A 57,671-nucleotide genomic window follows, 5' to 3' on the forward strand; every position below is an offset into this window, starting at 1 on the left:
GGCTGTGGCGCAGCTGGTAGCGCACCTGCATGGCATGCAGGGGGTCAGGGGTTCGAGTCCCCTCAGCTCCACCGGTAAGTCCGCCGGAACCATCATGGTTCCGGCGGACTTTTTTGTTTGCACGTCCCCGCGGGTGCCCCGGGCACCGCCGCCCGGCCGCCGATTGGCGTCCAGCGGAAAAGTGCATTACTCTGGTCAGGTTGCTCCGGGGAATTCGACCGGAAGAGACAAGTAGTACGGGGCTGTGGCGCAGCTGGTAGCGCACCTGCATGGCATGCAGGGGGTCAGGGGTTCGAGTCCCCTCAGCTCCACCGGTACACGGGAAAAGGGAACCATCACCAGGTGATGGTTCCCTTTTTTGTTGCCACCGGCAACTGCTCGTGGGGCAAAAGTCTTCCGGCGCAGGTCAAAGCGCGGTACAACTGTGATTGAGGGCACATCGTCCCGCCACCGGACTGCTTTCATCCAAGGCGGCGGCCGCGGGACGGGCTGACGAGGAGGTCGCAGATGTCCCACGCAGACGGTTACAGCACCAATGGCGAAGCCTTTCCCGAAGAGTCGCGCCTGACCCGGGATACCGCCATCCGCGGACCGGCCAGGCCGGCTCCCTATATCGGCGCCGGGATCCTGCTTGCCGCCGCCATTCTCTTGCCCCTGATGCCCCAGCTCTACGCCTTTGACGCGCCGCGGCTGGGCGGGCTGCCGTTCTTCTACTGGTACCAGCTGCTCTGGGTGCCGGTTTCAGCAATACTGACCGGCTCTGCTTACTGGCTGGTCACCAAGGAAGACCGACGACGGCGGGCAGAGGTCCGTGCCGGGGGGCCGCCCCGGGCAGGCGCCGGCTCCGCCGGTGCCGGGTTGGGAGGGGACCGGCCATGAACGGACGCGAAATCAACTGGACCGCCTTGGTCATTGTGGTGCTGCTCTTCGTCGTCGTGGCCGTGATGGGCTTCCTGGCGGCAAAGTGGCGCCGGAGTACGGAAGTGGAAGGACTGCACAGCCTGGATGAGTGGGGCCTGGGCGGGCGCGGCTTCGGCACCTGGATCACCTGGTTCCTGTTGGGCGGGGACCTCTACACCGCATACACCTTTGTGGCTGTGCCAGCGGCCATGTGGGCCACCGGCGCGGTCAGCGGCTTCTTCGCCGTGCCGTACACGATCGTCCTGTATCCGATCATCTTCATCATCATGAGCCGTTTGTGGTCCGTATCCCACCGCCATGGCTACGTCACCTCAGCCGACTTCGTGGGCGGCCGCTACGGCAGCCGCTGGCTCTCCCTGGCAGTCGCCGTGACGGGCATCGTCGCCACCATGCCGTACATCGCGCTGCAACTGGTGGGGATCAAGGCGGTGCTCACCGTCCTTGGCCTGGGGAGCTCCGACAACGTCCTGCTGACTGACCTGCCGCTGATCCTGGCTTTCGTGGTCCTGGCTGCCTACACCTATACCTCGGGCTTGCGCGCCCCGGCGATGATCGCCGTCGTAAAGGACCTGCTGATCTACCTGGCCGTCATCGTGGCCGTCATCTACCTGCCCATCAAATTCGGTGGCTGGGACACCATCTTCGACGCCGCCCAATCCAAGCTGGGCACCGTGAACCAGGCAACGGGCAAGCCGGCAGGCGTCTTTGTCCCCGGCGCGGCAAACTACTCCGCTTACTGGTCCCTGGCGTTGGGCTCGGCCATGGCGCTGTTCATGTACCCGCACTCGGTCACGGCGGTGCTGGCATCGAAGGCCCGCAACACCATCCGCCGCAATGCCGCCATCCTGCCGCTGTACTCGCTGATGCTCGGCTTCCTGGCGCTGCTGGGTTTCGTGGCCATCAAAGCGGGTACCAAGCCGATCGACCTGGACGGATCGGTCAATCCGCAGCTGGTGGTTCCCCAGCTGTTCCTTGACCATTTCCCGGCCTGGTTTGCCGGGATCGCACTGGCAGCCATTGCCATCGGGGCCCTGGTGCCGGCAGCGATCATGTCCATCGCAGCAGCGAACATGTTCACCCGCAACATCTACCGGGACTTCATCCGCCCCGACGTCGACCCCCGGACCGAGGCGAAAGTTTCCAAGATCGTCTCCCTGGTAGTGAAGGTGGGCGCCCTGGTCTTCGTAATCGCCATGGACCAGTCGGCGGCCATCAATATGCAGCTGCTGGGCGGCATCTGGATCCTGCAGACCTTCCCCGCGGTGGTGGCGGGCCTCTACACCCGGTGGTTCGACCGTTGGGCCCTCCTGGTGGGCTGGGCGGTGGGCATTATCTTCGGAACCGTCTCCGCCTACAACGTGGTCAACCCCGTGACCAAGGCCCATTTCGGCGGTTCGGTGGCGCCCATCCCGGGCACTGACTTCAGTGTCTACATCGCGGTGTCGGCGTTCGCGCTGAACCTGGTTGTCGCCGTCGTGCTGACCCTGGTGCTGCGGGCCCTCAAGGTCCGGACCGGCGAGGACCTCACCCGGCCTACGGACTATGCTGCCGACGAAACGGACCCGAAAGTGGTGCAGATCGAAAAGACCCAGCACTTCACCCAGCCGGGCGGACCGTCCCCGGTGGCCTGATCCCGGGGTTCCAAGCCGCCCTCCTGCCGGGTTACGTCCCGGCAGGAGGGCGCTTTCGTCACACCCAAGTGGTGCGGCGCAGGGGAGGTTCCTGTCCGCCCGGCCGGCGCACCAGTACCTGGTTGACTCCGGTGAGGCCGTTTTCGAATCCCAGGGCGCTGGCTGTCATGTACAGCCGCCACACGCGGGCGCGGCCCTCCCCGGCCAGCTGCACCGCTTCATCCCAGTTCTGCTCCAGGCGCCTGACCCAGGCCCGGAGGGTCAGGGCGTAGTGGCGGCGAAGGGCCTCCACGTCGAGGACTTCGAACCGGGCGGTTTCCAAGGCCGACACCATCTCGCCGAGGCTGATCATTTCGCCGTCCGGAAAGACATACCGGGGGATGAACGAGTCCGGATCGGGGCTGGTTGGCCCGGCGTTCCAGGAGATGGCATGGTTGAGCAAACGCCCGCCGGGGCGGAGCAGCCCGAAGAGCGCCGCGGCGTAGGCAGGGGTTTGTTCCCGTCCCACGTGCTCTGACATCCCGATGGAACTGATGGCGTCGTACGGCCCGTCCTGCACATCCCGGTAATCCTGCACCCGGATCTCCACACTGTCCGTGAGGCCAGCATCGGCTGCACGCTTGCGGGCCAGGATGGCTTGCTCAGTGGACAGCGTCACGCCCACCACCCTTGCGCCGTACCTGGATGCTGCATGGAGCGCGAAGCTGCCCCACCCGCACCCCACATCGAGGACCCGCATTCCGGGCTGGAGGCCCAGCTTGCGGCAGACCAGGTCCAGCTTGGCCTCCTGTGCTGCGTCCAGGCCGCCGTCCAGGCCGTCATCCAGGCCGTCGTCCAGGCCGTCGTCCAGGCCGCCGCCGGCAGGCGCGCCGTTGTCCGGCCATACGGCGCAGGAATAGACCATGGAGCGTCCAAGCACCAGGGCATAAAAGTCGTTGCCCACGTCGTAGTGATGCGAGATGGCGGCCGAATCCCGGCCCCGGGAGTGCATCCTGCCTTTCTTCGCAATGCGCGCCTCCTCGGGCGGCGGAGCGGGGTTGGGTCCAATGGCGCCGAGCCGGACCGCGGTGCGCAGCAGCAGCCAGAGCTCGCCGGCGGAAAGCGGGCGGAACGGACCGGGCTCGGCGAACTTGCCGGCCGAACTCAATGCCGTGAAGGCTGCGAAGATATCGCCCGGGGCGTCGATGTCACCTGCAACGTACGCCCGGCTCAGGCCCAGCTGCCCCGGCGACCAGAGCACGCGCCGCAGTGCCTTCCGGGACTTGAACTCCAGGACCGGCGCACCTGCGGGGCCGGCTTCCGAACCGTCCCACGCCCGCAGCCGCAGCGGTATCTCTTCCGTTCCGAGCACCACCCCCAAGGCCCTTGCCAGCCGTGCTGCGTGGCCTGTGTGTCCGGTTCCGGTCAGTGCGGGGGCTCCTCCAGTTTCCATGGGCCTACCCTAAAGCCGCGCTGCCCTCCACGACTATCATTGGCGGGGTGATTCCTGAGCGAACCGACGTTGTGGTCATCGGGGCGGGCCAGGCAGGCCTGTCGGCCGCGTACCATCTCCAGCGCCGGGGGCTGGACTTTGCCGTGCTCGACGCCGAGGAAGGTCCCGGAGGCGCGTGGCGGCACCGCTGGAAGAGCCTGCGCATGGCCACAGTCAACGGGATCAGCGACCTGCCGGGTATCGCCAAACCCGACGTGGATCCGGCGGAGCCCAGTTCCCAGTTCCTGAGCCGCTATTTCGGAAGCTATGAGACTGAATTGGGCCTCCCCGTCCACCGGCCCGTCAGGGTGCGCGCCGTCAGGCGCGAAGACAGCAATCCTGCCGGGCAGCTGCGGATCGAAACTTCCGACGGCGACTGGAGCGCCAAGGCACTCATCAACGCCACGGGAACATGGACCCGTCCGTTCTGGCCCATCTACCCTGGGCAGTCGACGTTCCGCGGCCGGCAGCTCCACGTGGCCGATTACGTCTCAGCAGACGAGTTCCGCGGCAAGCATGTGATCGTGGTGGGCGGCGGCATTTCCGCCGTCGGGCTGCTGGACGAAATTTCCCGGGTCACCACCACCAGCTGGTTCACCCGCAGGGAACCGGTCTGGCGGGATGCCCCCTTCGACGCCAAGGCCGGCCATGATGCGGTGGCATTGGTGGAGGAGCGCGTCCGCAAAGGACTGCCGCCGCTAAGCGTGGTGTCGGCAACGGGCCTTATCTGGACACCCGCGCTGCGCGCCGCCAGGGAGAGGGGCGCCTTGGACCGGCAGCCGATGTTCACCTCCATCGAACCCGAGGGCGTCCGCCGCGCCGACGGCAGCCTGCTGAGGGCCGACGTCATCCTCTGGGCCACCGGCTTCCGGGCGGAACTGGAACACCTTGCGCCGCTTCACCTGCGGGGACCCGGCGGCGGAATTGCCATGGACGGGACGCAAGTGGCAGCCGAGCCGCGCGTCCACCTGGTGGGGTACGGCCCGTCGTCGTCCACCATTGGCGCCAACCGGGCCGGCCGCGCAGCGGTGGCCGCCATCCTCAAACTGCCTGGAATCAGGACGGTGGCGGAACAGGTAACGTGGGGTTGATGCCCCGGGAACCGGGGCCGGCAAAGGCAACAGAAGGCGGCAGGACACCGGTGGCAGCAGACACCCTGGACGACATTTTCCACGCGCTGCGCCGGCGGCCCGATGTGGAGGCGCCCAACCTGCAGGCCTGGGACGCCACTGACCGGCTGCTGCTGGAGACGGCAATGCAGCTGGGCAGGTCGGGCAGCACGGTGGCCGTGATCGGAGACCGCTACGGCGCACTGACGCTCGGCGCTTCCGCGGTACTTGCCCCCGGGCCGCTGCGGGTGCACCAGGATCTCATCACAGGTGAAAGGGCATTGCGGCTCAATGCAGCCGCCCTGGCAGAGGCAGCCGGTACCGACGGCGCCGGGCCCGGTTTCGTCCAGCTGCCCCTGGGCCCTGAATTGTTGGCGGGAGCGGACACGGTTTTGCTTCAGCTCCCCAAGACCCTCGCGGAGCTGGAGGAGATTGCGGCCGCGGTGGCCCGGTATGCCGTACCGGATGTCCGGCTGCTGGCAGGTGGCCGGGTGAAGCACATGTCACTGGGCATGAACGCGGTCCTGGAGCGGTACTTCGTTTCCGTGCAGCCCCAGCTCGCGCGGCAAAAATCGCGGGTTCTCCTCGCCGCCGGCCCCAAACCCGCTACGGACTCCCCGCGCTTTCCTGTGGTGGAGCACCTTGACGAGCTGGACCTGGACGTAGCGGCGCACGGCGCTGTTTTCGCCGGCGCCAGGCTGGACATCGGCACGCGCTTCCTGCTGACGTTCCTGCCGGCGATGAAGCCGGCGCGGCACGCCGTGGACCTGGGCTGCGGCACCGGGATCCTCGCCGCAATGTATGCCAGGCAGTTCCCCGCCGCTGCCGTGACGGCAACGGACCAGTCGGCCGCCGCCGTGCAGTCCACGCTGGCCACCGCCGGCGCGAATGGACTGGCGGACCGGATCACCGTGCTGCAGGACGATGCGCTCAGCACGTTCCCCGACGGCGCCGTCGATGCCGTCCTGCTGAACCCGCCCTTCCACGTCGGTGCCGGCGTCCATGCAGGGGCAGGGATGAAGATGATTGAAGCGGCCGGACGCGTCCTGGCTCCCGGGGGCGAGCTGTGGACCGTCTACAACCGGCACCTGGCCTACCTGCCGGCCCTGGAGCGGTATGTAGGACCCACCGTGGTGGAGGGCAGGAACCCGAAGTTCACGGTCACCCGCAGCACGCGCAGCTCCCGCTGACCGTTCCATCCCCTTCACCAGCCACGACATCCGCCGCGCCGCTCCCCGCACGTATGGGCGGGGAGGCATGCTTAACGTACGATTCAAAGCATCACGACCGCCAGGTAGCCGAAGACGTTTAGGGGACACAGTGTCTGAGATCCGCCAATCCTCTCCGAGACGCGGAACCAACTTGCCCAGGATGGGGGACTTCAACCTCACCGTCATCCTCGACGCAATCCGCAGGACATCGGGCGGGCTGAGCCGGGTGGAACTCGCCCAGATCGTTGGCCTGTCGCCCCAGACCATCTCGAACATTTCCCGCCGCCTGCTGGACCAGAACCTGATCGTTGAGGCCGGCAAGGAGGGCAGCGGCCCCGGCAAGCCGCGCACCATCCTCCGCCTGAATCCCGGCGGCATGTACGCCCTTGGCGTGCACCTGGACCCGGCCGTGACAACTTTCGTGGTGCTGGATCTCGTGGGCGCGGTGGTGCGGCACTCACGGATCAAGACCCCCGGCGGAAACGATCCCGCCGCCGTTATCGCCACCATCGCCGCGGAACTTGCCCAGCTCGTCGAAGATTCGGGCGTGGACCGCGGCCGGATTGCAGGGCTGGGAGTGGCCGCGCCCGGTCCCATCGACCTGGACCACGGCACCGTGGTGGACCCGCCGCTGCTTCCCGGGTGGGACAGGGTGGAACTGCGGGACGCACTGGCCAAGGCCACCGGCTACTCCGTGCTGGTGGACAAGGATGTGACCAGCGCCGCGGTGGCGGAAACGTGGGCAGGCGGCCCCAGCGGAGCCGGCAGTTTCGTGTTCATGTACATGGGGACCGGCATCGGCTGCGGGATCGTCCTGAACGATGAAGTGGTCCGCGGCACGTCGGGCAACGCCGGCGAAATCGGCCACATCATCGTGGACCCGGACGGTGCACCGTGCGACTGCGGCCAGCGGGGCTGCGTGAAGTCCTCGTGCATCCCTCAGGTGCTGGTGGCGCAAGCGGAGGCCGCGGGAATCCTGGAGGGTGCGCAGGCCAGGAGCGCCGCGGAAATCCAGCAGAGCTTCACTGAGCTGTGCGGACGAGCCTATGCAGGGGATGAACGGGCTGCTGCCATCCTGGACAAGTCTGCCGCCCTGGTTGCCCGGGCCGTCTCAGTGGTCACCAACACCCTTGATGTCGAGCGGGTGGTCTTCGGCGGGCCCTTCTGGACCTGCCTGTCGCAGCGCTACCTCGAGCTGGTCCCGCCGCTGCTGGATGCCAACAGCGCCGCCCGCCTGATCCATCCCATCGAGGTTGTGGGCACAGGAGTGGGGGAGGACGTGGGAGCCATCGGCGCAGCGTCGCTGGTCCTTGAACATACCCTCGCTCCCCGGGCCCAGCGGCTCCTGTTGGAAAGCTGAGTGCGACATGTTACGCCGGATATCCAAGACAGCATCACTGGTGGCCGCCGCAGTCCTGGTCCTCACAGCCTGCACGCCTGCCGACCCGTCGGGTGGAAGCAAGACCATTAAGGTGGCCTACCAGAAAACGGACTCGTTCACGGCCCTGGACAGCATGTTCCAGGACGCGAAGAAGGAATTCGAGGCCGCGAACCAGGGCGTCACCATCGAGCTGCAGCCCATCCAGGCCAACGACGACGACTACGGGACCAAGCTGGCCCTGGCCCTGCGGTCGCCCTCCACCGCCCCTGACGTCTTCTACGAAGACACCTTCAAGGTCCGCTCCGACGTGGACGCCGGCTACCTCCTGAACCTGGACAGCCGCCTGTCGGGGTGGGGGGATTGGGCCAAGTTCGACGCCGGCGCCAAGGAAGCGGGGAAAGCGGACGACGGCGGGACGTACGCGGTGCCGCTGGGCACCGACACGCGGGCCATTTGGTACAGCAAGAAGGTCTTTGCCGCTGCCGGCATTGGCCTCCCGTGGCGCCCGTCGAGCTGGCAGGACATCCTGGACACCGCCAGGAAGATCAAAGCCTCCCAGCCGGACGTGGTTCCCTTCAACATGTATGCCGGCAAGGGCACCGGTGAAGGAAGCGTCATGCAGGGCTTCTACGAGCTCCTGTACGGCACCGGAGCCGGCCTCTATGACCAGGATTCGAAAAAGTGGGTCGTCGGTTCGGCCGGCTTCAAGGATTCGCTGGCCTTCCTCGACACGCTGTATGGGGAGAACCTGGCCGTCGCTCCGGCCGAAGCCCTTGACCCGAACATCTGGAAGAAGGTGTTCGGGGAGTGGTTCCCCAAGGCAAAACTCGGCGCAACCGTGGAAGGCTCCTACGCGCCGTCGTTCTGGCAGGACGGCGGAAGCTACGCCTGGCCTGAGTACGGCCAGGACATGGCCGTGGCGCCGTTCCCCACCCAGGACGGGAGGGCCCCCGGCGCGGTCAGCATGTCCGGAGGGTGGACCCTGGCCGTTGGCGCTGAGACCAAGCAGCCCGATCTCGCCTTCAACTTCCTGACCACAGCCCTCAACGCGAAGAACTCCCTGGCGTTCACGATGGCCAGCTCGCAAATCGCCGTGCGCACCGACGTCGCCGCGGACCCCGGCTACCAGTCCGGCAACCCGTTCGTGAAGGATGTGTCCGGCCTGGTGGCGGTCACCAGGTACCGGCCCGCAACATCCGACTATCCACGGATCTCCGCTGCCGTGCAGGAAGCCACCGAAGCCGTGATTACCCGCACCAGGACTCCGGAGCAGGCGGCCGCCGACTATGACACGGCCGTGGCCGGCATAGTGGGCGGCGACAAAACCATCCGGAAGTAAGCGTGCGGGCCAGCCACCGCACACGGCATGTGCTCGGCTACGTGCCGGTCGTGCCTGCCGTCGTGCTCCTGCTCGTGTTCCTCGCCGGCCCCGTGCTGTGGGCCTTCCACGCCTCGCTCACCAACGCCGGACTTACCGGCCGGCACGCGAAGAACCCGGAGTGGGTGGGCCTGGACAACTACCAGCGGCTGCTGCAGGACCCGGTCCTTCCGCTGTCGCTCGCGCTGACCGTCCTGTTCGTTGCCGGTTCGGCGATCCTGGGCCAGAACGTGCTGGGACTGGCCCTTGCCGTCCTGATGCGGCGTGCGCGTCCCGTGGTCTCCGCAACCGTTGGCACCGCCGTCGTGGCCGCCTGGGTCCTGCCGGAAATCGTGGCGGCGTTCGCGGCCTACGCCTTCTTCAGCCGGGACGGGACGCTGAACCAGCTGCTGGGCGGGTTGGGGCTGGCAGGAACAGACTGGCTGTATGCCGTTCCCATGGCAGCGGTGGTCCTGGCGAACGTCTGGCGCGGCACTGCCTTTTCCATGCTCGTGTACCGGTCCGCACTAAGTGGTGTCCCCGGCGAGCTGACCGAGGCCGCGCAGATGGACGGCGCCGGTGCCTGGCAGCGGCTGGCGTTCATCACGCTGCCGGTCATCCGCGGCAGCATTGCCACCAACCTGATGCTGGTCACGCTGCAGACCCTGGCTGTCTTCACCCTGATCTGGGTCATGACCGCCGGCGGCCCTGCCAACGCCAGTACCACACTGCCTGTCCTGGCCTACCAGGAGGCCTTCAAATTCGGGGACATCGGCTACGGCACCGCCGTCGCCACGGTCCTGATCCTCATCGGGGCCGTGTTCGGGGCAATCTATCTCCGCCTCCTGAGGGAGCAGCGGCCGTGACCGCCCCGCACAAACAGGCCCGCAGCACCTGGGCGGACATGGTGCTGCTGCTGGTTGGCGCCTGCTTCCTGCTGCCCCTGCTCTGGCTGGTCCTCGGTTCACTGGACCCTGCGGCCGGGCACGCGGTCAAGATCCCGCGGCAGCCCGGCCTGGACAATTTCGCCGCCGTCCTCACGCCGGAATTGCTGTTCCGGCCACTGTGGAACAGCCTGGTGCTGTCCGCCGGGACAGGGGTGGTGACACTGGCAGCCGCCGTGCTTGCCGCGTACCCGCTGTCCCGCTACCGGTCCCGCTTCAATACCCCGTTCATGTACGGCATCCTCTTCGGGACCTGCCTGCCCATCACCGCCATCATGGTGCCGGTCTACGGCCTGTTCGTGCAGCTCCGGCTGCTGGACTCCCTGCCCGCGACGGTGCTTTTCCTGGCCGCCACCAGTTTGCCCATGGCGATCTGGATGACCAGGAACTTCATGGACGCGGTACCGCTGGCCCTGGAGGAAGCGGCATGGGTGGACGGCGCCTCCAGGCTGGCCGGCCTGCGTTCGATCGTGCTTCCCCTCATGGGCCCGGGCCTGGGCGTGGTGTTCATCTTCGTGTTCATCCAGGCCTGGGGGAACTTCTTCGTCCCGTTCGTGCTCCTGCTCTCCGAGGGAAGCCAGCCGGCAGCAGTTTCGATCTTCAGCTTCTTCGGCCAGCACGGGGCAGTTGCCTACGGCCAGCTGGCCGCATTCTCGATCCTCTATTCGGTTCCGGTCCTGGCCCTTTACGCCATCGTGTCGCGCGGTTCCGGCAACTCGCTGGCCCTGTCGGGAGCTGTCAGGGGTTAGTCGATATCCTCGAGCACCACGCCGAAGGGGAGGGTATCGTCCAGGTGGGCCTGGTGCCCGGTGGGGTTATTGACCACGCGGACGCCGTGCAGTTTTTCGGCCGCGGACTGCATCAGGACGGGCCTGACTGTGTCGATGACCATCTGGCTCTTGTCGGCGAGATATTCCTTGTAACTGGCTGGAAGCTCAATCATGGCAACAGAATAGACCCGCGGCCTCCTCATGGGGAGGGGTGCCCATTGCCGGGCCCAAAACCTGCGGCTTGGATAGGATGGCGAACGGGACACGTCCGGCCCGTGCGCCCAACACCGTCATCAGGGGGAAACCAGTGCTTTCGACCAGCGTGCCCGCAAGAATCCAACCTGCGGAGCTGGCCAGGGTGCAGCAGGTGGCCGCCAACATTTCGCGCAGTTTCGACGCGAAAGTGGTGGGGCAGTCCCGGCTGCGGGAATCATTGCTGGTGGGCCTGCTGACCGGCGGCCACATCCTGCTGGAGAGCGTCCCGGGGCTGGCCAAGACCACAGCCGCGCAAACCCTGGCCGACGCCGTCAGCGGGGACTTCCGCCGGATCCAGTGCACCCCGGACCTGCTGCCCAGCGACATCGTGGGAACCCAGATCTACGACGCCGCCAAGGGCACCTTCCACACCCAGCTCGGCCCGGTCCACGCCAACATCGTGCTGCTGGATGAAATCAACCGCTCCAGCGCCAAGACCCAGAGCGCCATGCTGGAGGCGATGCAGGAACGCCAGACGTCGATCGGAGGGCAGGACTACCGCTTGCCCTCACCGTTCCTGGTCCTGGCCACCCAGAACCCCATTGAGCAGGAGGGCACCTACCAGTTGCCCGAAGCACAGATGGACCGGTTCATGCTCAAGGACGTGCTGGACTACCCCAGTCCCGCCGAAGAGGCCGAGATCATCCGGAGGATCGACGCCGGTGTCTATACGCCTGGACAGAAGCCCGCGGCGGCCGCCTCCCTGGATGCGGTCACCGAAATCCAGGAACTGGCCACGCGCGTCTACATCGATCCGGCGGTCATCAACTACATCGTGGGGCTGGTGTACGTGACCCGGAACGCGTCCCAATACATTGATGCCAGGCTTGCAGGGTTCATCGAGTTCGGCGCCAGCCCCCGTGCCAGCATCGCCTTCAGCCAGGCAGCCCGTGCGGTGGCGCTGCTGAACGGCAGGGACCATGTCATCCCCGAGGACGTCAGGTCGCTGGCCCACCGCGTGCTGCGGCACCGGCTCATCCTGAACTTTGACGCTGTGGCCCAGCAGGTCCCGGTGGAATCGGTGATCGACGCCGTCGTGGCCGCCGTCCAGACCCCCTGACCCCGCATGGCCAGCCTCCTCCAGGGCGTGAAATCGAAGATGGCCATCTTCGCGCGCCGCAAAGCCCGCGGCATGCTCGACGGCGAATATGGTTCCGTGTTCAGGGGCCGCAGCCTGGACTTCGATGACCTGCGCGCCTACGTGCCCGGTGACGAGGTCCGCGATATCGACTGGAAGGCGTCGGCACGCCACGGCTCGCCCCTGATCCGGCGGTACGTGGCTGTCCGCCGCCAGACTGTCCTCCTCGTCACCGACACGGGCCGCAACATGGCGGCGGAGGCGCGGTCCGGGGAAGTGAAAAAAGACATCGCCGTGTTGTCCCTCGGCGTCCTGGGCTACGTGGCCCACCGGCACGGCGACGTGGTGGGGCTGGTGTGCGGCGATTCAGCGGCCACCCGCTCGTTCCCGGCGAAGAGCGGGGAGGCCCACCTGGAACGGCTGCTGCAGCACGTGGACACCCACACCGCCCTGGAATCGGCCGCCAGCAGGATCCAGGACCAGCTGGACTATGTGGCGCGGAATGTCAAAGGCCGCCACCTGCTCTTCGTCGTCGCTGACGAGTTGGCAGCGGACGCTGGCACCGGCCGGCTCCTGCGCAGGCTGCGCGCCCAGCACGAGATCCTGTGGCTGACGGTCAGGGACGCGGAGCTGGTGCCCCCACCCGTGGCCGGGGCAAGCCCAAACACCGGCCGGGACTCCTACAGCGTGGCCGATTCCTCCTTCCTGGCCTGGCAGCCGGCCACGTCTGCCGCGGTGGCGGCTGCCTATGCCAAAGCCGCAGTGGAACGCGACGCTGGCCGCAAGGCCATGTTGCGCACCGCCGGGATCACGGAGGGGGAAGTGGCCGGCAGCGGGGACGTCATCACCGGCCTGTTTGCCCTCCTGGAGAGGCACAGGCGTGGGGGCTGATTCCGGATTCTACGGCCCGCTGCAGTACAGCCCCGCCTGGCTATGGTGCGGCGCGGCACTGCTGGTCCTGGTGGCAGGGTGGTACGTCTTCGTGCTTGCCACCACCCGCCCGGCTCCACGCACCAAACCCGGCAGCGCCGGCTCCCGGTCCGCCCTGACGGAGCTGCCTGCACTCAAGGCGGCGTACCTGCAGCGCATCCATGATGTGGACCGGGAGGCGGCGGCGGGAAACATTGAGGCACGTGCAGCTCACCAGGAGATCAGCCTCCTGCTGCGCGCGTTCGTCCGGGACGCCACGGGAGTCGATGCCACCAGAATGACGCACCAGGACCTGGCCCGGCACCCGCTTCCTGCGGCGGCCCGTGTCATCGAGGCCCTGTACCCTGCCGAATTCGGTCCAGGCCCGTTGCCGTCCGTGGCTGCGTCGGCAGCAAAAGCGTCCGAGGCGGTGCGGACGTGGAGCTGATGTTTTGGTGGCTGCTGCCGCTGGCCGCAGTTGCCGCGGGGGTGGCGGCATGGGTTGGGCTGCGCAGGAACCGGGGGGCCAACGCACGACGACGGCCCGTGGCACACGCCGACAGGCTCACCGCGCTCCCGGCATACCAGGCAGCCCTCCGGCGGCACCGCCGCTGGCTGGCAGCGGCCGGCACCGCCTGCGCCGTGCTGCTGGTCTCCACGGCCGTGGCGGCAGCGCGGCCCGCTGACGTGACCACCATCCGGCCGGAGCAGCACAACCGGGACATCATGCTGTGCCTGGACGCCTCCGGCTCCATGAGCAGTGCCGACGCCGCCGTAGTGGACGTCTTCGCCGGCCTGGCGAAAAAGTTCGACGGCGAGCGGATCGGCCTGACCATCTTCGACAGCAGCGCCATCCAGGTGTTTCCGCTGACCGACGACTATGCCTACGCCCAGGAGCAGCTCCAGGACGCCAAGGACGCCTTCGACGGCAAGCCCGGCAGCTCCGGCTTCCTGGACGGCACATGGAACGGCAGGGGATCCTCACTGATCGGGGACGGCCTGGCATCCTGCCTCAACAGTTTCCCCGGCTTAACCGGCAGGCCTCCCAGGGCAGCCGGCGAGGCCACAGACGGCGGCAGCATCCCGGCGCGCTCGCGGTCCGTGGTGATGGCCACGGACAACTTCCTTTCCGGCGAGCCGATCATGACCCTGGACCAGGCCGCGCAGATGGCCAAGGAGCGGTCAGTACACGTCTACGCACTGAACCCGGGCGACCTGGACTATGGCAGCGGTCCCGGCCAGCCCGGCGCCCAGTTGCGGGCTGCCGCGGAGTCCACCGGCGGTGCGTACTATGCCCTGGACAGTCCCGACTTAGTGCCCGGCATCGTTGCCGCCGTGGAGCAAACCGAAACAACAGCGATCCAGGGCGCGCCACGGGCCGTGTTCTCGGAAGTTCCGGGACTGCCGCTGGGTGTTGCCCTGTTGTCCGGGGTGGTCCTGTGCGCAGTCCTGTGGCGCCTGCAGCGGACACCCCTGCGCAGAAGGGCGTGGCTGCGGCGGGCGACCATTGTCCTGTTGCTCCTGGCAGCAGCCCTGCGGCCCAGCCTGCCCGGCGGCTCCGTGCAGGCTGCCACCGCCGACCTGAACGTGTTCTTTGTGGTGGACACCACCCCCAGCATGGTGGCCGAGGATTACGGCAACGGGGCTCCGCGGCTGGAGGGTGTCCGCAAGGACATCAAGGCCATCGCCGAAGAGCTGCCCGGTGCCCGCTTTTCCGTGATCACCTTCGACACCACGGCGCACGTCCGGATGCCGCTCAGCACCGACACCCTGGCTTTGGAAACCATCACGGACGTCATTGAACCGCAGGTGACCGCGTACGCCAGGGGCAGCAGCATCACCGCGGCCAACCAGGTGCTGTCCGAGCGGTTGGCCGCTGCCCGCGACAGCCAGCCCGACCGGCCCAGGCTGGTGTACTACCTGGGCGATGGCGAGCAAACCAGCGGAAAGGAGCCGGCCACTATGAAGGTCGACGACGGATTGGTGGCCGGGGGAGCGGTGCTGGGTTACGGGACGTCCGGCGGCGGGAGGATGAAGAAGAACACCGGGCAGCCTTCCGACGGCGGCGGCACACAGGGCGGGAACGTTCCTCCGGCGCGGCCGGACTATGTGCAGGACACCCGGCCGGGCAGCTCCGGGGACGCGCTCTCCGTCATCGATGAGGGCCGGCTGCGGAACATCGCCTCCCAGCTGGGCGTGCCCTACGTCCACCGTGCCGCCGGCGCACCGGTGGCGGACATGCTGCAGCAGGCACATCCCGGCAAGCCGGAACATTCGGATCAGGACGGTTCGCTGTCAGCCGCCCGCGAACTCTATTGGATCTTCGCCGCCGGCGCGTTCCTGCTGGCCTTACCGGAAGCGGTGGGCACTATCCGGCAGCTCCGCGGGCTCCGGCCCACGCCTGTGAAAGGGAGCGGACGGTGAACGCCAACGTCCGCAGGCGCCGGCTGCTGCTGTGGTCCGCGCTGCCCGTGCTCCTGGTGCTGTGTGCTGCCGCCAAGCTCCTGAGCCTGGGCATGCTCGCCCAGCGGGCCGCCGCCGGTTTCGAGGCAGGAAACGCGTCCGCGGTGCGCACGGCGGCCGGCGGCCTTGGGATAGCCAACATGGTGGAGCCGCACAAGGCGCCGTTCGCCGCCGGTGACGCTGCCGTGCTGGCAGGTGATGACGGGACGGCGAGAGCCCTGTTTGAACAGTCACTGACGATGGTCCCGGACGGCTCCGGTGACGAATGCCCGGTGCGGGTGAACCTGGTCCTGGTGATTGAGCGCCTGGGTGACCAGCGCCTCCAAGCCGGCGACCCGGCGTCGGCCGTTCCCCTCTTCAGCCAAGCGCTGGACGTTGCCGGGCAGGCACCGGAAATCTGCCTGTCAGGGGAGGCGGATCCTGGAGCGGGTGGCCGGTTGGCGGAGGCCAGGGAGCGGCTGGAAAACAAACTCGAAGCCGCCGGACACCCTGCGGACCAGGCATCTGCACCGGCCGGGGAGCCGTCCGCGGACACCTCCGGTGACACACGGCAAAACCAGTTGGACCAGCTGCAGGACAGCGCCCGGCAGGCCGAGCGCGAGCGGAACAGCGGGCGTGAACGGGAGGAGTACCTGGACGGCTCCGATCGGACCACTCCCGACCGGCCCTGGTAGGAACGGGCGCCGGCAGGACAGGTGCGGGCGAAGAAAATTCTGTCGCCGCAAGAAACAACCCGTAAAACTGCGTCTTAATTCGGAGCCGACTTGTCCGGGGCCCTGCGGCACCCCTAGAGTCTTATACAAGTTACCGCGGTAACGTGTCAGCGATCCTCTTCGGAGGGTGTGGGTGCCCCCATGTGGGCCTGACATTTGCTCACGGACTACTTCATTACAGGCGTAACAGTCGCGGCTGCGTCCTCGTGGAGTCCCTCCGTGTTCCCCAAACTCAAATTCATTGCCGGTTGTCCGTCTCTCCAGGCAGGCACCCCCAATGGCCCAAAGCCAAGGACGCAAATGTCACCACCAAGCCTTATTGACGCACATCCCCAACTAGCCGACACCGCCCCGGTGGCGCTCTCCTACGAGCTGTTCCCGCCGCGTTCGCCCGCGGCAGCGGAGACCCTCTGGACCACCATCCGGGAGCTGGAGACCACTGCGCCCGACTACGTCTCCGTGACCTACGGCGCCAGCGGATCGAACCGGGACACCGCCCTGGAGCTCATCAACCGGCTCCTTGTCGAAACCACGCTGCGGCCGCTGGCGCACCTGACCTGTGTGGGCAACACCCCGCAGGAACTCGCTGGAATCATCGCCGAATTGCTGGACATCGGGGTGCGCGGCATCCTTGCCCTGCGCGGCGATCTCCCCAAGGACGGCGGCCGACCGGCAGACGGATCCCTGCGGTACGCCCAGGACTTGATCGACCTCATCCGCCGGGTGGAGCAGCGCCGTTCGGCCCTGCTGTGCGCCGGCAAGATCGCGGTTGGCGTGGCGGCGTACCCCACCCGCCATCCGGAGTCACCCAGCGAGGACCACGACGTCGAAGTGCTGCTCGCCAAGCAGCGTTCCGGTGCAGACTTCGCCATCACCCAGGTGTTCTTCGAAGCCGCGCAGTACGAGGACCTGCTCACCCGTGCGCGGCGTGCCGGCGTGACCATTCCCATCATCCCCGGCGTCATGCCGTTCACCAGCCTCCGCCGTCTCAACAGGCTGGGGGAGCTGGCGGGAGTGGAACCCTCGCCGAAACTGATGGAACGCCTCGCGGCCGCCGACAATGACATTGAACGGCTCCACATCGGCGTCGACGCCACCGTTGACCTGGCCAATGCTGCCCTGGATGCCGGAGCCCCCGGCATCCACCTCTACACGTTCAACGAGCACCAGAGTGCGCTCGAAGTCCTGGACAAGCTGGCCTTGCCGCGCCATAACCGCAGCAGCCACGCCCGAAGTGCCGTCGCCCGGCCCCAGCTGGCCGTCTGACCGGCAACCCTGCACGCAAAACAGCACTGCTCCACGCTAGACAGCACTGCCACGCCCTTTCTGACCTACCTCCGACCTGAGGACTATTGCCATGCCTGAAAACAACACCCCCTTCCCCTCCGCCTCCCTTCTGGGCTACCCCCGCATCGGCCGCCGCCGCGAGCTCAAGAAGGCCGTCGAAGCCTACTGGGCCGGCAGGATCGACGCCGCCGCCCTTGACGCTGCAGCCAAGGACATCCAGCTGGCCATCGCCAAGCGGCTGCAGGAACTCGGCCTGACCGAAGCCGCGGCGGTTCCCGGTACGTTCTCCTATTACGACCAGGTCCTGGACACCACCGCCCACCTGGGCGCCGTGCCCGCCCGCTTTGGCAAGCTCCTCAACGCTGACGGGCAGCTGGACATCGACGGCTACTTCACCCTGGCCCGCGGCACCAAGGACCAGCAGCCGCTGGAGATGACAAAGTGGTTCGACACGAACTACCACTACCTGGTGCCGGAGATCGGCCCCGAAACCGAATTCACCTTGGCCTCCACCGCCAAGGTCGACGAGTTCGCCTTCGCCCTGGCCAACGGCATCGAGACCCGCCCGTACATCGTCGGCCCGGTCACCTACCTGCTGCTGTCCAAGGCTTCCGACGACGCCCCGGCCGGCTTCGCGCCGCTGTCCCGCCTCGAGGACATCCTGCCGGTGTACGTCCAGCTGCTTGACAAGCTGGCCGCCGCCGGCGCCGGCTGGGTCCAGCTCGACGAGCCGGCCCTGGTGGTCGACCAGGACACCCCGGCCAAAGAGGTGGAAGCTGCCGTTGCCCGCGCCTACGAGGTCCTGACCGCTGCTGCCCACCGCCCGCAGATCCTCGTGTCCACTCCATACGGTTCACTCGACGGCCAGCTCGGCACCCTGGCTGCCACCAACATCGACGCGCTGCACATCGACGTCTTCAAGGGCGCCGTTCCGTCCGCTGCCGCACTCGCTGGCCTGGGCAGCAAGACCCTGGTTGCCGGCGTCGTGGACGGCCACAACATCTGGCGCAACGACCTCGCCGCATCCGCCGCAAAGCTGGACGAACTGAAGGCCGCCGCCGGAAAGGTGGCAGTCTCCACGTCCACCTCCACCCAGCACGTCCCGCACGACGTTGCCGAGGAAACCCAGCTGCCCGCGCAGCTCCGCAGCTGGCTGGCATTCTCCGACCAGAAAGCCGCGGAGGTCACAACCTTGGCCTCCTACCTGGCGGACCCTGCCTCCGCCAAGGCCGCGATCGACGAGGCAACCGCCGTCATCGCGTCCCGCGCCACCGCCGAAGGCGTCCGCCGCGCGGAGGTCCGCGCCCGCACCGAAGCCCTCACCGCAGACGACTTCACCCGCTCCGACTACGCGGTCCGTGAAGCAGCCCAGGCAGAGGCGCTGCACCTGCCGCCGCTGCCCACCACCACCATCGGGTCCTTCCCGCAGACGTCCGGGATCCGCTCGGCCCGTGCCCGCAATATCAAGGGCGAGCTGAGTGATGAGCAGTACGAGCAGCTCATGAAGGACGAGATCAAGCGTGTGGTGGACCTGCAGGAAGAGCTTGGCTACGACGTCCTGGTGCACGGCGAGCCCGAGCGCAACGACATGGTCCAGTACTTCGCCGAGAACCTTGAAGGCTTCGACGTCACGGTCCACGGCTGGGTCCAGTCCTACGGCTCCCGCTGCACCCGCCCGTCCATCCTCTGGGGCGACGTCACCCGCAGCGCCCCCATCACGGTCAAGTGGGCGGAGTACGCGCAGTCCCTGACCAGCAAGCCGATGAAGGGCATGCTCACCGGTCCGGTCACCATCCTGGCCTGGTCCTTCGTCCGTGACGACCAGCCCCTGGGCGAAACCGCCAACCAGGTGGGCCTGGCGCTGCGCGACGAGATCGCCGACCTCGAGGCCGCCGGCATCAAGGTCATCCAGGTGGACGAGCCCGCCCTGCGCGAACTGCTGCCGCTGCGCAAGGCAGACCAGGCCGGGTACCTGAAGTGGTCCGTGGACTCCTTCCGACTGGCCACCGCCGGTGCCGCCGATTCCACCCAGATCCACACCCACCTCTGCTACTCGGAGTTCGGCGTGATCATCGATGCCATCGACGGCCTGGACGCCGACGTCACCTCCATCGAGGCTGCCCGGTCCCGCATGGAGGTTGTCCACGACCTCGAGGCCCACGGCTTTGGCCGCGGCGTCGGCCCGGGGGTCTACGACATCCACTCGCCGCGCGTCCCCGGCGAGCAGGAAGTCACTGAGCTGCTCCGCACCGCCGTCAAGCACGTCCCCACCCGCCAGCTGTGGGTCAACCCGGACTGCGGCCTGAAGACCCGTGGCTACGCCGAGACGGAAGAGTCCCTGCGGAACCTGGTCAAGGCCACCCAGGCGGTCCGCGCCGGCCTGCTGGAAACAGCCAAGTAAGACAGCGCGCGACGCCGGCGGGTCACCTAGGGTGGCCCGCCGTCGTCGTCTCTTTCATCCTCAGGGCGCTGACGAACAGCCATACAGTCCAGGCCACGATTGCCACAATGCCCACCAGCGTGGGCAGCGAGTTGGCAGCGGAGAATCCCGACGCTCCAATGATCCAGCCCTGTGCCAGGTAGGCCAGCCCGGACAGCGCCATGAGGTAGCCGATCACCCGGGAAACGTGGTGCGTCCCGGCGACCACGATCCCGAAAAGCACCAGTGCGGTGCCCAGCATGAAGTTTTGGTAGCTCCGCATTCCCCATTCCAGCCACCGGATGCCTTCCGCCGTGGCGAACCGCGCCGCCTTCTCCGGCTCCGGCGCAGCGAGCCACGCATCCACCGCCTGCTTCAGGGCCACGCCGTCCACCGCCTGCAGGGCAGCATAAAGGGCCAGGGCGGCCGCGGCGGAAAGTACACCGAAACGCGCGGTCCATGCCAGGGCGTGCCGGCTGACATCAACGGCGGTCCAGAGTGACACCAGCCCGGCGCACACCAGGGCCATGCCCAGGAACTGGCCCAGATGGACCGCGGTCCAGGGACCGCTGTTGGCGTACGCGGTGAACGAGGCAACGTGGTCATTGGCGTCGTGGGACTCTGCGTGGAACAGGCCGGCAACAATCGAGACCGCCACGCCGGCAATGAGGAGGGACGCAGCCAACCGCCAGCTCCTGCGCCTGCCGTCAACCGTTTCCATGGCCCGCCCGCCGTCGTGCTTCAACCATCATCGATTGCTCCATAACTGCCGTTATGAGCACCCATAACGGCATTTATGGACCAATCGATTTATGACTCCCAGACGATCTCGTCGTCCACCACGCCGTCCTGGTCAGCGGAAGCCACCAGGACCTCGTCGGTGAAATGCTCCCCGAGGGTGAAATCCAAAACGAAGTACCGTTCCGGCTGGCCGGGGTAGATGGCCACGTGGCCCAGCTTCAGGGCCTTGAGGAACACTTCGTTGGTGAGCTGGCTCCGGTCCTGGACACCGAACACCTTGTGCAGCTGTTCTTCCTTGAGCGCGTTGCAGTGGAAGTGCAGGTACTCCTGCGGGCTGGTGCCCTCCTGCTCCAGCTCTTCAGCAATCATGTCCCGGACTTCGTCCACCAGTTCGGGCAGGAAGCGAAGCCGGTACTCGACTTTGCGCAGCGCGGCTTCATCGAACTGGTCGTGGGCGTTGATGTTCAGGTCGAGTTCCAGCGGATGGCCGCGCAGCTCATGCTTGGCGGCGAAGAGATGATCCATGCCGTGGTTGAGCTCAATCTCCCCAAAGTGCTGGCTCGCTACCTTGTTCATAGTCTCAACATAGACCCGAAGGGCAGACCATTCCAGCGTTCCGGCCTAATTCACCGCGGTGCGCATCCCTGCGAGGGTTTCGGCCAGCAGGTCAACGAAAAGCTGCACGCGGGCAGTTTTCCGGTCATTGATCAGCAGCGCAAACACGTTCCGCGCCAGCCGGATTTCCGGTACGTCCAGTACCACCACGCCTGCGGGTTTGTTCCGCAGCGCCAGTTCCGGCACCAGGGCAGCGCCCAGGCCGGCAGCTGCCATCTCAAGGCTGGCGTGAAAATCATCGCTGTGCGCCACCACCCTCGGATGCAGGTTGCAGCCGGCGAAGAGGCGCTCGATCACCATGGCGTCGCTGGTGCCGGGATGATGCATGATCCAGGGCATTTCCGACAGGTGGTCGGCCGCCACCTTCGCGTCGGCCCGGAAGCCCCAGGCGGCAGGCAGCACCACCCTGAAGTCGTCGTCGCCGATCCACTGCCGGTTTATCGTGTTGGGCCACGCGAAGCCGGTCTGGCCCACCTGGAACACCACGGCCAGGTCCAGGTCACCGCCGGTGCGCAGCCCCTGGATGGTCTGGCCGGGTTCTGCCACCGAGACCCGCAGGTCGATGCCGAGCTTCTTCCACGCCGGATTCTTGAGGATCCGCGGCAGGACGTACGTGGCAAGGCTGGGAAAGATCCCCAGCCGCAGTTCCTGGCTTCCAGTGTCCTGCGTCCGTGACGCGGCGGCCATCAGGGCTTCGATGTCCGTGAGCACCTTCGCGGCGTGCCGGGTCATGACGACGGCGGCTTCCGTAGGGATCACGGCGCGCGCCGAACGCTGGAAGAGGGTGACGCCCGTTTCCCGCTCCAATGCCGACATCTGCTGCGAGACGGCGGAGGCCGTGTAGCCGAGGGTTGCGGCCGCCGCAGCGAACGAGCCCAGCCGCGTGACCTCCAGGAGGGTCTTCAGGTGCACGGGATTTACCACCAGTTCACAGTACTGCACCCATCCGCCGCCGCGGCCGCGCCGAATTGCCGTCTGTATAACCAGCACAGCGGCAAATGTTCAGCAGAGGAGCATGAAGTGTCACTTGACCCAGCAGTAAGTGCAGGCGGCCGGCGGCGCATAGCCGTGATCGGCAGCGGAGTGGCCGGATTGACGGCCGCCTATGTACTGAACAGGCAGGACGACGTCACCCTGTTTGAGTCGGATTCACGGCTGGGCGGCCATGCCGATACCCATGACCTGCCACAGGCCGGTGGGAGCGTCATTGGCGTGGACACGGGGTTCATCGTGCACAACGAACGGACCTATCCCACCCTGCTGCGGTTGTTCGCCGAACTCGGCGTCGAAACCCAGGACTCCGAGATGAGCATGTCCGTCCGCTGCGATGGCTGCGGACTGGAATACGCCGGCGCCCGTGACGGTGCCCGCGGAATCATTGCCAGGCCCTCCAGCCTGCTGCGCGGCCGCTACCTGCTGATGCTGCTGGAGGTTACCCGCTTTTACCGGAAGGCGAGGGAGCTGCTCAGGTCGGCGCCGCCGTCGGCCGTCAGCGACGAAGTTGACGTCCCCGAGCTGACGCTGGGCGAGTTCCTGGAGCGGGAGAAGTTCAGCCCGTATTTCATTTCCCACTTCATGACCCCGGTTGTCAGTGCCGTCTGGTCCTGCGATCCCACCACCGCCCTGGCTTATCCGGCCCGCTACCTTTTCACGTTCCTGGGCCACCACGGCATGCTGGGCATCAAGGGCTCACCGCAGTGGCGCACCGTGACCGGCGGCTCGGCACGGTACGTCGAAAAGCTTGCCGCCACGCTCCCCGACGTCCGCCTGAACACTCCCGTGACCGCCATCCGGCGGCAGCCCGATGGTGTGGAGCTGGCAACGGCTGGCGGGCTGGAAGACTTTGACGCCGTCGTGATCGCCACCCATCCGGCGCAGGCGCTCGGGTTCCTGGCCGACGCCACGCCGGAGGAGAAGGAGGCGCTCGGCGGGATGCCCTACTCGGTCAACCACACCGTGTTCCACCGGGACCCCGCGGTCCTGCCCGCGGCGGACAACGCCAAGGCGTCCTGGAACTACCGGCTCCCCGCCTGCGACGCGCGCCCGGACAAGGTGCTGGTGAGCTACGACCTTACCCGGCTGCAGCGGCTCGAGCCGGCGGACGGCCGGCCCTACCTGGTGAGCCTGGGTGAGTCCGGGCTGATCTCCGACAGCGCGGTGCTGGAACGGATGGTGTATGAACACCCGCAGTACACGCCTGAGTCCCTCAGGGCCCAGCAGGCCATCGCGGCGCTAAGCGACAGCCGGATCGCGTACGCCGGGGCGTACCTTGGCTGGGGCTTCCACGAGGACGGCGCCCTCTCCGGGGTACGCGCTGCGGAGAAGCTGGGGCGTGCCTGGCCGGTTGCCCGGGCCGCCGATTCCGTGGACTCCACCGGCGAGGGGGAGCGGGAACTGCTGTCGGCAGAACCCGCGTGACCATGGAGGCCTCGATCTACCGCACATCCATTTCGCACGTGCGGCGTACCCCGTTGAAGAACGCGTTCACCTACCGGAGCTACAGCTGGTTCGTGGACGTCGATGATCTTCCCCGACTGCCCTTCCTGCTCCGGCCCCTGGCGGTGTTCCGCGCCGGGGACCACCTGGGCGACCCGGACGCCGGCATCCGTTCCAACGTGGAGCGGTACCTGCGGACCCAGGGCATCGAGCCCGACGGCGGCGCCATCCACATGCTGACCAGCGCCAGGGTTTTTGGCTACGTCTTCAATCCCCTCACGTTGTTCTGGTGCTACCGCTCCACAGGCGAGCTCCAGTGTGTAGTGGCCGAGGTCCACAACACCTACGGGGAGCGGCACTGCTACCTGCTGCGAACCGACCCCAGCGGCCGCGCCTCGGTGCCGAAGGCGTTCTACGTTTCCCCTTTCAACGACGTCGACGGGCAGTACCGGATGAAGCTCCCCGCGCCCGGGGACAGGCTTGCGGTGTCTATCGTCCTGGAGCGTGAAGGGCAGCGCCCCTTCGTGGCCACCATGGACGGCCGGCGCAGGCCAGCCACCGTTTCCAACGTCCTCGCCGCGGCTTTGACCGTCCCTGCCGCGCCGCTGCTGGTATCCGCCCTGATCCGGGTCCAGGGCATTAAACTCTGGGCAAGACGCCTGCCCGTCGTTGCCAGACCACATCACCCTTCACAGGAGGCAGTTCAATGACAATGACTGACGACAACGGAACGGCTTCCGTCGACAACAAGGCCCACCGGGCGTCCGCCGCGCACACCCCCGCAGCCTGGACCGCAGGCGGTGTCCCCGCTGCGCCCGCCACCATCGATCCTGAACTCTGGCCCGGTGTTGCCCAGCCGCCGTCGGGCGTTAAGGCCGAGGTGGCCGGGAAAGCTGCCGGCCTGCTGTTCAGGGGCGCGGTCAAGCGCCTGCCGCTGCGCGTTGAATACCCGGACGGTTCGGTCCTGGGAACGGGTGGACCGGAGGCCCCCGTCATGACCATGCTGCGGCCCGCGGCGTTTGAGGCCCGCATCGGCGACAACGGGCTGATCGGCCTGGGCGAATCCTTCATGGCCGGTGACTGGGAGGCCTCGGACCTGGCCGCGGTGCTTGAAGTCTTCGCCGCCTCCGTGGACACACTCATCCCCATGCCGCTGCAGAAGCTGCGCTCGCTGTACCTGCCGCGGACGCCCCGCCAGGAACGCAACGCCGAACAGAACACCCGCAGCAACATCTCCCGGCACTACGACCTGTCCAACGAGCTGTTCTCCAACTTCCTGGACTCCACCATGAGCTACTCCTCAGCCTGGTTTCCGGAGCAGGCCGGCCCCCTGTCCTCGGCGGCCTGGGATTCCCTGGCGGAGGCCCAGCAGGCCAAGATCGACCGCCTCCTGGACAAGGCCGGCGTGGGGGAAGGCACCCGGCTGCTGGAAATCGGCACCGGCTGGGGCGAGCTTGCCCTGCGGGCCGCTGCCCGGGGCGCCACCGTCTACAGCGTCACGCTGTCCAGCGAGCAGCAGGCACTGGCGCAGGAACGCATTGCGGCTGCCGGGTTCGCGGACCGCGTGACAGTCGCCCTTCAGGACTACCGTGCGGTGGAAGGGGAGTACGACGCCGTGGTGTCGGTCGAGATGATCGAGGCAGTGGGGTACGAGTACTGGCCCATCTACTTCCAGACGATCGACCGCGTCCTGGCCCCGGGCGGAAAGGTGGCCATCCAGGCGATCACCATGCCGCACGGGCGGATGCTGGCCACCCGCAACGCCTACACCTGGGTGCACAAGTACATCTTCCCCGGCGGTTTCCTGCCGTCCGTCCGGGCCATCGAGGGCGTGACCCAGCAGCACACCACCCTCCGGGTGCGGGAGCGGATGGGCATGGGCGACCACTACGCCGCCACCCTGCGGCTGTGGGAGGAACGGTTCCTTTCCCGCTCCCGCGAGGTGGCGGAGCTCGGCTTTGACGCCGTGTTCCAGCGGATGTGGCTGTTCTACCTCTGCTACTCGCGCGCCGGCTTCCAGTCGGGCTACCTGGACGTCCAGCAGATTGTGCTGGACCGACGGGAGGTGCAGCTGTAGTTTCACGGTGTATCCAGGCGTGGAACAGGAGGAAGCATGAAACTGAAGACACTGGCATGGACGACGGCGGCGACGGTGGCCACCGCAGCGGCGGGCGGTGTTGCGACGGATCCCCGGAGCAGCTGGTACCTGAAGCTGCGCAAGCCGGCATGGCAGCCGCCCGCGATTGCCTTTCCCGTGGTGTGGACGGCCCTGTACGCGGACCTTGCCGTGGCGTCTGCCGCCGCACTCGGCAGCGCGGCGGAGCATGAGCGTGCCGCTGACAGTCCCGGTCCGGTCAGGAAGGACCACCACCGGGAACTGCGTTCCTATCGGGGCGCGCTGGCCGCCAACCTTGTCCTCAATGCTTCGTGGAGCTGGTTCTTCTGGCGCTCGCGCAGGCCGTGGCTGGCCGCTGCAGAGGCGGCAGTCCTGGCCGCCAGCAGCGCAGACTTGGTGCGGCGGACGTACCGGCTGAACCGGGTTGCCGGGGTGTCGCTGGCTCCGTACGCAGCGTGGTGCGGCTTCGCCACTGTGCTGTCCACTGCCATCGCCCGGCTGAATCCCGCCAAACCTTAGAAGGCTGGGTTGCCGGTGCAGCTTCCCGCCGGTTGCTGTAGGTCCCAAGGGTCCGTGACCACTACATGTAGTGGTCACGGACCCTTTCCTGTCACCGCGAAACCGGCGGCGACACGCCGCAGCAGCGCGACACGCGGTGCTTTAAATGTGGCTAAGTACTCCACAGGGTGTGGACGCAGCCCGCAAAAATCCCGGGATCCCGGGCATTTTTCCGGCCCCTTCCTGTGGATTAACCGTGCATTAAATGACATACTTGTAATACATCATCTTGGGGTTCCAAAGAGGCGTCTGCACTACATGTAGTATCTACATACAGCTGGACGGGGACACCGAACCAGCAAAGAGTTCAACTAAGGGGACAGGGACAATGACCGTAACGGTTTACACGAAGCCTGCTTGTGTTCAGTGCAACGCCACTTACCGCGCGCTCGACAAGAAGGGCATCACCTACCAGAGCGTTGACATCTCCCAGGACGCCGAGGCACTCGAGCGCCTGAAGGCACTGGGCTACATGCAGGCTCCCGTTGTGGTCACCGACCAGGACCACTGGTCAGGTTTCCGCCCCGACAAGATCGAGGAACTCGCGCTGTCGGCCGTTTCCTCCGTGGCCTAGGAGTTCCGCTTTTCCTGCCGGCACCCATCAACCAGCTGAGGTGACTCCCATGGCAGCACCAACAGCACCGCGAAGCGCTTCGCAACACCACGCGGCTCAGCGCGTGGAGGTGTCCCCGCCGGCCGCTTCGCACCACCAGCCGGAGCAGGTTGTCACGGACAGCCCGCTCATCTATTTTTCCTCGGCATCCGAGAACACCAGCCGCTTCGTCGCGAAGCTTGGCCGTGAGGTGGCCCGGATCCCGTTGCATGCAAAGGACGCACCCCTCCTCGCCACCCGGCCGTTCGTGCTGGTGGTGCCCACTTACGGCGGCACCGGGGGAGAGGGGTCCGTTCCCAAGCAGGTTATCCGGTTCCTGAACAACCCGCAGAACAGGCAACTGCTCCGCGGCGTCATCGGCGCCGGCAACACAAACTTCGGGGACAACTACTGCATGGCCGCGGACATCATCGCCGCCAAATGCCAGGTACCCCACCTCTATCGATTCGAACTTATGGGAACGCCGGAAGACGTTACCCGGGTCAACCAAGGATTGGACACGTTTTGGACACGACTGTCGCAGACACAGAAGTAACCAGGTCCCAAAAGCCTGAGATGCCCGCCGCCTACAAGGGGCTGGGCTATCACGAGCTGAACGCCATGCTTAACCTCTATGGTCCCAACGGGGAAATCCAATTCGGCGCCGACCGCGAGGCTGCCCACCAGTACTTCCTGCAGCACGTGAACAACAACACCGTGTTCTTCCACGACCTGGAAGAGAAGCTCGAATACCTGGTCAAGAACGACTACTACGAGCGCGAAACGCTGGACCAGTACACGATGAACTTCATCCGTGACCTGTTCAACCGTGCGTACAAGAAGAAGTTCCGCTTCGAGACCTTCCTGGGCGCCTTCAAGTTCTACACGTCCTACACACTGAAGACGTTCGACGGCAAGCGTTTCCTGGAACGCTACGAGGACCGCGTGTGCATGGTTGCCCTGCACCTGGCCCGCGGCAACGAGCAGCTTGCCCTGCAGATGGTGGATGAGATCATTGACGGCCGCTTCCAGCCGGCCACCCCCACGTTCCTGAACGCGGGCAAGAAGCAGCGAGGCGAGCTGGTCTCCTGCTTCCTGCTCCGCATCGAGGACAACATGGAGTCGATCGGACGCTCCATCAACTCCGCCCTGCAGCTGTCCAAGCGCGGCGGCGGCGTGGCCTTCGCGCTGACCAACATCCGCGAGGTGGGCGCACCGATCAAGCAGATTGAGAACCAGTCCTCCGGCGTCATCCCCGTGATGAAGCTCCTCGAAGACAGCTTCTCCTACGCCAACCAGCTCGGTGCCCGCCAGGGTGCCGGCGCCGTGTACCTGCACGCGCACCACCCGGACATCTACCGTTTCCTGGACACGAAGCGGGAGAACGCGGACGAGAAGATCCGCATCAAGACCCTCTCCCTGGGCGTTGTGATCCCGGACATCACCTTCGAGCTGGCCAAGAAGGACGAGGACATGTACCTGTTCTCGCCCTACGACGTTGAACGCGTCTACGGCATGCCCTTCTCCGACGTCTCGGTCACCGAGAAGTACTACGAGATGGTGGACGATTCCCGGATCAAGAAGACCAAGATCAAGGCGCGCGAGTTCTTCCAGACCCTCGCCGAGATCCAGTTCGAATCCGGTTACCCGTACATCATGTTCGAGGACACCGTGAACCGGGCCAACCCGATCGACGGCAAGATCATCATGTCCAACCTGTGCTCCGAAATCCTCCAGGTCTCGCAGCCCACCACGTACAACGATGACCTCTCCTACGCCGACACCGGCAAGGACATCTCCTGCAACCTGGGTTCGCTGAACATTGCCAAGACCATGGATTCGCCGGACTTCGGCCTGACCATCGAGACGGCCATCCGCTCGCTCTCGGCTGTCTCGGACATGTCCAACATCACCTCGGTGCCGTCCATCGCCAAGGGCAACGACCAGAGCCACGCCATCGGCCTGGGCCAGATGAACCTGCACGGCTACCTGGCGCGTGAGCGCGTCCACTACGGCTCCGAAGAGGGCCTGGACTTCACCAACATCTACTTCTACTCGGTGGTGTACCACGCGGTCCGTGCCTCCAACATGCTGGCCATCGAGACCGGCCAAACGTTCGGCGGCTTTGAGAAGTCCAAGTACGCGTCGGGCGAGTTCTTCGACAAGTACACGGAGCAGGAGTGGGTGCCGCAGACCGAGAAGGTCCGCGAGCTGTTCAAGAACGTCCACATCCCTACGCAGGCTGACTGGCTGGCGCTGAAGGCTTCGGTCATGGAGCACGGCATCTACAACCAGAACCTGCAGGCCGTGCCGCCCACCGGCTCGATCTCCTACATCAACAACTCCACCTCCTCGATCCACCCGGTGGCATCCAAGATCGAGATCCGCAAGGAAGGCAAGCTGGGCCGCGTCTACTACCCGGCGCCGTACCTGACCAACGACAACCTGGAGTACTACCAGGACGCGTACGAGATCGGCTACGAGAAGGTCATCGACACCTACGCTGCCGCCACTCAGCACGTGGACCAGGGCCTGTCCCTGACGCTGTTCTTCAAGGACACCGCCACCACGCGGGACATCAACAAGGCCCAGATCTACGCCTGGAAAAAGGGCATCAAGACCATCTACTACATCCGTCTCCGCCAGCTCGCGCTGGAAGGGACGGAGGTGGAGGGTTGTGTTTCATGTGCGCTATGACAACTCAAATAGGTTGATCAAAATTCATTAGGGGATGAATGATGGAAACGACGACGGCGACGGGCGGCTTGGTCTACGGCATCCGGCTTCGGCGGGAGGTCGAGTACCGCTATGTCGGCATCACCACCAAGACGGCCAGTCGTCGTTTCCATCAGCACCTCCGCGTGGCCGCGGAGGGACGGAAGACGCCGTTTTACGACTGGCTGCGGAAGCATGATCGCTCCGAATTGATTGCGGATGAGCTGGATTGGATTGAAGGCCTACCCGAACTGGGCCAGGCCGAGATGGATTGGATCAGCTACCTGCGTCGCGAAGGCGACAGGCTCCTGAACCTTTCGGACGGTGGGCTTGGTCCGACAGGTGTTGTGTGGACGGACGAGATGCGGGAGGCTGCTCGCGTTCGTTCCACCGGCCGCAAGATACAAAGGGAGTACGGGCCAGGCGCACCCTTCTACGGGAAGAACCACACTGCTGAGCAGCGGGAAAAGTGGTCACGAGAGCGCAAGGGTACCTACTCGGGGGCCGAGAACCCGAACTTCGGAAAGTTTGGTCCAGAGCATCCCGGTTTCGGGCATACGGTCAGCGAAGAGACACGCAACGCGCTTTCGGAGGCAAAGAAAGGCGCCGGGAATCCCAACTTCGGCAAGAAGGCAAGCGCTGAAACCCGTGCGAAAATGTCAGCAGTAAGGAAGGGCCGCCCAATGCCTTCCAGCCAGAGAAACGCCCACACGAGACATCACACCAACAAAGGCATTGAGAAAGCCGACTGCAAGTATTGCGTCGAGGACTCAGCCAAACCAAGCCTCTCTTCAGAAAGTGAGTCGGAGTCATGACCGAAAAAGTAAAGCTTCTCAGCCATGTTGAGGCGATCAACTGGAACCGCATCCAGGACGAGAAGGACGTTGAGGTCTGGAACCGCCTGGTCAACAACTTCTGGCTGCCGGAGAAGGTGCCGCTGTCCAACGACGTCCAGTCGTGGAACACGCTCACCCACGACGAGCAGCAGCTCACCATGCGCGTCTTCACCGGCCTGACCCTGCTGGACACCATCCAGGGCACCGTTGGTGCAGTCTCGCTGATCCCGGATGCGCTGACGCCGCACGAGGAAGCCGTCTACACGAACATCGCGTTTATGGAGTCGGTGCACGCCAAGAGCTACTCCTCTATCTTCTCCACGCTGGCCTCCACCAAGGAGATCGACGAGGCGTTCCGCTGGTCCACCGAGAACGCGAACCTTCAGAAGAAGGCGCAGATCGTTATGGACTACTACCAGGGCGACGACCCGCTGAAGCGCAAGGTGGCTTCCACGCTGCTGGAGAGCTTCCTGTTCTACTCGGGCTTCTACCTGCCCATGTACTGGTCCTCACGCGCGAAGCTGACGAACACGGCCGACCTGATCCGCTTGATCATCCGTGATGAGGCAGTGCACGGCTATTACATCGGCTACAAGTTCCAGAAGGGCCTCGAAGGCCTGTCCGAGGAACGCAAGCAGGAGATCAAGGACTACACTTTCGAGTTGCTCTTCGAGCTGTACGAAAACGAAGTCCAGTACACGCACGATCTGTACGACTCCGTTGGCCTGGCCGAGGACGTCAAGAAGTTCCTGCATTACAACGCTAACAAGGCGCTGATGAACCTGGGCTACGAGGCAATGTTCCCGTCCTCGGTCACGGACGTGAACCCGGCCATCCTCTCGGCGCTGTCCCCGAACGCTGACGAGAACCATGACTTCTTCAGCGGGTCCGGCTCTTCCTATGTGATCGGCAAGGCCGTTAACACTGAGGACGACGACTGGGACTTCTAAGTCCTTGTGTAAGGTCGGTAGCTAGCTGGCGGTTGGACCAACAGGGGGAAATTGGCGTGGAAATCTCGCGAAGACAGGCCAAACTGGCGGTCGAGATACAGACCAGTCGGCACTGTGAGAGGGCGACCCAGTTGAAGACTCGACCGGCTGATATTTAACAAGAAAAATGCTGGGTGGTTGGGTCTATAAGCGCCACATCATCGTGAGCGCGGCGACTATTTGGGGGCTGGGCCGCCAGGTCTCGCCGGTTTGCTTATCCGTCACTGTTCAAATAAGGCTGGAAAAGACATGCGCCGATACCGGGGAAGTTTCGCCACTTGCGACGTGGCTGTGAAGTGACTGCCACGATGACAACCAGCAACGCCTTGCTTGCTAGCCTAGCCATAATCAAGGCTAACTGGGATTACTCTCAGGAAAGCTATGTCGACAATTTTCTCCCCTTCTTCCTAGATGCAGTAAAAAGCTCTGAAGGACCAATGTCGACTCCTGCTGCCAAAGTTCACATCAGGGAGCGATTTGGAATCGACATACCCGAGGGTGTTCTCGCTACTCTGAGCCGTCGAGCTGTCCATAAAAACTATGGAAGGCGTGAAAACGGCAGCTTCATTGCTGATCCTACGAAGCTCGCCGACCTTCGGGACTTGGGTCGCCAGAAAGCCGACTATTTGCGAAAGCAGTCGGCACTAGTAAGTGAACTCGTTAAGTATTCGGCGGATCGGTTCCAACGCACTCTAAGCATCGAGGACGCGGAGGATGCCCTCCTAAATCACATAGAGGAACATTCTGTCCCTATTCTCGGTTCGGTCATGAACGGGGCGCCGTATGATGCCCGATCTGCCCCCCGTTCCAGCCCCGACACCGAATATGTTGTTAACTCGTTCATCAGTGATGTGGTGAGCAGCATGCCGGCATCTTTCGACCACTTGGAGACTGTCGTGAAGGGGAGCATGCTCGCAGTTTCCCTCTACCTCCCTAATAACAGCGAACTCGGCAGGCGCTTCGACCGCACGAGCTTGTATCTCGATGCCCCTGTCCTGTTGAAGGCTCTGGGGTATGAGGGAGACGAGGCGAAAGCTGCTGCAAAAGACCTCTTGGCCCTGTCTCGATCTGCCGGGGCTGAACTCGCTTGCTTCGAGCACAGTGTTAGCGAGGTTAGGGGGATCCTCGACAGGTCCGCTGGAAAAGCAATGCACGGAGGATTTAACGGCGCACATCGGAGAGCAACTGATGCTTTTTTCGCCAGCGAAGGACTGAGCGCAAGTGACATTCTGTTGCTGTCGCAGCGTTTGGAGGAGGATGTGGCTGCCCTGGGAATATCCATCCAAGAACGACCCGCACCTTCTGCAGAGCTAACGATAGATGAGCTGGCTTTAGAAGAAGCAATGGAATCCAGCATCACCTATTCAAGCCGTGACACGCTCTTGAATGATTTGGACAGTCTCACCGCCATTCATCGTCTCCGGGGCGGCCGCAGTAGTTCCCGACTGGAAACTTGTCGGGCTCTTTTGGTCACCACTAACGGAGGCTTGACTCGCGTCGGTCGCTCTTTCTTCGTGAAAGAGGGCGATCATGGGTGGCCTCCGGCGCTGACGGATCACCATCTCGCAACTCTAGTCTGGCTCAAGAAACCGCAGGCTGCACCCAGCCTGCCTCGACGCCAGATTCTTGCTGACTGTTTCGCGGCGCTTGAACCGGGGGGACGTGTTTGGGATCGATACCTGGAGGAAATCAACCGACTGGGGAGCCGGGGTAAGGCGTCCGAGAATGACCTAATGCTACTTCGCTACTCAACTGAAGCTCAGCGTAGCCTCATGGATCGAACCATGGGAGATCCCGATCAGGTGACGCCCGAAACAGTCGCCGACATACTGGACAAGGTCAAAGCAAATATTCTCTCTTCCACAGAACATGAACGTGACGCGGCTTTTCAGACAGCAAGTAAGACACGAGCTGCTCTGGACGATGCAGAACAGTCGCTGCGAGACAGGGAATCGTCCCTAGCAGCCGAACAGATGGCTAAGCTAGCGGCAGAGGACCGGTCCACGACGTTGGAAGCTCGACTAGCAGCGCTGGAAACCGCTGCCAAGAATCTGCGTGACGCAGCTAGAGGGAAGGCGAAACGGCGAGCGGCGCTTGCATATCGTCTGGTCCTCCTGGTCTGCGGTGCGGTGCTACTTTACGCCGTCGCCGCTACTTTCCTTCCTGACGGCATCATCCCGGGCTGGGGTAAGCCCGCGGTCCCCTACTGTTTTGCGTTCTCGACCGTGGGCGGACTTGCAACTTTGATGTGGGGCGGGAGCATTCAGGGAACCGCAGGTTATTTCAGGCGGGTTCTAGAGAAGCGACTCGAAAAGAGGTACCTCGGCGAGCTGGGAGGCTAGATTCGGTGAGTCTTCGGTTGTCAGTAGGGAGACTTTGCTGTCAATCAAGAAGGTACCCATAGAGACTGCCCGGCTTATGTTGACTCGGGGTCTCAGGCCGCCCCAAGCGCCGTCCCGTTGATTATCTCGCTATCGATGGGCGGCAGTTCTCCCTGTCGTCTCTGCCGGGGCCCGCGGTTGTAGGTACTTGGCATTTGCGGCGAGCTAAGTTCGTGTCGTTCAAGGCAAGGGCCCGCCCTGCCGGGATGAGTCCGTCCAGCAGTCAAACTGGAACAGGACCACGAGCCTCGATTGAGCCTACCGGGGTCGCAGCCGACGCTGCCAGCATCCTCTTCAACCTGCCCGACTACCACGTCATTTTCACCACCATCAATGTCGGCCGCCGCCAGGTCATTTTTTGAAACCGACCAGCCTCCCAACTGCCCAAGCCGCGGGGTCATCTCTTCCCGCCGGAAAGAGTGCCGCCTTCAACGACTCCGTGATGTTCCCGCCGCCGGGCCGGTGGACGTGCTCCGGTCCGAGTACCGCTGGTACTGCGAGAACCTGCGTGCGACCAGCTTTCGTTCTTCGAATCCCACGCCGCAGGAACCGCGCCGGGCCCGCCCACTTGCTGGCTGGGAGCCGTGGATGACAATTATCTTGGACCTGGACACCGGCCAGGTCCACGGTGTGGTCGGCGGCCGTGACCATAAAGGTGTCGGGGGCTGGCTGTTCGCCCGCCCGCTGGAATGGCGCCTAGCCGTGCAGGTCGTCGCAATCGATTCCTCCGCAGCGTGGCGCAAAGCGTTGCGGATGTCGCTGCCCCGCACTGCTTTCACCGTCGATCACTTCCACCTGATAAGCATCGACAAGGCCTGGGCCCAACGCATGCTCCTGCTGCGCGGCGGCGACAACCTCAGCTGCCGGGCAGCCCTCCGACTCGAGGAAGTGTTCACCTGGAAGTTCCAACCGACACCCTCCAGGCAGTCCGGAAAGTCAAGGAATAGCTCAGTGCCCTGCTCCGCACCGGGTCATTGGAAGACGCTGCGGAGGCAAGAGGGTACTCGAGGAACTCGTAACGGCAGCCGCAAGACCGGAAGCCAACAGGCTCTACCGCACCGTGCCCAGGTGGTGAAAAGAGATCCAGGTGCTCATTGTCACCGGGGCCACGACTGGCAAGGTCGCGACCAACAACACAACTGTTAAGAACATCAAGCGAAGGGCCCGAGGGTACCGCACGCCGCCAACTACAAATCGGTTATTCTCTTGAGAAGTGCCGTCAGGACGGTGGCATGACGCTCATTCCAGACCTATTCCCCCACGAACCGTTAACAGTCAGTGACTGTGAAGTCCCGCTCGACCAAGCCGCATGCGAAGTCCCCCGAACGAACGCGGCCCCAGCTATGACCGCCGTGTGAATGAACTCAGTCTCGGAGACCCTGGCCAAGGACTCCCTAGTCGGCAGAGGTGCGTCCTCTAGACGGGCTTATCGCTGCGATCCACAGGGTGGTGTGCGGGTGTTCGCTCTAAAGCAAGCATGAAGCGGCAGACGAGTTTGTAAATTGAGCGTGAATCACCGTTCCTTTGCGGTGGCGACAACCACTTGTTCCGCGACCGCGCGCAGAAGATGGACTTCGGGAACCAACGTTGCATCGTCGCGAAATGGCCGAAATGTCTTGTAGGTGGAGTCCTTGCTGTGTACAAGGGCATTTCGAGTTTTGTAGATTCGAGATGCTATCTGTTTGAAGGGAGCGCCTACATCCCGATGCTCAAAGTCGATAGGCTTGCCGTCCGCGAACCCGACGACAGAAGTGCAGATGTGATTCAAAACTTCGGGATTATTTGATGAAAGCGTCGCTCGGAGCCTTTCTAAGTCAACGAATTTGCGAAGAGTGAGGACAAGGGCCTCCTCCTCGGAGATCCCGACTTCTTCTGATCGGCGTCGGTGTAGAGTCATTGCTTTGATTAACCGCTTCATGTCACTATCACGTTTCAGAGAAAATGTGGGATGAACGATCATTTCTCTGGCCTTGTCGATGGCGTCGTCAAAATAGACGTTTTCAAACCAGTGCTCCAGGATATGGTAGAAAGATAAGTATGCAAGTACCGGGCTGTCTGCTGACAATCCGAGTTGGAAATGATAGACCAGCTCAGATTCATAAATCAGGCGTGGTGGTTCCATCTCCTCGATATCCAGCCTTTGAGATCTTGATGTTCTTTTCGGCTCCGTTAGCGGTGATATATCGACTTGTGGGACTATGGGGATTTCCGTATTCACGCTGAGATGAAATACAAATGATTCAATCAGGCTTTGTAGTCGCGTCTCAGATTGTCGCACCTCGGTTATCACTTTGACGGTCAAGGGGTTTCCAAGTTGCGTGCGAATTAGCTCATAGATATCTATTGAACCCTTGGACTGTTGGTGCAGCCGCATTCTGGCCATTCGCTGTCCACGAAGGAGGGGATTCCTTTCGGCCTCAGAGGTGTCAGATATTTCAGTAACTGTGGCTATGAGGAAATCCGTAGAAGCTGGACCTAGTTCAAAAGTAGCCTTTGTTTTCGGATCAGGAAAAGAAGCGCCTTCTTCTGGGTTGGGAAGAATCCAACGCAGTCCATCCCCGGAAACGAGCGTCTCTTGGTAGAACGGGGTGGCAAGAGTGGCGCCTTTGAAAGTTGCGTCGCACAGGCTATCGTCCCTCAACTGCCACGTCTCGATATTCACTGCTGTCCGCCCGAACATGTATTTCAAAGTCTCGGCGTCGAAAGTGAGTCTGAGCAGCCGTATCAGCTTATGAGGAAAGTCAAGCTGTCGATTGTCGAATGGAGTGCTTAGTGTCATGGATTTCCTGCGTTAGATACGTTACTGGCAAACCGGGGCGCCATGGACTCCATCTGCTCCATGACTAGCTTGATAGCTTCGGGCTGCTTGTCGGGCGGATAGCCGAACCGCACCAAGAGCCGCTTGATTGACGACCGCAGCTTTGCCCGGACGTCATCGCGGACGGTCCAGTCGGTTCGGACGTCCCGCCGCATGACCGAAACCAGTTCTCGCGCAATGTCGGCAAGAACCCCTTCGCCCTGGACCTCCACCGCAGACTCGTTCTGGGCCACGGCGTCATAGAACGCCAGCTCGTCCGAATTCAGCGGGGGAGTGAACTGCTCCCCGCGCTTACCCTCGGCGGCCACCTCGCGCGCCAACTCCACCAGCTCTGCGATCACTTCGGCAGACGTCAGCTGCTGGTTTGTGTACTTCTTCATCAGCTCGGTGATCCGCTCCGAGAACGCCCGCTGCCGGATCACGTTGTTCCGCGTGGAAGACGCAGACTCATCGGCAATCAGTTTCCGCAGCGCCTCTATGGCCAGCTGCGGGTTCCGAGCCTTCTGCGTTTTGGCGATGAACTCCGGCGTCAGGTCATCCAGGGACGGCTTGGGCATGCCAGCGGCGTCGTAGATGTCCAGCACCTCGCCGGAGGACGTTGCGGACGCAATCAGGTTCCCCAGGAGCCGTTGGATGTCCTCCGGCACTGGCTCACCACTCGCTTGCCGGTCGGCTGCATCGTACTTCGCCATCCAGACACGGATCTCCTCGTACACCTGGATCTCGGGGCGCAGCTCAGCCAGCGTCTCCGAGCCCGAGCACAACGCCCACGCGCGGGACAGCTGACTGGAGAACTTCCTATACTTCGCGGCAATCGACTCTTCCCCGTCCGCCGGCTGGTTGCCCGGCGTAGCAGGATTCCGAAGATAGCTCACCGCCCCGGTTACAGCGCTCAGGAACGACTTCGGTCCGCCCTTCATCAGCACGGCCTTCCAGTCGTACCCGGCCAGCAGAGTACGCAGCGACTCCACTAGGGACACCGTCAGGCCCACAGCCTCGTCGATGTTCTTGCCCACCGGCTTGTTCGTCCGGTCGTCCTTCGTATATTCGCTCAGCGCCTTCGCAAGGTTCTCCGCCAGCGGTGCGTACGCCACCAGCAGCCCGTCCTCCTTGCCGCGGAATGTGCGGTTCACCCGCGCGAGAGTCTGCATCAGCAGCGCGCCCTTGAGCGGCCGGTCCAGGTACAGCGTGTGCAGCGGGGGAGAGTCGTAGCCGGTGAGCATCATATCCTTGACGATCACCAGTTCCAGCTCGTCATCGACGTTCTTGAGCCGCTCCTTGACCTGGGCATTCAGTGAGTCCCGCCGGACGTGGAGTGAAACGGGCGGCACATCGGTCGCGTCGCCCGAGTACACCACCTTGATCTTGCCCTTCGACAAGTCCTCCGAATGCCAGTCCGGGCGCAGCTCCACAATCGCTGCGTACAGCTTCGCGCAGATCTCCCGCGTCCCGCCCACGATCATCGCCTTGCCCGGCGCCTCGATGAACTTCCCCATCCGCTCGCGCCGGTTCTCCCAGTGCGCCACCAGGTCCTCGGCGAGTGCGGCAAGGCGCTGCGGCGCACCGTAAACAGCGTTTACGACGGCGACACTCGCCTCGATGCGCGCACGTTCCGTGTCGTCGAGCCCGAGGGTTAGTTCGTCGGCGGACTTGTCCAGGTCCTCTTCCGTGACGCCTTCAGAAAGTCCTACCTTGATCAGCCGTGGTTCGAAGTACACGGGCACCGTGGCGCCGTCTTCCACGGCCCGCGACAAGTCGTAGATATCGATGTAGTCGCCGAAGACGTCCTGGGTATTGCGGTCGTCAAAGGAGATGGGTGTTCCAGTGAACGCGATCAGGGTTGCGTGGGGGAGTGCGTCCCGGAGATACCTGGCGTAGCCATCCAGGTCGTCGTAGTGCGAGCGGTGTGCCTCATCCACCACAACGATGATGTTTCGCCGGTCGGACAGCAACGGATGGTCCGCGCCGGCGTCCTTCTCTGACTTGCTGCGGCCGAACTTCTGCAGCGTGGTGAAATAGATCCCCCCGGTGGTCCGGTTGCTGAGCTCGTCCCGCAGTTCGGACCGCTTCCTGATCTGCCTGGGCGCTTCGGCGAGCAGCAGGCTGCGGTCGAAGCCCTCAAAAAGCTGGCCGTCCAGCTCGTTCCGGTCCGTGATGACCACAACGGTCGGGTTCTTCAGCTTGGGCTGCCGGGCCACCATATTGGCATACAGTTCCATCTCCATGGACTTGCCGGAGCCTTGGGTGTGCCAGACGACTCCGGCCTTGCCGTTGCTCTCCACCGCCTGGATGGTGCTGGCGACAGCCTTGGTGACGGCGTAGTACTGGTGTGGTTTGGCAATGCGTTTGGCCAGTCCGCCGGAGCCTTCATCGAATGCGGTGAAGTTGCGGGTTAAATGCAGGAAGCGTTCCTGGTTGTAGAGGCCGTCTAGCGCTGTATCGAGGGCGGTGACGGCATCGCCGTCGACCATGTAGCCCAGCGGGACGGGGTCGCCGTCATCGTCAACGTTCCACGGTGAGAAGTGGTTGAAGGGGGTGAACGGCGTTCCGTACTTGGCCTGAATCCCGTCGGTGGCCAGCGTGAAGACGCAGAAGCGGAACGCCATGGGGAATTCGCGGAGGTAGGTCTGAAGCTGGGCGTGGGCGCCGGGAAGGTCGGCGTGGGCGCTGCCGGCCCTCTTGAGTTCGATGATGCTGACCGGCATTCCGTTGCAGTAGAGCACGATGTCGAAGCGCCGTTTGTAGTCGCCCTGCACCAGGGTGACCTGGTTAACGGCAAGCCAGTCGTTCTGGTCCGGTGACTGGCTGAGCAGCCGAATGGTCGGGTTGGCTTCGTTGCCGTCTGAGCCGATGTAGGTTAGCCGGTAGCCGTCGACCAGGCAGTTGTGGATGCGGTGGTTCTCGGCCATTGCATCGTTCGACTTGGGCGAGGCGATTTCCGCCAAAGCCTGCTGCAAGTACTGCGCGGGGACGTCCGGGTTCAGACGCCGAAGGGCGGCGAGGAGGCGGGGGCGGATGAGAAGCTCCGACCAGGACTCGCGTTCTTCGGTTCCGGGCGCAATTGCCTGGCCCTCCAACGGCTTCCAGTCCAGCTCGCCAAGCCGCTCCTTCGCGGCGCCCTCCCAGTCCGCTTCGGAAAAGGCTACTGCTGGTGCTGTCACGGTGTTTCCCCCACAATCGATTTGTCGTTCAGCTTACTCAGACGCCGGTTGGCTATCCCCGGAAGCTCACTACCTCCGCGCTGCGCGTTCACACCACGGCGTTCTCCAGGACCTTCTCCGCGTCCTTTACCCGGAGCTTGCCCGACATGAGGTGGGGGAGGAGGGCATCGCGTGTTGCTGTAAGGGTCTCATTCTGCAGACGGAAATGGAGACCGCTCTTCCCCAGAGACGTGACCTTGTCAGTCAGCTCGTTGCCCATGAGTCTTGGATCCGCGATGTGTGTCGCCAGAAGGTCCGCCGGCCGCACGCGCTGATGGCTACCCGAGGTACCCGCTACCTTCGATTCAAGTTCAAATCCGAATGCCTCTTGCCGGAGTAGCGCCCAGAGAACGGTGGTGGTGGTGATTGAGGACTCGAGAACCAAGAACTCAGTCGACGAGAGCGCAGGAACCTCGGGAACTTCAGCGACATTCCACACACGGGGGAATCTGGGATTAAGCTTCGAAATCAGGACGGACGGCCTCTCGATCAGGAACTTCGAACTCTTGATGTCGAAGGGAGACGCGACCTCTGGCAATTGTCCTGCGTCATAAGCAGGAAGGCTGTAGTGTGCCACCTTCGGTACTTCCAATGTATTCGGCGAGACCGACTTTCGCTTATGAATAGCAATCTCGCCGAGAGGCACCGATGGCTCGAAAGTAGACACCAATGCGACCGCGAGTTCATTCGCTGCAGCCGCCAGTTTGGTATTTCCTGCAATTTTGTTGTCCAGGGCGCCGAGCACTTCCGCGATGGAGCGCTGCTCCGGGATGTCCGGAACGGTCAACTTGAGAGAGCGGATGTCGGCGAGGTTGATGTAGGCGGCCATGTCGGTATTGTTCATGCGGTCCCCAGCCTGCCGCCAGAACTCTGCGCTGCTGAACCAGTAACGCAGGAAACGTGGATCCACTACTTCCGCATTCAGTACCCGAAAAAAGCACAGCTGCGGGCTGTAGACGACTTGTTCCTTTGTGTCGGGTAAGACTGCAACCCGGCCAACTGTGCCCTTCGTCGTCAACAGGATGTCGCCCGGTTTGCCTGCCTTCGTTCCGATGGCCCTGGCGTAGTTCTCCGACACAAAATCCGGACCGGTGAAGGTGACAGCGTCTTCCAGAACATCGGCAACACGGATGATCCGGTAGCCCTGGTGAGCGTGCTCAGCCCGTTTGGTGCGATATCCGTCGCCTACTTGAAGGACACCTGCAGCCACGAGTTCTCCGATGCTGACGGAGCTCACGAGACCCTCCCCAACTGCTCGCGCACAACAGCTGCCAACCGCTCGGACTCCTCGAACTGCTCAAACAGTTCCTTCGACAGCCTGGCGATCTTCTCCTCGATCGGCTCGACGTCGTCCTCAGCATCAGCCGCGCCCACGTAACGCCCGGGCGTCAGCGCGTAGTCCGCTGCCTTGACCTCCGCAAGGCTGGCCGAATAGCAGAAGCCCGCTTCGTCGTCGTACGTCAGACCTGCCTCAACCGCCGAAGCGGTGCCGCGCCAGGAGTGGTAGGTGTTTGCGATCTTGGCGATGTCGTCATCGGACAGGGCACGCTCGGCACGGTCCACCATGTAGCCCAGGTTCCGGGCGTCGATAAAGAGCACCTGCCCGGTGCGGTCCACCGAGCCGCGCGGGCCGGCGGTCTTGTCCTTCGCGAAGAACCAAGTGCACACCGGGATGCCAGTGCTACGGAACAGCTGGGTGGGGAGTGCCACCATGCAGGAGACCAGATCGGCCTCCACCAGCTGGGCGCGGATCTCGCCCTCGCCGCCGGAGTTGGAGGACATGGAGCCGTTGGCCATGACCACGCCGGCGCTGCCGCCCGGCGCCAGCTTGGAGATGATGTGCTGGATCCACGCGTAGTTGGCGTTGCCGCCCGGCGGGACGCCGTACTTCCATCGGGGGTCGGACTCGGAGCGGGCCCAGTCCTTGATGTTGAACGGAGGGTTGGCCATGATGAAGTCCGCGCCGTTGTTCCCGGTCAGCTCCGGATGCTGGTCGCGGGCGAAGGTGTCGCCCCAGCGGGAAGCCAGGTTGGCGTTGAGGCCGTGGATGGCCAAGTTCATCTTCGCCATCCGCCAAGTGCGCTCGTTAAGCTCCTGGCCGTACACGGAGATGTCGGAGCCCTCCAGATGGTGCGCGGCCAGGAACTTTTCGGCTTGGACGAACATGCCACCCGAACCGCAGCACGGGTCGTACACGCGCCCGCGGTGCGGTTCCAGCACTTCTACCAGCACCCGGACCACACCGGCCGGGGTGTAGAACTCGCCGCCGCGCTTGCCCTCAGCCTTGGCGAACTTCTCCAGGAAGTACTCGTACACCTCGCCCAGCAGGTCGCGAGCCTTGCTGGCGCCCTGGCCGGTGAAACGGGCCGAGTTGAACAGGTCCAGCAGTTCGCCCAGGCGGCGCTGGTCCACGTTGTCCCGGTTGTAGATCTTGGGGAGCGTGGCGGCCAGGGACTTGTTGTCGGTCATGATGAGCTCCATTGCTTCATCAATCAGCAGTCCGATGGACTTCGGTGCCGCACCGTCCACAGAGTCCAGGCCCTTGGCGTTCTCCGCCAGGTACGTCCAGCGCGCCCGGGGCGACACCCAGAACACGCCGCGGCCGGTGTACTCGTCCACGTCGTCGATCAGCTGGGCGATTTGCTCCTCGTTGAGCCCCTCCGCCTCCAGCTCGGCCTGGATCTGCCCCCGCCGCTCCTCGAAAGCGTCCGACACATACTTCAGGAACACCAGCCCCAGGATTACGTCCTTGTACTGCGACGCGTCCATTGAGCCGCGGAGCTTGTCCGCCGCCTTCCAGAGTGTGTCCTTGAGTTCCTTCATGGTGGACGGGGCGAGGTCCATCTTCACTTTTGGGGGCATTACTTAGTTCCTTCTTCTGGTCCGGCGGGGTCTTGGGGTGTGTCAGGGTGAGGCTTCCGCCCGCTACGCCGTCCGTAAACAGGGTAGCGAGTTCTTCCAGTTGTTTGAGTCGTTCCCGGGCGCGTGCCTGCTCGTGTTGCAGCGTTTCCAGCGCTGTGGCGAGCGGCTGGCGCTGGCGGTCAGGACTCCGGCGCAGCTGCCAGGCCCGCCAGTTCTTGTCCGCCGGCGGCCGTGCGTTGATGTCCGCAGCCACGACGTCCGGCACCAAGCCGCTGGGGTCACCGCGGTCTATCCTCAGGACCCGGGCAGGGAAGACGACGACGGCGCCGCCCTCCGCGTCGACCATTGCGGCGGGACGCGGACTGGTACAGAAGACGACGTCGCCCGGTTCGGTAAGGCGCCCGGCGGGGTACTTGGCGGCAAAGTCCAGCAGGGTGATGAAGCGGGGCCGCGAGTTGTGTGGATCCATCAGTTCCTCGCGGCCGAGGACTCTGCTGCCGGCGTGGCCGTTGGTGTCTTCGGCCTGCACGCGGATGCCTTTGACGTACTTCAGGTTTCTGGCGGTGAGAAGGTCCTGAATCGTAGCTGCGGGGATCCCGTCGCGGGCGCCGCTGGCTTCGAGGGCCGGCAGCAGGGGCCCGGATGTGGGGGAGGACAGGGCCTGGAGCAGTTCCTCGATCCGGAGTGCGGCCTCGGCGCCGGGTGCCGTCGTCGGACTTTTCGCAGCCGGTCCCTTCACCAGCGAACCGTGCCGGGCCAACAGGATGCGGGTCTGCACTAGCCGCGCGAAGCGGAAGGAATGGGCCCGGATGGTGGCCCTGTCACCCATGGAGGCGGCAATGTCGCTGATCAAGTCCTGGCTAACATCAAGCGTCAGGGCGGTGGTGCTGACGTCGGCAACCATGGTCCAGCGGTCCGCGATGGGAACGTCCGCATATGACGGCCCCAGCACCCATAGCGCTTGGGGCTCGCGGGGCTTGGCACGCAACAGTCCCGGCTGCAACCGGACGATGGCCCGGACCCGGCCCGAGCGCAGGAGATCCGAGCGGAGGTTGCCCGTCTCTCCGGAGAGCGCGTCACAGAGAACCCGGGCCGGGGCAATGACGACGCCTCTCTGCGAGTCGTCCATTTGCAGGACGATGTTTTCGATGCCGGACAGGATGCCGGTTGTATTCAGGGACGGGGCGCCCGGGGCAGGATACTGTGCCACGTGCACTGCGGGACCGCTGACCGCGAAGGCTCCTTTGGAGTCGATCTTCACCGGGGCGTTGTCCGTGCCGTGAACTGCCAGGCGCCTGCGGGCCAGCCGTGATGCGCCGCCGTCGTGGTCTGCTGCCAGGAGGGTGGCCGCGGCTGATTCTCCAGCCTGCTGGGTGATGCTGAGCATCACGTCGCTTCCGCCCGGCGTCGAGTCGACGTAGATGGGCCTGCCGTCCAGTGTGGGGGCCAGTTCCATGGCTGCCGCGCCAACAAGCCTGAGTCCAGCGTCTGTGAGTGCAGTGTCCGACTGTTCACGGAGGCCTTCCCTGAACCGGTGGGCCAGCAGCTTCTCGAAGGCTGCGGGGGCACTGAAAGCGCTGTCCGCGAGCCTGTCTGCGAAATTGGCAAGCCCTGGAAGGGCGGAACCAAGTGCCTCGAGCTCGCCATAGAGGAAAACGTCGTCGGGGTCTGCTTCGTCAGCGGCGTCCAAAAGCTGGGCGGCACCCATGGGGCCCAGGCTCTGTCCGCTGATCACCTTCAGCGCAAGCAGCGAGGTGAGCCCATCGAAGGTCTGCCGGCTGTCCCGGGGAGGTTCCGATTCAGGGGAGGTGGGTCGGGCAAAAACGGCGACGTCGTTCCCCGCCTCGGGATTGTTCCCGCGCCCGGTTGCATGGAGCCACGCGCTGATTTCCCCAGCATCGAACTGCTCAACGCCGTTGAGTTGTCCCTTCGCAGCGGGAAACGGCAGCGCCCCGCCGCTGCTTCGCTTGCGCCACATGGAGACCACCGGGCGCTGCACCTGTGCCAGGGCGGCGACGTCGGACAGCGACATGCGCAGCGCCGTACCGGTTGCTTCCATTACTGCCCCAATCAGTCGTGATCGTTGCATCAGCCTAGCGGCCAGGACCGACACGCCACTTTGATGGCTGATAAGGGGCGTTATCAGCCTTGAAGCGGCAATGAGCGTCCGCCTGGCCGTACGTTCGTTCTGCAGCCACGAAGGAGTCTTCCGGAGCTGCGGCGGCGGCGGGAAACCGCACATTGGGGGAGCAGGATCCCGCCGCCGTTTAGCGGTCATCCACGAACAAAGGAAGAGCCATGGCCAACCATCAAACCACTCCATGTCCAGGGTCCTATGAGGCGTTTATCGAGGAAGTCTTCACTGATCCCGCAAGCGGCCAGGCTGCTCCGGCAGCGAAGCCCCGGCGGAAGAAGCGCATCCTGGTGGCGGGCGCCGCCGTTGTACTCTTCGCCGGCGGGGTGGCCGCCGGAACGGTGCTGCCCGACCCGACGGCAAGCCCGGCCTACAAGTCCCTCGCCGGGGAAAAGTCCACTGTTGAGAGGGAACGCGACGAGGCCCTGACCAGCTACGCCGCCGTGAAGGGCAAGTACGACACCCTGCAGAACGGCATCACGGGGCGTGAATCCACGGTCTCGGCCCGGGAAGCCGAAGTATCCAAGGCCGATGCTGCCGTGAAGGCAGCCGAGGCGGCCGTAAAGAAGCGTGAGGACGCGGTAACCGGAGCCGAAAAGACCAAAGCCGCCAACACCGCGGCTGACGGTACCTGGACTGTGGGTTCCGACATCGAGCCCGGCACGTACCGGGCGGCTGCTGCCGTCGGTTCCAGCTGCTACTAAGGCATCTACCAGTCCGGCACGAACGGCAGCAAGATCATCGAAAACGACATCCCCGGCGGCGGGCGGCCCGTCGTCACGCTCTCCCCAGGCCAGGACTTCAACTCAACCCGCTGTGGCAAATGGGAAAAACAGTAGCCACTGCTACTCCGCAGCACCGTCCAATCGCATCACTTGAAAGGCACCACCATGACCAACCAAAACTTTGCCCCTGTCCCGCCGGCCGCCCAGACGCCGGCAGCCCGACCGTTCTACAAGAAGAAGCGCTTCGTTGTCCCCGCAGGCGTCCTCCTGGTGGGAATTCTCATGGGCTCCTGCTCGGGCGGAAGCAAGCAGGCTGCCGACTCCAGCCCGATCGCCTCGGCCACATCGTCCGTCGAAGCGACTGCGCCGGCTGCCGCCGCTCCTGCCGCCCCGGCGGCGGCAGCACCGCCGTCGTCCACTCCTGCCGCTCCGGCGGCCCCTGCCGTGGGCGTTCCATTCGCGGTGAAGATGCGCGACGGCAACGTCGCCAGGATCACTATCGTGTCCGCCGCACGCACCGACTCAGTCACCACCGGCGCGTTCGCTACTCCACCCAAGAACGGCACCTACCTGCTCCTGGACGTGCTCTGGGAAACGGAATCCGGCAAGACAAGCTCCAACCCGCTCTATTTGTCGGCGAAGGATGGCAACGGGCGTAAGGCAGACATGAGCATGTTTGCCGACAACCAGTTGGGCTCGGGCGAGGTGCTTCCCGGGAACAAGGCGCGGGGCAACGTCGCCTTCGACATTGCCCCGGGTGCCGCCACCGTCCTGATTTCTGATCCGCTGCTGCAGGAGGCGGCGCGTATTCAGATTCCGGGATAAGCTCACTTCCGCCTGTGTGCTCTACTGGCGCGGGCCGGTGCAGCGTGGCGAGCAATTTCTTGCCGCCGCATGCGGGACACTGATGACTGCGCGGCAGGGGAGTCTCACCTCCTCTGCCGCGAATTGAATTGCAGCGTTGATAAAGGGCTCAGAGTTGAGCCTGTGGTTTAGAGGGGGACAACTTAAATGACTGAGAGCGATGCTGTCACGCTGGAGACCCAGTTGGATGACGAGGAAGCAAACGCAGACATCGCGAAGGCGGTCAGTGCCCGTCACTCAATTGCGCGCAAGTACGTCATGCGGATTCGGCGCCGGCGTCCGGAGGCAACCCCCGCAGAAGTAATCAGGCTGCTCGAACGTCACTACAGCACGTCAATTACGGCTGCAGGAGCCGCCATCACTGCGGGATCGATCGCAGCTGAAGTTGGAATTGCCCTCATTCCTGGCGGGGGAGTCGCTGCCGCCGGTATCAAGACTGCAGGCAAGCAGGCCGCCAAGAAGACCGTGCAGGTAACCGCCAAGGAAGCGGCTAAGGTGGCCGCGAAGAACATGGCCATGGGCGCGGCGAAAAGCGGCGCCAACCGGATCGCTGCACTGCTCCCTGCCGGGGATCAGCAGCTCCAATTCGAGCTCACAGCGATCTACGGTCTGGCCCTCGCCGACATCCACGGGAAGGCCCTTGACCAGGACCAGGCCCACGCGTTGGTCTACGGGCTGACCAATGAGCGGGTAAGCCAGGAGCAAATTGCCATCATGGCCAAGGACGTCGCGGAGACATCCCCCGACGGTGTCGTGGGCGTTGGCCACAAATTTGCCGCCGCCAGCGGGGACTGGTCCCACTGGGCAACTACCCTGGCTGATACCCTGCCCAGCGGGGCCGCGCAAAGCCTCGTCCGGACTATGCAGACGGGTCAGCTGGACACCGTGCGGGAGACCTTGAACGGAAAACATCAGACGGCGATCGAATACGGCGTGGGTGCGTTGACTGGCGGCGTGAGCCGTTTTGTGTTTGGCCGGGACGTCGTGGAGTCCGCCCGTAAAGCATTCCCTGAGGCTCCGGCGGAGTTCCCGGTCCACCTTGCCCTGCAGATCGAATTGTCCGACGCCGAGGACCAGGAGTCCGAACCCAACCGGGCGCTTGCAGCCTTGGAGGATGCCGCGAAGTCCACGGGAAGCTGGATCACTGGGACGGCCAGCACAGTTGGAGAAGGGGTGGCAACCGGTGCCTCCGCCGTGAGCTCAGGAGTGGCGACCGCCGCCGCGGCTGTGTCCCGCCCGTTCCGTGCTGTTGACGTCGACGGCGATGGTATCCCGGATGAACCGCAGGCCCTCGCCGCGGTGAAGGGCCTTGGAGGTGCGCTGGCTGGAGCCACGGGCGCGGCGGGTGGAAAAGTCGCTGGTTTGTTCAAGTCGCGGAAGCGAGACGCGGCAGACACCCCAGAGAGTGCGTCCCAGGAATGAATCCGGACGCTCGTTGTGCCGAACTGGCCGCCGCCATGGAAGCCGGCTTTATGAAGAACCACTACACAGGAGAGCACTGCCACAGCCTTGCCGACGCCTACATGGCTTCTTTGGCCGCGAGTTCCCTGCCTGAGGACGTAGAGGCGCGCAAGGAATACGACGACCTCGTTGCGTGGTCCCTGAATACCAACGCGTCGCCGGGAGAAGTCGTGAGGACGTTCAACTACATCCGTGTCAAGGCGGTTCGAGTTGCTATGAAAGTTGCCCAGAGGCGCGGCGAGGTCGGCCAGCACGAGTTCCTTTCTTAGGCACGGGGCCGCAACAGTACCTACTCGGACAATTTGGGCCGCACACAGGCGGCACCACTGAAGTTCAGCCGTGACGGCCTCCGCGAGCCCCGCAAACTTTCAAATGAACGGGACGTGATTGCGCTGCTTTCAAGCTCAGGTCCCGGCAAGATCGGGCCCCTTCTGGTGGAAGATCTTCCAACTGGGCCCGCAGCTCACAGGCGTTGTGAGTGGACAACCCAATTGATCTTTGGGACAACCTAACTGGTCTGTGAGATTTGGAGCTAGTTGGTTTCTTTCGGTGCAAGTTGGAGTAATTCTCATCTAGTTGAGCTGTCATGAAGAGCGCGGCCTGCGCGGTATCGCGCAGGCCGCGCTTTGGTGACATTGATTTAGCGCTCCCGCAAGGAGCTGGTCCAGCGTCATTTGCGGGTTGCGTGTAGCCCGAAAAGTGGCGACGGCTTTGTGCTCGTCATCCTTCTTGTTCTAACAATGCCAATGTATTCGTGCGTCCCACAGGACACACGCTCTAGTTCGACGCGCGAAGCACTGTGTAGTGCAGCTAGTTGCTTATAGTCTCAATGATCGGGCTGCTGGTAGGTTGCCCAATTTGCGAAAGGGGTGTCGTGTGGCTATTGATCGCGAGAAGGGCGTCAGAGTTGTCACCGTTGGTGAGCTGTTAGATGAAGGACTGACTATCCCGTCCTATCAAAGGCCCTACAGCTGGGAGCCTGCCACTGCGCTCCAACTTTTCGACGACATCCGTGAGGCATTCATGGCAGAAAAAGCTTTGCCAAATGCGGACCAGACCCGATGGCCTTCATATGTGCTCGGCGCCGTTATCCTCCATAGGGACAACGAGAATGTTCAGATCCACGTTGTCGACGGCCAGCAGCGTCTCTTGACCCTGAAAGTATTGCTGGATCTACTTGATGAGGCGAGCGAAGGCCATATCGAGGTCCTGCCGATCGAGCACGAGGACCCAGCCGCTCGTGTAGTTCTAGTCAGGAAGGAGTTGGCCCGTCGTGTCAAAAACATGGAGGAGCCAACTAGAGCTCTTGCTGACTTCATCCGTGGCAACTGCGAAATCATTCGAGTGGAGACGGATGACGCGGACGAGGCTTTTCGGGTTTTCGACTCACAGAACTATCGGGGCAAGTCTCTGCTGCCACACGATTTACTGAAGGCATACCATCTGCGCGAGATGAGCGACGAGTCTGACGCTATGCGAGAAGCCCTCGTCGAGGGTTGGCAGGATGTCCCCGATGCAGAGCTCGACCGGCTCTTTTCAACGTATCTTTGGCGTATCAAGCGGTGGACGCGTGGACTTTCCGCACCAACTTTCTCAACGCGACACATCGACTCCTTTAAGGGCTTGACACCCAAATCGGCAAACACGCCCGCCGCGCGCTACCACCTCGCTGCTCAAACCGCCGTGCCTATGCTCGGGGCCTGGGTTGAGCACTCCGATGAAGCGAGCCGGATGACCAACCGAACGCGCTTCCAAATCGACGCACCTGTGGTCGCAGGACGGTCCTTCTTCGAGATGGTTACGTTCATGTTGGCAGAATTACGAAGACTCCGCGAAGAGGGCTTCGATGAACAGGACGGGAACGAGGGCAAAGAAAAGTCTTGGGGCCAGTTCGCCTCCACGGACGACGGCTTTCGCGAGCTCCCATCGCGAGCAAGGTATCGATACGTTTCCGAGCTTTACCTGGCAGCACTGCTCTACTACACAAACAGATTCGGCGACGTCGAGATTCGCGAGGCAAAGAGCCGGTTGTTCACGTGGGCCTACACCCTTCGGACGAGCTACCAGCGGCTTCAGCTAGTCACCGTGAACAATCACGCCAGTTCTTTAGAAAACAGTGCATCAGCTTTCGTTCTTCTTCGTAGTGCTGAGACCTCGACCGAACTTCGGCGGTTACGCGTCGAGGTCAAAGGACGAGACGACATGCCAAAGCATGAGCAGGATTTGATGCGCCTCTTGGATCGGTTGGCCGGTTGATGATCGAAAAATTAGCAGCAAATTTGTTTACGGTCGGCGAGCTTTTTGATGAGGTGAAAACGCACTACGAGATTCCAATTTATCAGCGCAACTACGCCTGGGGCGTTGAGCAAATCGAGCAACTCATTGATGACGTGTGGGCGGCAGCACAGGCGGAAGCTGACGATTACTTCTTAGGTAATTTGATAGTGGCCCGGAAGCCTCCCGGCCTCAGGAGGGATGGCGTGACCTTCGAGGTTGTTGATGGTCAGCAACGACTGACAACCCTGTTGATGCTATTGACGCACCTCGGAGTCGCTCCGAAGGCGCAACTCACGTATCAATCTCGGAGGAACGCGACCCAAGCGCTGACGCGCCTCACGACTTCGGACGATGACGAAGGTGCCGGCATCCACCTGGGCTTTCAGGTGATCAAGTCGCGCATGGCGAAGTTCAGGACCCCCGAAGAACGAGACACTTTTCAGAGATTCCTAGAGGATAACGTGCAGCTCGTGCGAGCGATTCTCCCTGTACAGACCGACTTGAATAAGTACTTCGAGATTATGAACACCCGTGGCCAGCAGCTGGAGCAGGTCGACATTATCAAGGCGCGTCTGATGAGTTACCTGCGCAACGAGGCGGGGGAGGTCGAGGACGATAGGGCTTGCCTTGCCTGGGTCTGGGACGCCTGCGCTGAGATGAACTCGTACATCCAAATGGCGCTGACTCCAAGCAACACGGACTTGCGAGACGAAATTTTTAGTCCGAGATGGGACCGCCTTACGGTTTCGACATTCGATGACCTGATCCTCAAGCGGCCGCAGGTTCACGCCCGGAGCGGCGTGAGCCGGAGTGCGGGCGTGAGCTTGGGCGAAGCGCTCCGGCTCTACGCCAGAACCCCTGCGGAGCCAACCGAGGAAGACTCCGAAAGTCGCCGGTTCGAGTCGCCCATCAAGTTCCCAACTCTGCTCCTTCACGCGCTAAAAGTTCTGAGGGAGACGGACGGCGAGGACGACGTCGATGGCCACCTCGACGACGGCAAGTTGATCAAGCTTTTCGAAAGCGATTTCAAACCTCTCTCCGAGAGTCAGCGGTCGGACCGGGTCAAGCGGTTCATCGAGGTTCTCCTGCGATGCAAGTTCGTGCTGGACAATTACGTTCTCAAGCGTGAGTTCACGGCAACCAACGCTGACGACGGCGCCTGGTCTCTTAAACGCCTGACCCGGGGAGAGTCACCGTCCCAAAAAGGCAAACGGACTACGGTCAATGCGCGCTTTCCCAACGCCTTCTCGCCCTACAGGGCGGAGTGGGAAGACACCCCCGTTGACGATGCAACGCGCGACGTGCTGCTGCTCCAATCAATGTTCCGAGTCACCTACACCTCCCCGCGGACAATGCACTGGATTACGAGAATCCTACGCGAACCGATCATCGGCCTGACGCAGCAGGACGCGGCTCAATCGATCCTCGCCGTCTTAAGGACGCACGCGCGCCAGAAGGTGCAGCAAGCATTCTTTGTCGGGTCCCAGCCAGCCGGGTTCAATATTGAGCGGATCGTGTTCACCTACCTTGACTACCTCTTGGCAACGGAGGGTGCCGGTCCTGCCTCCCCGGCCGACCCCAGCTTCACTTTCGTGTACCGGAACTCCGTAGAGCACTTCTTCCCTCAGTATGCCAACCGAGACGATGACGGCTGGGAACTGGTGACGCCTGATGATAAGGAGCTCCACATGTTCGGAAACCTCGCGCTAGTCAGTGTCAGCACGAACTCCAAATTCAGCAACAACTTGCCCCCCTACAAGGCGAACAAGACAGAGATCGTCAGGCAGAGCACCAAACTTCAACTAATGTCGGACTTGGTCAAGAGCGGAACCACATGGGACAGAAAGGCGATTCGCCAGCACGACCGGGCAATGGTGAACGTGCTCCGCGAGGATCTGCGAGAGGCTGGCTACGATGTTGACATCCACTCTGCGGGGATCCTTGACGAGGCCGTCCTAGCGGATTGACCCGTTTCGGGTCTCGCAGTCGCAGGAGGCTCAATGACAGCGGCGGCACGAAGAAATGTACCTCTGAGCTGCCAGGTTGTGACTCCACGTCACCTCTCGATTTCGCCAACTAGGTTAGTAGGCCAGCATCGGCAGTAGTCCACTAAAACCGCGGAACCATGGGGGTCCGCATTTGGCGCTTTCCGCCAAATAAGCTTGGGTCTCACATCCTCCACGATCCCCCCGGATCTTCTGTGAGCAGCAAGGGACTCTGCACACCGAGTGCAGAGTCCCTTGTGCTTTGGTGAGAGGACAGGATCAATGGACGGGAGGTGCTTTTTCAGCCGACTGGCTTGCAGATGTGGTCCAGGGCCTCATTAAGGGTGGACTCGATCCGGCCGTTCAGGTAGTTGCGCTTGTCCGGGGTGGAGGGGTCCTCGAACTCCGTGGGCATCGGTGGCGTTGTCACCGTCATCGCAGCCTGATACCGCCCGTCTCCGCTGCTGACCGCTACAGTCTGGTAATCCCAGAACGAGCCCCGGCCCTCGTGCCGGGAGTCTTTCGAGCATCCGTCCCCGTGCTCCCACACCCCCAGTCCATACGGGCGAAAGCCGGTGCTGGTCTTCATCTCCCGCAGGGACGATGCAGAAACCGCCCGTCCCTGGAAGATTCCGGCCATGAGGAGGTTCAAGTCCTCCATGGTCGATACAGCGCCGCCTGCCGGGTTGCCCACTGCGAACGTATTGTCTGTGGTGTCGACGCGTTCACCGCGCAGTGTCACGTAGCCGTGCAAAAGTCCGGGTTCCTGGAGGTCAACGTGGTCCAAGCTGGTGTTCTTCAAACCCAGAGGGCCGAAGACCTCCTCCTGCATGACCTGAACGAAGGGTTTGTGCCGCAACGTTTGGATGAGGAGGCCGAGTGCGAGGTAGTTCGTGTTCGAGTACTTGAATGACCCCACATCTGCAGAGGTCCACGGCAGGGTACCCGCCAGCTCCAAGCCACGCTCCATGGTGAGCGTCTGGCGGAGGGCCGGGCGGAAGTCGACGTCTTGTGGCAGGGCATCGTTGACCTCGGGCATCCCGGATGTGTGGCTGAGCAGCTGCCTGACGGTGATCGGACCTGGGGGCTTGAGGGTGGACGAGAACCCGGGGATGACGTCATTGACGGGATCGTCCAGGCCGATCAGGTGGTCGTCGACGAGTTTGAGCACAGCCACCGCCGTCATGGTCTTCGTGACGCTGGCGACCTCTGTCCGGTCCGTGGGCTGCGCTGGCGTTTTGGTCTCAAGATCACGGACGCCGTAGGCCTTCGACCACTCGCCCTCAGGCCAGCGGATCTGAACAACGGTGGCCACCGCGCCCTCATCCAGGAACAGCTGGACCTGATTTTCCAGGGAAGCGAAGGGGCTCGGAGAGCTTGATGACGGTGCGGGCTCATCGGTGGAATAAGTGCAGCCCGACACAAGGAGGACGACTGCGAAGGCGGCCCGCCTCCAACCGCGATCTTTCGTGCTCATTGCCGCATCCGCTCGGGACGAGATGACACATTTTTGGCCGCCTGCGACGCCACATCCGGCCAGACCTGCCGCGGCTCCGCCGACCCAGCACCTCAATCTTACGGCTGGCACTCGGGGGCGAGGAAGCCTTCTGCTGCTGCAAAGGCGACGCCGTTCAGCTACCGTCAAGGACGGGCGGGATTTTCATGAAAGGTGACAACATGAGCAAGGTGGACATCAAAGGCAAAGGAACAATGGAGTTGTCCGGCGGTGTCCTTCACCTGACCTGGAAGCGGGGGACCTACATAGGCATCGACGTAGCCAACGCCGCCCTCGCCGCCATCACCACCTTGGCCCAGGGCACCAGGCTGCCGATGCTGGTCGAGATCCAGGGCGTGACCCACTCCGCCGCCGCTCGAAAAGTCTTCCCTGACCAGTCCAGCATTTCGCGTATGGCATTGCTCGGTTCTTCTCCCGTTGATCGCGTCATCGCCATGTTCCGCCTGCCCCTGGCGCCCGCCGGATTCCCGATCAGGTATTTCACTTCCCGCGACAAGGCAATGGCGTGGCTGCTCGAGGACTCAGAGGAGGCAGCCACGGAGCTGGGCAACGCCGAGTAGCCGTCATTCTCATCAGGTCCGGGATCGGGCCGGCGGCGGTTTGGGGGGCTGCATCCGGTCTCGGGATGCTGCTGCCGCCGGCCCTGGTCCCAGGTTCAGAACCTGCCCCAGCAGCAGGATCCTGGCCCCAACGATAGAACCCGTCCCTAAACTGCAACCCATCATGGGCACAAGGTTCGCTCAAGAGTTGCCCCGGCATACAACCGGTTCTCCGGGTTATGCAGACCATCGGCCATCGGCTCCCAAGACCCTCCGGGTCGAACCATAGCTGCGGGAAAACTCTGCCCCTAGGATGACGCCATGAGGAAGTGGGGCGGGATGCATCCCGCGCTCCGGGCGGTGCTGGTTGGCGCGGCGGCCTGCGCCGTTATCCTGGCGGCAGGTCTCATCGCCGGGGAGAGCCTCGAAGACGCCATCGCCAACGCCGTCTTCTACGCCCTGATGATCGGTGGCGGCGTGTTCTTCCTGACGAAGCGGTTCCCGACGGCCGCCGAGAAGCTGGATGAACACGGCACCTTGGTCATCTTCCTGCGATTCCCTGGTTCACCGCCGGGCTCGTTGAGCAGCATCTGGCGGATGGGGATCGCGCGGCCCGGCGCCGAACGGATCGATTTCCAGCCGATCGTGGACGACACCTTGATCCCCAATGGCCGCAGCAAGGCTCTCACCGGGCTTGGGGCTGCGGCGATCCCGACACGGAAGACTGACCGCCACGACCATCAACAGGACGTGCCGTTGGACTTCCAGATCCTCACCCTGGACTCAGACGATGGCGTCATTGAAATCGCAGCCAGCCGGGCTACCCTCCAGAAGATCGAGCGCGCCGTCGGATCGGCTTCCTCATAGCCTTCGGCTGGTTGAGCTCCGCAATCACTCCTCGGGAGGCGTGCAGACATGCCCTTCGGCGTCCACTGGATATCCGCACAGCGGGCATAGTGGACGCCCGGCGCCCACCACCTCACGCGTGCGCTTGGTGAATGCCCGGGCGGTGCCCACCGGCATCCGCACCAACAGCATTTCCGGTGCCTCAGCACCGCCCTGGTCAAAGGATTCGTCGTCTGAATCAGCATCGTCATCGCCGATGGGGTAAGCCTCTATCACCACCTGCGCCGTCGCAGGGTCCCAGCCCAGCCCCATGGCGCCGGTCCGAAACTGCTCCTCAACGGCCTCAAGCGGATCGTTGTCAACCAACTCGATGGGAGTCCCGGTGGGAACGCTGAAGGGGTTGCCCTCAAGGGTGATGAGCTGGTCCAGAATCTCGTCGATCTTCTCTGCGAGCAGAGCCGATTGCTGTTTTTCCAGGGCAATACTCACGATTTGTGCGCCTGCGCGCACCTGCAGGTAGAAGGTGCGCGCCCCCGGGACACCAACGGTGCCGATGACGACTCGATCGGGCCACGCAAACTCGTGAACAAGTGTAGGCATGTCAGTATTTTAGGTGAGGTGTGGCCTGCGGCGTGGTGCGCCCTGCCGGGCCGTGGAGTTCATGGAGCCCGCAAATGGGCCAACAGCAGTCCGATGGGGATGCTGACGCCCATCACCACCAGCAGGGCCCGGTAACCCCATAAAGCCCAACGGGGCTGTGCCCCCGGGCCGCGGACAGTCTGGAACATCAGTGCAAGCGAAGCAACCAGCAGGCCGCCACCGGCATCAACAACCCACGGGTTACCGATCAACGTCCCGCCAATGACTGCTGCGGAGGCGCTGTTCCACGCCACCAGCTCCGCTACGACTTTCCAGCCGGTAAAGCGTTGCGGCGCCAGGAAGTATTGGCCTGCGCCCAAGGCGCCCTGGGCCACTCCTCCGACGAGCACCAGGTACGCAGCTGCCCACGATCCATGCTCAAGATGGAGCGGACCGGTTACTGCCGCAACCAACCCGCCTCCCACAACACATACCAGCGCCACAGCGCCGAAAGCCATGGTCCCCTTCGTAACGCCTCCCGGCGCCACACGTGACGAGTCGCTCATGCGCTCCAAGCTACTGCACTTCGTCAAAGGGCAAGGCGCCGGCTAGTCCATCAGCGAGTAAGAAGAGCCCGTGGGGGTCCGCTGCAGCAGGCCGAAGTCGATCATGTAGCGGCGCAGCAGCACAACGTCGTCGGTATAGCTGAGCAGCCGCTCGTTGACCTGCCTCTCCGTGAGCTTTTCGCCAGGCTCGATGACCTCGTTGGCGATCCGCGCCAGCAGGGCCCGCCGCTCGGCCACGTTCGCTGGATATCGTTCAATCCGCCCAAGCCGCATGAACCTGTCCAGCCCAGTCTGCGGCTGGCGGCGCGGCTGCTGGGCCAGCAGGTCGCGGAATATCGAGTCCGCTGCCACCAGCTCACCCGATGCCTGCTGTTCCACCAGCCCGGACTCAAGCAGGGCTGCGAGGGCCCGGTTCCGCCGCTGCTGCTTCACGTCGGGCAGGACGTCGCCAGGAGCGGCTCCCAGCACGATCTGCGCGTAAGCCGTCCTGGCATCACCATTGCCCAGTGTTGCCAGCACCCGCCGCCAATGCGGGCCGTTCATTCCCGTGCCTCCGGCCATGTCGGTTGTCTCCTCTGCCGCTGACTTACACCCAGGCCTTGGGGTGTGCCGGAAGATCCTAGCCCTGATGCTCTGGCCAGTGAAAGGGTTGTTGACTCGGAAACTGCACGCTTTCCGCAGGATCCCCCAAGGATTCCGGAAGGATCCGGGCGCTGGGGGCCGGCAGGCTGCGAGCCATCAACAATGCCCTTAGGCTCGTGCTGCAAGAGCACAATATTGGGGGAAACATCAATGATCGCTGAGTCAGCACCAGCACATTTAGGGACACGTGTTCCAGGCCAAGGCCGTTATCGAGGAACTGCTGGCCCGGCAAAGGCTGGCGGGCCCGCGCTCCACCCTCCAGAGGATCTTTGGAGTCAACCCGCTCACTCCGGAAAGTTCGCCCTGGTACAAAGGTGCTCTCGGCGAGATCGCCGTGGAGAGGATTTTGGCAAACCTGGGTCCGGAGTGGCTTGTACTCCATGCCGTCCCGGTAGGGACTGGTTCCTCGGATATCGACCATGTCCTGGTAGGACCTGCCGGAGTCTTCACCGTCAACACAAAGAACCACTCCGGCCAGCCAGTCTGGGTGGCGGGCCGGACACTCATGGTTGCGGGGACGAAGACCCGGCACCTCTACAACGCGGCGCACGAAGCAGCGCGCGCCTCAAAACTGCTGACCGCCGCGGCGCGCTATCCGGTCAAGGTGACAGGCGTCGTCGTCATTGTTGACCCGAAGAGCCTGACCATCAAGGCGCGGCCCGAGCAGGTGGGGGTGGTCACCGAAGCCCGACTGCTGCGCTGGTTGCAGGGGTTCAGGCCGGTGCTCAGCCGGGAGGAAGTGGCCCGCATCTCCGCAGC

Annotated in this window: 48 protein-coding genes and 2 tRNA genes (1 of these 50 cut by a window edge); 37 read left to right on the forward strand and 13 right to left on the reverse strand. The window is 63.7% G+C overall.

What is annotated here, in order from left to right; all coding sequences use genetic code 11:
- The 4 genes from ACTHQS_RS07695 to mctP all read left to right on the forward strand — a co-directional run bounded on the left by ACTHQS_RS07695 (position 1) and on the right by mctP (position 2,552).
- Positions 1-71: transfer RNA gene (locus ACTHQS_RS07695), tRNA-Ala, on the forward strand.
- Positions 72-238: 167 nt separating this feature from the next.
- A tRNA-Ala gene (locus ACTHQS_RS07700) sits at positions 239-311 on the forward strand.
- 196 nt (positions 312-507) lie between these two features.
- Positions 508-879 carry a DUF3311 domain-containing protein gene (locus ACTHQS_RS07705; RefSeq protein ID WP_440167529.1) on the forward strand — a complete coding sequence of 124 codons (372 nt, stop codon included), beginning with the start codon at positions 508-510 and terminating at the stop codon, positions 877-879.
- Complete coding sequence (mctP, locus tag ACTHQS_RS07710; RefSeq protein ID WP_440167531.1) at positions 876-2,552, forward strand: monocarboxylate uptake permease MctP; 1,677 nt, start codon at positions 876-878, stop codon at positions 2,550-2,552. Before ACTHQS_RS07705 ends, mctP begins: the two co-directional genes overlap by 4 nt.
- Before the next feature lie 58 nt (positions 2,553-2,610).
- Here the strand turns inward: mctP and ACTHQS_RS07715 are convergent, their stop codons facing one another.
- Positions 2,611-3,984 (reverse strand): class I SAM-dependent methyltransferase, encoded by a 1,374-nt coding sequence (locus ACTHQS_RS07715; protein WP_440167533.1) that lies wholly within the window; start codon positions 3,982-3,984, stop codon positions 2,611-2,613.
- Positions 3,985-4,031: 47 nt separating this feature from the next.
- On the opposite strand from ACTHQS_RS07715, the gene ACTHQS_RS07720 reads away from it, so the two are divergent.
- From ACTHQS_RS07720 to ACTHQS_RS07745, 6 genes are all read left to right on the forward strand, one after another.
- Positions 4,032-5,114 (forward strand): FAD-dependent oxidoreductase, encoded by a 1,083-nt coding sequence (locus tag ACTHQS_RS07720; protein ID WP_440167534.1) that lies wholly within the window; start codon positions 4,032-4,034, stop codon positions 5,112-5,114.
- The gene (locus ACTHQS_RS07725; RefSeq protein WP_440167536.1) at positions 5,114-6,322 is read left to right on the forward strand and encodes a class I SAM-dependent methyltransferase; all 1,209 of its coding nucleotides are present in this window, start codon (positions 5,114-5,116) and stop codon (positions 6,320-6,322) included. The genes ACTHQS_RS07720 and ACTHQS_RS07725 overlap by 1 nt, the downstream gene beginning before the upstream one ends.
- Positions 6,323-6,503: 181 nt before the next feature.
- Complete coding sequence (locus ACTHQS_RS07730; RefSeq protein ID WP_440167538.1) at positions 6,504-7,703, forward strand: ROK family transcriptional regulator; 1,200 nt, start codon at positions 6,504-6,506, stop codon at positions 7,701-7,703.
- A gap of 7 nt (positions 7,704-7,710) precedes the next feature.
- Positions 7,711-9,063, forward strand: a complete 1,353-nt coding sequence (locus tag ACTHQS_RS07735; RefSeq protein ID WP_440167539.1) for an extracellular solute-binding protein — start codon at positions 7,711-7,713, stop codon at positions 9,061-9,063.
- Positions 9,064-9,065: 2 nt separating this feature from the next.
- On the forward strand, positions 9,066-9,947 hold the full coding sequence (locus tag ACTHQS_RS07740) for a carbohydrate ABC transporter permease (RefSeq protein WP_440167541.1): 882 nt from the start codon (positions 9,066-9,068) through the stop codon (positions 9,945-9,947).
- Between the two features lie 38 nt (positions 9,948-9,985).
- A complete protein-coding gene (locus tag ACTHQS_RS07745) occupies positions 9,986-10,774 on the forward strand; it encodes a carbohydrate ABC transporter permease (RefSeq protein ID WP_440167998.1) in 789 nt (262 codons plus the stop codon).
- Here the strand turns inward: ACTHQS_RS07745 and ACTHQS_RS07750 are convergent.
- Positions 10,771-10,968, reverse strand: a complete 198-nt coding sequence (locus ACTHQS_RS07750) for a hypothetical protein (protein WP_251046755.1) — start codon at positions 10,966-10,968, stop codon at positions 10,771-10,773. The genes ACTHQS_RS07745 and ACTHQS_RS07750 overlap by 4 nt on opposite strands.
- Positions 10,969-11,102: 134 nt before the next feature.
- Here ACTHQS_RS07750 and ACTHQS_RS07755 point away from each other — a divergent pair, with 134 nt between their 5' ends.
- The 7 genes from ACTHQS_RS07755 (at position 11,103) to metE (ending at position 19,901) form a co-directional block, all read left to right on the forward strand.
- A complete protein-coding gene (locus tag ACTHQS_RS07755) occupies positions 11,103-12,110 on the forward strand; it encodes an AAA family ATPase (RefSeq protein ID WP_440167542.1) in 1,008 nt (335 codons plus the stop codon).
- Positions 12,111-12,116: 6 nt separating this feature from the next.
- Positions 12,117-13,019, forward strand: a complete 903-nt coding sequence (locus ACTHQS_RS07760) for a DUF58 domain-containing protein (protein WP_440167544.1) — start codon at positions 12,117-12,119, stop codon at positions 13,017-13,019.
- Positions 13,009-13,485 (forward strand): hypothetical protein, encoded by a 477-nt coding sequence (locus ACTHQS_RS07765; protein ID WP_440167546.1) that lies wholly within the window; start codon positions 13,009-13,011, stop codon positions 13,483-13,485. The genes ACTHQS_RS07760 and ACTHQS_RS07765 overlap by 11 nt, the downstream gene beginning before the upstream one ends.
- Positions 13,485-15,461, forward strand: coding sequence for a VWA domain-containing protein (locus ACTHQS_RS07770; protein WP_440167999.1), 1,977 nt, complete (start codon positions 13,485-13,487; stop codon positions 15,459-15,461). Before ACTHQS_RS07765 ends, ACTHQS_RS07770 begins: the two co-directional genes overlap by 1 nt.
- Positions 15,458-16,174, forward strand: a complete 717-nt coding sequence (locus ACTHQS_RS07775; RefSeq protein ID WP_440167547.1) for a hypothetical protein — start codon at positions 15,458-15,460, stop codon at positions 16,172-16,174. Before ACTHQS_RS07770 ends, ACTHQS_RS07775 begins: the two co-directional genes overlap by 4 nt.
- Before the next feature lie 339 nt (positions 16,175-16,513).
- A complete protein-coding gene (locus ACTHQS_RS07780) occupies positions 16,514-17,479 on the forward strand; it encodes a methylenetetrahydrofolate reductase (protein WP_440167549.1) in 966 nt (321 codons plus the stop codon).
- Positions 17,480-17,570: 91 nt separating this feature from the next.
- A complete protein-coding gene (metE, locus tag ACTHQS_RS07785; protein WP_440167551.1) occupies positions 17,571-19,901 on the forward strand; it encodes a 5-methyltetrahydropteroyltriglutamate--homocysteine S-methyltransferase in 2,331 nt (776 codons plus the stop codon).
- Between the two features lie 22 nt (positions 19,902-19,923).
- Here metE and ACTHQS_RS07790 read toward each other — a convergent pair whose 3' ends face one another.
- From ACTHQS_RS07790 to ACTHQS_RS07800, 3 genes are all read right to left on the reverse strand, one after another.
- Positions 19,924-20,604, reverse strand: a complete 681-nt coding sequence (locus tag ACTHQS_RS07790) for a hypothetical protein (RefSeq protein ID WP_440167554.1) — start codon at positions 20,602-20,604, stop codon at positions 19,924-19,926.
- 125 nt (positions 20,605-20,729) lie between these two features.
- Positions 20,730-21,236, reverse strand: a complete 507-nt coding sequence (locus ACTHQS_RS07795) for a DUF2004 domain-containing protein (RefSeq protein WP_440167556.1) — start codon at positions 21,234-21,236, stop codon at positions 20,730-20,732.
- A 45-nt stretch (positions 21,237-21,281) separates the two neighbouring features.
- Positions 21,282-22,199, reverse strand: a complete 918-nt coding sequence (locus ACTHQS_RS07800; protein WP_440168000.1) for a LysR family transcriptional regulator — start codon at positions 22,197-22,199, stop codon at positions 21,282-21,284.
- Between the two features lie 96 nt (positions 22,200-22,295).
- On the opposite strand from ACTHQS_RS07800, the gene ACTHQS_RS07805 reads away from it, so the two are divergent.
- The 11 genes from ACTHQS_RS07805 to ACTHQS_RS07855 all read left to right on the forward strand — a co-directional run bounded on the left by ACTHQS_RS07805 (position 22,296) and on the right by ACTHQS_RS07855 (position 35,044).
- Positions 22,296-23,693, forward strand: coding sequence for an NAD(P)/FAD-dependent oxidoreductase (locus ACTHQS_RS07805; protein ID WP_440167558.1), 1,398 nt, complete (start codon positions 22,296-22,298; stop codon positions 23,691-23,693).
- Positions 23,690-24,421 carry a DUF1365 domain-containing protein gene (locus ACTHQS_RS07810; protein WP_440167559.1) on the forward strand — a complete coding sequence of 244 codons (732 nt, stop codon included), beginning with the start codon at positions 23,690-23,692 and terminating at the stop codon, positions 24,419-24,421. The genes ACTHQS_RS07805 and ACTHQS_RS07810 overlap by 4 nt, the downstream gene beginning before the upstream one ends.
- The gene (locus ACTHQS_RS07815) at positions 24,418-25,788 is read left to right on the forward strand and encodes a class I SAM-dependent methyltransferase (RefSeq protein WP_440167561.1); all 1,371 of its coding nucleotides are present in this window, start codon (positions 24,418-24,420) and stop codon (positions 25,786-25,788) included. The genes ACTHQS_RS07810 and ACTHQS_RS07815 overlap by 4 nt, the downstream gene beginning before the upstream one ends.
- A 36-nt stretch (positions 25,789-25,824) precedes the next feature.
- Complete coding sequence (locus tag ACTHQS_RS07820) at positions 25,825-26,346, forward strand: TspO/MBR family protein (protein ID WP_440167563.1); 522 nt, start codon at positions 25,825-25,827, stop codon at positions 26,344-26,346.
- Between the two features lie 367 nt (positions 26,347-26,713).
- Positions 26,714-26,959: a glutaredoxin-like protein NrdH gene (gene nrdH, locus ACTHQS_RS07825; protein WP_013601222.1), complete on the forward strand. Its 246-nt coding sequence runs from the start codon at positions 26,714-26,716 to the stop codon at positions 26,957-26,959.
- Positions 26,960-27,062: 103 nt separating this feature from the next.
- On the forward strand, positions 27,063-27,533 hold the full coding sequence (gene nrdI / locus ACTHQS_RS07830) for a class Ib ribonucleoside-diphosphate reductase assembly flavoprotein NrdI (RefSeq protein ID WP_440168002.1): 471 nt from the start codon (positions 27,063-27,065) through the stop codon (positions 27,531-27,533).
- Between the two features lie 20 nt (positions 27,534-27,553).
- Positions 27,554-29,674 (forward strand): class 1b ribonucleoside-diphosphate reductase subunit alpha, encoded by a 2,121-nt coding sequence (gene nrdE, locus ACTHQS_RS07835; RefSeq protein ID WP_440168004.1) that lies wholly within the window; start codon positions 27,554-27,556, stop codon positions 29,672-29,674.
- Positions 29,675-29,712: 38 nt separating this feature from the next.
- Positions 29,713-30,507, forward strand: coding sequence for an NUMOD3 domain-containing DNA-binding protein (locus ACTHQS_RS07840; RefSeq protein WP_440167564.1), 795 nt, complete (start codon positions 29,713-29,715; stop codon positions 30,505-30,507).
- Entirely contained in the window at positions 30,504-31,478 is a 975-nt protein-coding gene (gene nrdF / locus ACTHQS_RS07845) for a class 1b ribonucleoside-diphosphate reductase subunit beta (protein WP_440167566.1), read from the forward strand. The genes ACTHQS_RS07840 and nrdF overlap by 4 nt, the downstream gene beginning before the upstream one ends.
- 347 nt (positions 31,479-31,825) lie before the next feature.
- Positions 31,826-33,859 carry a hypothetical protein gene (locus ACTHQS_RS07850; protein WP_440167567.1) on the forward strand — a complete coding sequence of 678 codons (2,034 nt, stop codon included), beginning with the start codon at positions 31,826-31,828 and terminating at the stop codon, positions 33,857-33,859.
- Positions 33,860-34,486: 627 nt separating this feature from the next.
- On the forward strand, positions 34,487-35,044 hold the full coding sequence (locus ACTHQS_RS07855; RefSeq protein WP_440167568.1) for a transposase: 558 nt from the start codon (positions 34,487-34,489) through the stop codon (positions 35,042-35,044).
- A gap of 367 nt (positions 35,045-35,411) precedes the next feature.
- Here ACTHQS_RS07855 and ACTHQS_RS07860 read toward each other — a convergent pair whose 3' ends face one another.
- The 4 genes from ACTHQS_RS07860 to ACTHQS_RS07875 form a co-directional block, all read right to left on the reverse strand.
- The gene (locus ACTHQS_RS07860) at positions 35,412-36,677 is read right to left on the reverse strand and encodes a hypothetical protein (protein ID WP_440167571.1); all 1,266 of its coding nucleotides are present in this window, start codon (positions 36,675-36,677) and stop codon (positions 35,412-35,414) included.
- On the reverse strand, positions 36,674-39,877 hold the full coding sequence (locus tag ACTHQS_RS07865) for a type I restriction endonuclease subunit R (RefSeq protein ID WP_440167573.1): 3,204 nt from the start codon (positions 39,875-39,877) through the stop codon (positions 36,674-36,676). The genes ACTHQS_RS07860 and ACTHQS_RS07865 overlap by 4 nt, the downstream gene beginning before the upstream one ends.
- Positions 39,878-39,965: 88 nt before the next feature.
- Positions 39,966-41,153 carry a restriction endonuclease subunit S gene (locus tag ACTHQS_RS07870; protein WP_440167575.1) on the reverse strand — a complete coding sequence of 396 codons (1,188 nt, stop codon included), beginning with the start codon at positions 41,151-41,153 and terminating at the stop codon, positions 39,966-39,968.
- Positions 41,150-42,778, reverse strand: a complete 1,629-nt coding sequence (locus tag ACTHQS_RS07875) for a type I restriction-modification system subunit M (protein WP_440167577.1) — start codon at positions 42,776-42,778, stop codon at positions 41,150-41,152. The genes ACTHQS_RS07870 and ACTHQS_RS07875 overlap by 4 nt, the downstream gene beginning before the upstream one ends.
- A gap of 2,298 nt (positions 42,779-45,076) precedes the next feature.
- On the opposite strand from ACTHQS_RS07875, the gene ACTHQS_RS07880 reads away from it, so the two are divergent.
- The 6 genes from ACTHQS_RS07880 (at position 45,077) to ACTHQS_RS07905 (ending at position 52,206) form a co-directional block, all read left to right on the forward strand.
- The gene (locus ACTHQS_RS07880; RefSeq protein ID WP_440167579.1) at positions 45,077-45,616 is read left to right on the forward strand and encodes a hypothetical protein; all 540 of its coding nucleotides are present in this window, start codon (positions 45,077-45,079) and stop codon (positions 45,614-45,616) included.
- A gap of 186 nt (positions 45,617-45,802) precedes the next feature.
- Positions 45,803-46,462, forward strand: a complete 660-nt coding sequence (locus tag ACTHQS_RS07885) for a DUF4352 domain-containing protein (protein ID WP_440167581.1) — start codon at positions 45,803-45,805, stop codon at positions 46,460-46,462.
- Positions 46,463-46,648: 186 nt separating this feature from the next.
- On the forward strand, positions 46,649-47,923 hold the full coding sequence (locus tag ACTHQS_RS07890) for a hypothetical protein (protein WP_440167583.1): 1,275 nt from the start codon (positions 46,649-46,651) through the stop codon (positions 47,921-47,923).
- A 50-nt stretch (positions 47,924-47,973) separates the two neighbouring features.
- Positions 47,974-48,231, forward strand: coding sequence for a hypothetical protein (locus tag ACTHQS_RS07895; RefSeq protein ID WP_440167585.1), 258 nt, complete (start codon positions 47,974-47,976; stop codon positions 48,229-48,231).
- A 607-nt stretch (positions 48,232-48,838) separates the two neighbouring features.
- Positions 48,839-50,218 carry a DUF262 domain-containing protein gene (locus tag ACTHQS_RS07900; RefSeq protein ID WP_440167586.1) on the forward strand — a complete coding sequence of 460 codons (1,380 nt, stop codon included), beginning with the start codon at positions 48,839-48,841 and terminating at the stop codon, positions 50,216-50,218.
- On the forward strand, positions 50,218-52,206 hold the full coding sequence (locus ACTHQS_RS07905) for a DUF262 domain-containing protein (protein WP_440168005.1): 1,989 nt from the start codon (positions 50,218-50,220) through the stop codon (positions 52,204-52,206). The genes ACTHQS_RS07900 and ACTHQS_RS07905 overlap by 1 nt, the downstream gene beginning before the upstream one ends.
- A gap of 319 nt (positions 52,207-52,525) precedes the next feature.
- On the opposite strand, the gene ACTHQS_RS07910 is transcribed toward ACTHQS_RS07905, so the two are convergent.
- Positions 52,526-53,701: a serine hydrolase domain-containing protein gene (locus tag ACTHQS_RS07910; protein ID WP_440167588.1), complete on the reverse strand. Its 1,176-nt coding sequence runs from the start codon at positions 53,699-53,701 to the stop codon at positions 52,526-52,528.
- Positions 53,702-53,901: 200 nt separating this feature from the next.
- On the opposite strand from ACTHQS_RS07910, the gene ACTHQS_RS07915 reads away from it, so the two are divergent.
- Positions 53,902-54,300 carry a DUF7793 family protein gene (locus tag ACTHQS_RS07915; RefSeq protein ID WP_440167590.1) on the forward strand — a complete coding sequence of 133 codons (399 nt, stop codon included), beginning with the start codon at positions 53,902-53,904 and terminating at the stop codon, positions 54,298-54,300.
- 300 nt (positions 54,301-54,600) lie between these two features.
- The gene (locus ACTHQS_RS07920; protein ID WP_440167592.1) at positions 54,601-55,146 is read left to right on the forward strand and encodes a hypothetical protein; all 546 of its coding nucleotides are present in this window, start codon (positions 54,601-54,603) and stop codon (positions 55,144-55,146) included.
- A gap of 24 nt (positions 55,147-55,170) precedes the next feature.
- On the opposite strand, the gene ACTHQS_RS07925 is transcribed toward ACTHQS_RS07920, so the two are convergent.
- From ACTHQS_RS07925 to ACTHQS_RS07935, 3 genes are read right to left on the reverse strand one after another with little or no spacing between them, the layout of a single operon-like run.
- Positions 55,171-55,725, reverse strand: a complete 555-nt coding sequence (locus ACTHQS_RS07925; protein ID WP_440167594.1) for a DUF3090 domain-containing protein — start codon at positions 55,723-55,725, stop codon at positions 55,171-55,173.
- Between the two features lie 59 nt (positions 55,726-55,784).
- Positions 55,785-56,270 (reverse strand): hypothetical protein, encoded by a 486-nt coding sequence (locus ACTHQS_RS07930; protein ID WP_440167595.1) that lies wholly within the window; start codon positions 56,268-56,270, stop codon positions 55,785-55,787.
- Between the two features lie 42 nt (positions 56,271-56,312).
- The gene (locus ACTHQS_RS07935; protein WP_440167597.1) at positions 56,313-56,831 is read right to left on the reverse strand and encodes a DUF2087 domain-containing protein; all 519 of its coding nucleotides are present in this window, start codon (positions 56,829-56,831) and stop codon (positions 56,313-56,315) included.
- 268 nt (positions 56,832-57,099) lie between these two features.
- Between ACTHQS_RS07935 and ACTHQS_RS07940 the strand changes: the two genes are divergently transcribed.
- A protein-coding gene (locus ACTHQS_RS07940; RefSeq protein WP_440167599.1) for a nuclease-related domain-containing protein crosses the window boundary here: on the forward strand, positions 57,100-57,671 show its 5' portion. 214 nt of this gene lie beyond the right edge of the window; only the first 572 of its 786 coding nucleotides appear in the window; it begins with the start codon at positions 57,100-57,102; its stop codon lies beyond the right edge, outside the window.

Source organism: Arthrobacter sp. SAFR-044, from assembly GCF_051965175.1.
In the GTDB taxonomy this organism is placed as follows: domain Bacteria; phylum Actinomycetota; class Actinomycetes; order Actinomycetales; family Micrococcaceae; genus Arthrobacter.

Coding starts and splice junctions, on each gene's coding strand:
- ACTHQS_RS07705 (WP_440167529.1), top strand. CDS start 508: ATGTCCCACGCAGACGGTTACAGCACCAATGGCGAAGCCTTTCCCGAA.
- mctP (WP_440167531.1), top strand. CDS start 876: ATGAACGGACGCGAAATCAACTGGACCGCCTTGGTCATTGTGGTGCTG.
- ACTHQS_RS07715 (WP_440167533.1), bottom strand. CDS start 3,984: ATGGAAACTGGAGGAGCCCCCGCACTGACCGGAACCGGACACACAGGC.
- ACTHQS_RS07725 (WP_440167536.1), top strand. CDS start 5,114: ATGCCCCGGGAACCGGGGCCGGCAAAGGCAACAGAAGGCGGCAGGACA.
- ACTHQS_RS07730 (WP_440167538.1), top strand. CDS start 6,504: ATGGGGGACTTCAACCTCACCGTCATCCTCGACGCAATCCGCAGGACA.
- ACTHQS_RS07735 (WP_440167539.1), top strand. CDS start 7,711: ATGTTACGCCGGATATCCAAGACAGCATCACTGGTGGCCGCCGCAGTC.
- ACTHQS_RS07745 (WP_440167998.1), top strand. CDS start 9,986: ATGGTGCTGCTGCTGGTTGGCGCCTGCTTCCTGCTGCCCCTGCTCTGG.
- ACTHQS_RS07750 (WP_251046755.1), bottom strand. CDS start 10,968: ATGATTGAGCTTCCAGCCAGTTACAAGGAATATCTCGCCGACAAGAGC.
- ACTHQS_RS07760 (WP_440167544.1), top strand. CDS start 12,117: ATGGCCAGCCTCCTCCAGGGCGTGAAATCGAAGATGGCCATCTTCGCG.
- ACTHQS_RS07770 (WP_440167999.1), top strand. CDS start 13,485: ATGTTTTGGTGGCTGCTGCCGCTGGCCGCAGTTGCCGCGGGGGTGGCG.
- ACTHQS_RS07780 (WP_440167549.1), top strand. CDS start 16,514: ATGTCACCACCAAGCCTTATTGACGCACATCCCCAACTAGCCGACACC.
- metE (WP_440167551.1), top strand. CDS start 17,571: ATGCCTGAAAACAACACCCCCTTCCCCTCCGCCTCCCTTCTGGGCTAC.
- ACTHQS_RS07795 (WP_440167556.1), bottom strand. CDS start 21,236: ATGAACAAGGTAGCGAGCCAGCACTTTGGGGAGATTGAGCTCAACCAC.
- ACTHQS_RS07815 (WP_440167561.1), top strand. CDS start 24,418: ATGACAATGACTGACGACAACGGAACGGCTTCCGTCGACAACAAGGCC.
- ACTHQS_RS07820 (WP_440167563.1), top strand. CDS start 25,825: ATGAAACTGAAGACACTGGCATGGACGACGGCGGCGACGGTGGCCACC.
- nrdH (WP_013601222.1), top strand. CDS start 26,714: ATGACCGTAACGGTTTACACGAAGCCTGCTTGTGTTCAGTGCAACGCC.
- nrdE (WP_440168004.1), top strand. CDS start 27,554: ATGCCCGCCGCCTACAAGGGGCTGGGCTATCACGAGCTGAACGCCATG.
- ACTHQS_RS07840 (WP_440167564.1), top strand. CDS start 29,713: ATGATGGAAACGACGACGGCGACGGGCGGCTTGGTCTACGGCATCCGG.
- nrdF (WP_440167566.1), top strand. CDS start 30,504: ATGACCGAAAAAGTAAAGCTTCTCAGCCATGTTGAGGCGATCAACTGG.
- ACTHQS_RS07850 (WP_440167567.1), top strand. CDS start 31,826: ATGACAACCAGCAACGCCTTGCTTGCTAGCCTAGCCATAATCAAGGCT.
- ACTHQS_RS07855 (WP_440167568.1), top strand. CDS start 34,487: ATGACAATTATCTTGGACCTGGACACCGGCCAGGTCCACGGTGTGGTC.
- ACTHQS_RS07860 (WP_440167571.1), bottom strand. CDS start 36,677: ATGACACTAAGCACTCCATTCGACAATCGACAGCTTGACTTTCCTCAT.
- ACTHQS_RS07875 (WP_440167577.1), bottom strand. CDS start 42,778: ATGCCCCCAAAAGTGAAGATGGACCTCGCCCCGTCCACCATGAAGGAA.
- ACTHQS_RS07880 (WP_440167579.1), top strand. CDS start 45,077: ATGGCCAACCATCAAACCACTCCATGTCCAGGGTCCTATGAGGCGTTT.
- ACTHQS_RS07885 (WP_440167581.1), top strand. CDS start 45,803: ATGACCAACCAAAACTTTGCCCCTGTCCCGCCGGCCGCCCAGACGCCG.
- ACTHQS_RS07890 (WP_440167583.1), top strand. CDS start 46,649: ATGACTGAGAGCGATGCTGTCACGCTGGAGACCCAGTTGGATGACGAG.
- ACTHQS_RS07895 (WP_440167585.1), top strand. CDS start 47,974: ATGAAGAACCACTACACAGGAGAGCACTGCCACAGCCTTGCCGACGCC.
- ACTHQS_RS07905 (WP_440168005.1), top strand. CDS start 50,218: ATGATCGAAAAATTAGCAGCAAATTTGTTTACGGTCGGCGAGCTTTTT.
- ACTHQS_RS07910 (WP_440167588.1), bottom strand. CDS start 53,701: ATGAGCACGAAAGATCGCGGTTGGAGGCGGGCCGCCTTCGCAGTCGTC.
- ACTHQS_RS07915 (WP_440167590.1), top strand. CDS start 53,902: ATGAGCAAGGTGGACATCAAAGGCAAAGGAACAATGGAGTTGTCCGGC.
- ACTHQS_RS07920 (WP_440167592.1), top strand. CDS start 54,601: ATGAGGAAGTGGGGCGGGATGCATCCCGCGCTCCGGGCGGTGCTGGTT.
- ACTHQS_RS07925 (WP_440167594.1), bottom strand. CDS start 55,725: ATGCCTACACTTGTTCACGAGTTTGCGTGGCCCGATCGAGTCGTCATC.
- ACTHQS_RS07930 (WP_440167595.1), bottom strand. CDS start 56,270: ATGAGCGACTCGTCACGTGTGGCGCCGGGAGGCGTTACGAAGGGGACC.
- ACTHQS_RS07935 (WP_440167597.1), bottom strand. CDS start 56,831: ATGGCCGGAGGCACGGGAATGAACGGCCCGCATTGGCGGCGGGTGCTG.